This window comes from Shewanella sp. SP2S2-4 (assembly GCF_031932025.1).
Taxonomy (GTDB): domain Bacteria; phylum Pseudomonadota; class Gammaproteobacteria; order Enterobacterales; family Shewanellaceae; genus Shewanella; species Shewanella baltica.
The window spans coordinates 286,428-344,098 of record NZ_JAUOER010000001.1 but is presented as its reverse complement, the minus strand read 5'-3'; the positions used below and the strand labels follow the sequence as shown (position 1 = coordinate 344,098).

Annotated in this window: 51 protein-coding genes, 1 pseudogene and 1 riboswitch (2 of these 53 cut by a window edge); of the genes and pseudogenes, 22 read left to right on the top strand and 30 right to left on the bottom strand. The window is 46.1% G+C overall.

The genetic code is table 11. The annotated features are described in order from the left end of the window. From azu to rihA, 3 genes are all read right to left on the bottom strand, one after another. Positions 1-439, bottom strand: partial view of an azurin gene (gene azu, locus Q4Q54_RS01520; RefSeq protein WP_006080224.1) — the 5' portion only. It extends 38 nt beyond the left edge of the window; only the first 439 of its 477 coding nucleotides appear in the window; its start codon is at positions 437-439; its stop codon lies beyond the left edge, outside the window. Positions 440-733: 294 nt separating this feature from the next. Continuing rightward, positions 734-1,645, bottom strand: a complete 912-nt coding sequence (gene rbsK / locus Q4Q54_RS01515) for a ribokinase (protein WP_311987380.1) — start codon at positions 1,643-1,645, stop codon at positions 734-736. A 19-nt stretch (positions 1,646-1,664) separates the two neighbouring features. Continuing rightward, entirely contained in the window at positions 1,665-2,621 is a 957-nt protein-coding gene (rihA, locus tag Q4Q54_RS01510) for a pyrimidine-specific ribonucleoside hydrolase RihA (RefSeq protein ID WP_259507810.1), read from the bottom strand. A gap of 234 nt (positions 2,622-2,855) precedes the next feature. Here rihA and Q4Q54_RS01505 point away from each other — a divergent pair, with 234 nt between their 5' ends. The 3 genes from Q4Q54_RS01505 to Q4Q54_RS01495 all read left to right on the top strand — a co-directional run bounded on the left by Q4Q54_RS01505 (position 2,856) and on the right by Q4Q54_RS01495 (position 7,611). Next, positions 2,856-4,298 (top strand): hypothetical protein, encoded by a 1,443-nt coding sequence (locus Q4Q54_RS01505; RefSeq protein WP_311987378.1) that lies wholly within the window; start codon positions 2,856-2,858, stop codon positions 4,296-4,298. Positions 4,299-4,502: 204 nt separating this feature from the next. Beyond that, positions 4,503-5,171, top strand: a complete 669-nt coding sequence (locus Q4Q54_RS01500; RefSeq protein WP_259589525.1) for a hypothetical protein — start codon at positions 4,503-4,505, stop codon at positions 5,169-5,171. Between the two features lie 136 nt (positions 5,172-5,307). Then, a riboswitch (cobalamin riboswitch) is annotated at positions 5,308-5,541 on the top strand. Between the two features lie 108 nt (positions 5,542-5,649). After that, positions 5,650-7,611: a TonB-dependent receptor gene (locus Q4Q54_RS01495; RefSeq protein ID WP_311987375.1), complete on the top strand. Its 1,962-nt coding sequence runs from the start codon at positions 5,650-5,652 to the stop codon at positions 7,609-7,611. A gap of 59 nt (positions 7,612-7,670) precedes the next feature. On the opposite strand, the gene Q4Q54_RS01490 is transcribed toward Q4Q54_RS01495, so the two are convergent. Then, on the bottom strand, positions 7,671-8,885 hold the full coding sequence (locus Q4Q54_RS01490; RefSeq protein WP_311987373.1) for a hypothetical protein: 1,215 nt from the start codon (positions 8,883-8,885) through the stop codon (positions 7,671-7,673). 678 nt (positions 8,886-9,563) lie between these two features. Here Q4Q54_RS01490 and Q4Q54_RS01485 point away from each other — a divergent pair. Then, complete coding sequence (locus Q4Q54_RS01485; protein ID WP_063883536.1) at positions 9,564-10,292, top strand: HDOD domain-containing protein; 729 nt, start codon at positions 9,564-9,566, stop codon at positions 10,290-10,292. 101 nt (positions 10,293-10,393) lie between these two features. On the opposite strand, the gene Q4Q54_RS01480 is transcribed toward Q4Q54_RS01485, so the two are convergent. Then, the gene (locus Q4Q54_RS01480; RefSeq protein WP_006080231.1) at positions 10,394-11,299 is read right to left on the bottom strand and encodes a LysR family transcriptional regulator; all 906 of its coding nucleotides are present in this window, start codon (positions 11,297-11,299) and stop codon (positions 10,394-10,396) included. A gap of 200 nt (positions 11,300-11,499) precedes the next feature. Between Q4Q54_RS01480 and metE the strand changes: the two genes are divergently transcribed. Next, entirely contained in the window at positions 11,500-13,770 is a 2,271-nt protein-coding gene (metE, locus tag Q4Q54_RS01475) for a 5-methyltetrahydropteroyltriglutamate--homocysteine S-methyltransferase (RefSeq protein ID WP_311987370.1), read from the top strand. A 225-nt stretch (positions 13,771-13,995) separates the two neighbouring features. On the opposite strand, the gene queG is transcribed toward metE, so the two are convergent. Further along, positions 13,996-15,198, bottom strand: coding sequence for a tRNA epoxyqueuosine(34) reductase QueG (gene queG, locus Q4Q54_RS01470; protein WP_311987369.1), 1,203 nt, complete (start codon positions 15,196-15,198; stop codon positions 13,996-13,998). A 175-nt stretch (positions 15,199-15,373) separates the two neighbouring features. Here queG and Q4Q54_RS01465 point away from each other — a divergent pair, with 175 nt between their 5' ends. Beyond that, complete coding sequence (locus Q4Q54_RS01465) at positions 15,374-16,171, top strand: substrate-binding periplasmic protein (RefSeq protein ID WP_259509681.1); 798 nt, start codon at positions 15,374-15,376, stop codon at positions 16,169-16,171. On the opposite strand, the gene Q4Q54_RS01460 is transcribed toward Q4Q54_RS01465, so the two are convergent. Next, positions 16,168-18,090 (bottom strand): tetratricopeptide repeat-containing diguanylate cyclase, encoded by a 1,923-nt coding sequence (locus Q4Q54_RS01460; RefSeq protein ID WP_311905913.1) that lies wholly within the window; start codon positions 18,088-18,090, stop codon positions 16,168-16,170. The two genes, Q4Q54_RS01465 and Q4Q54_RS01460, sit on opposite strands and share 4 nt — an antisense overlap. 155 nt (positions 18,091-18,245) lie before the next feature. Here Q4Q54_RS01460 and Q4Q54_RS01455 point away from each other — a divergent pair, with 155 nt between their 5' ends. Both Q4Q54_RS01455 and Q4Q54_RS01450 read left to right on the top strand, forming a co-directional pair. Next, a complete protein-coding gene (locus Q4Q54_RS01455) occupies positions 18,246-18,770 on the top strand; it encodes a phosphatase PAP2 family protein (RefSeq protein ID WP_011845810.1) in 525 nt (174 codons plus the stop codon). Between the two features lie 36 nt (positions 18,771-18,806). Continuing rightward, positions 18,807-19,241: a DUF3069 domain-containing protein gene (locus tag Q4Q54_RS01450; protein WP_006084096.1), complete on the top strand. Its 435-nt coding sequence runs from the start codon at positions 18,807-18,809 to the stop codon at positions 19,239-19,241. 128 nt (positions 19,242-19,369) lie between these two features. Here Q4Q54_RS01450 and Q4Q54_RS01445 read toward each other — a convergent pair whose 3' ends face one another. From Q4Q54_RS01445 to Q4Q54_RS01430, 4 genes are all read right to left on the bottom strand, one after another. After that, positions 19,370-21,058 (bottom strand): NAD-dependent malic enzyme, encoded by a 1,689-nt coding sequence (locus tag Q4Q54_RS01445; RefSeq protein WP_006084095.1) that lies wholly within the window; start codon positions 21,056-21,058, stop codon positions 19,370-19,372. 274 nt (positions 21,059-21,332) lie between these two features. After that, a complete protein-coding gene (locus Q4Q54_RS01440) occupies positions 21,333-21,797 on the bottom strand; it encodes a DUF1456 family protein (protein ID WP_006080239.1) in 465 nt (154 codons plus the stop codon). A 152-nt stretch (positions 21,798-21,949) separates the two neighbouring features. Further along, a complete protein-coding gene (locus Q4Q54_RS01435) occupies positions 21,950-23,224 on the bottom strand; it encodes a divalent metal cation transporter (protein WP_311905912.1) in 1,275 nt (424 codons plus the stop codon). Between the two features lie 151 nt (positions 23,225-23,375). Next, on the bottom strand, positions 23,376-23,915 hold the full coding sequence (locus Q4Q54_RS01430; protein ID WP_311905911.1) for a PH domain-containing protein: 540 nt from the start codon (positions 23,913-23,915) through the stop codon (positions 23,376-23,378). A gap of 243 nt (positions 23,916-24,158) precedes the next feature. On the opposite strand from Q4Q54_RS01430, the gene Q4Q54_RS01425 reads away from it, so the two are divergent. Together Q4Q54_RS01425 and Q4Q54_RS01420 are read left to right on the top strand one after the other, a co-directional pair. After that, a complete protein-coding gene (locus Q4Q54_RS01425) occupies positions 24,159-26,744 on the top strand; it encodes a TonB-dependent receptor (protein WP_006084091.1) in 2,586 nt (861 codons plus the stop codon). 144 nt (positions 26,745-26,888) lie between these two features. Continuing rightward, positions 26,889-27,521, top strand: a complete 633-nt coding sequence (locus tag Q4Q54_RS01420; RefSeq protein ID WP_006084090.1) for a glutathione S-transferase family protein — start codon at positions 26,889-26,891, stop codon at positions 27,519-27,521. A gap of 148 nt (positions 27,522-27,669) precedes the next feature. Here Q4Q54_RS01420 and Q4Q54_RS01415 read toward each other — a convergent pair whose 3' ends face one another. From Q4Q54_RS01415 to Q4Q54_RS01395, 5 genes are all read right to left on the bottom strand, one after another. Continuing rightward, complete coding sequence (locus tag Q4Q54_RS01415; RefSeq protein ID WP_006084089.1) at positions 27,670-28,170, bottom strand: DUF4447 family protein; 501 nt, start codon at positions 28,168-28,170, stop codon at positions 27,670-27,672. Positions 28,171-28,200: 30 nt separating this feature from the next. Next, positions 28,201-28,608 carry an SMI1/KNR4 family protein gene (locus Q4Q54_RS01410; protein WP_011845817.1) on the bottom strand — a complete coding sequence of 136 codons (408 nt, stop codon included), beginning with the start codon at positions 28,606-28,608 and terminating at the stop codon, positions 28,201-28,203. A 175-nt stretch (positions 28,609-28,783) separates the two neighbouring features. Next, on the bottom strand, positions 28,784-29,569 hold the full coding sequence (locus Q4Q54_RS01405) for a RelA/SpoT domain-containing protein (RefSeq protein WP_311905909.1): 786 nt from the start codon (positions 29,567-29,569) through the stop codon (positions 28,784-28,786). 220 nt (positions 29,570-29,789) lie between these two features. Further along, on the bottom strand, positions 29,790-31,874 hold the full coding sequence (locus Q4Q54_RS01400) for a M13-type metalloendopeptidase (protein ID WP_311987363.1): 2,085 nt from the start codon (positions 31,872-31,874) through the stop codon (positions 29,790-29,792). A 263-nt stretch (positions 31,875-32,137) separates the two neighbouring features. Then, complete coding sequence (locus Q4Q54_RS01395; protein ID WP_311987361.1) at positions 32,138-32,692, bottom strand: sugar O-acetyltransferase; 555 nt, start codon at positions 32,690-32,692, stop codon at positions 32,138-32,140. Positions 32,693-32,770: 78 nt separating this feature from the next. Here Q4Q54_RS01395 and rsuA point away from each other — a divergent pair, with 78 nt between their 5' ends. After that, positions 32,771-33,523 (top strand): 16S rRNA pseudouridine(516) synthase RsuA, encoded by a 753-nt coding sequence (gene rsuA / locus Q4Q54_RS01390; protein WP_300479348.1) that lies wholly within the window; start codon positions 32,771-32,773, stop codon positions 33,521-33,523. Positions 33,524-33,599: 76 nt separating this feature from the next. On the opposite strand, the gene Q4Q54_RS01385 is transcribed toward rsuA, so the two are convergent. Genes Q4Q54_RS01385 through Q4Q54_RS01375 form a run of 3 tightly spaced genes read right to left on the bottom strand, consistent with a single transcriptional unit; the run spans position 33,600 to position 35,670 of the window. Beyond that, positions 33,600-34,556: a DUF4097 family beta strand repeat-containing protein gene (locus Q4Q54_RS01385; protein WP_311987360.1), complete on the bottom strand. Its 957-nt coding sequence runs from the start codon at positions 34,554-34,556 to the stop codon at positions 33,600-33,602. Further along, the gene (locus Q4Q54_RS01380; RefSeq protein WP_311987358.1) at positions 34,553-35,137 is read right to left on the bottom strand and encodes an anti-sigma factor; all 585 of its coding nucleotides are present in this window, start codon (positions 35,135-35,137) and stop codon (positions 34,553-34,555) included. The genes Q4Q54_RS01385 and Q4Q54_RS01380 overlap by 4 nt, the downstream gene beginning before the upstream one ends. Continuing rightward, complete coding sequence (locus Q4Q54_RS01375; RefSeq protein WP_014615395.1) at positions 35,137-35,670, bottom strand: RNA polymerase sigma factor; 534 nt, start codon at positions 35,668-35,670, stop codon at positions 35,137-35,139. The genes Q4Q54_RS01380 and Q4Q54_RS01375 overlap by 1 nt, the downstream gene beginning before the upstream one ends. A gap of 438 nt (positions 35,671-36,108) precedes the next feature. On the opposite strand from Q4Q54_RS01375, the gene Q4Q54_RS01370 reads away from it, so the two are divergent. Beyond that, positions 36,109-37,971 carry a methyl-accepting chemotaxis protein gene (locus tag Q4Q54_RS01370; RefSeq protein WP_311987356.1) on the top strand — a complete coding sequence of 621 codons (1,863 nt, stop codon included), beginning with the start codon at positions 36,109-36,111 and terminating at the stop codon, positions 37,969-37,971. A gap of 211 nt (positions 37,972-38,182) precedes the next feature. On the opposite strand, the gene Q4Q54_RS01365 is transcribed toward Q4Q54_RS01370, so the two are convergent. The 3 genes from Q4Q54_RS01365 to lolB form a co-directional block, all read right to left on the bottom strand. Next, entirely contained in the window at positions 38,183-39,130 is a 948-nt protein-coding gene (locus Q4Q54_RS01365) for a ribose-phosphate pyrophosphokinase (RefSeq protein ID WP_006080255.1), read from the bottom strand. Positions 39,131-39,242: 112 nt separating this feature from the next. Next, positions 39,243-40,097, bottom strand: coding sequence for a 4-(cytidine 5'-diphospho)-2-C-methyl-D-erythritol kinase (ispE, locus tag Q4Q54_RS01360; RefSeq protein ID WP_311987353.1), 855 nt, complete (start codon positions 40,095-40,097; stop codon positions 39,243-39,245). A 1-nt stretch (position 40,098) separates the two neighbouring features. Next, positions 40,099-40,743 (bottom strand): lipoprotein insertase outer membrane protein LolB, encoded by a 645-nt coding sequence (gene lolB, locus Q4Q54_RS01355; protein WP_311987351.1) that lies wholly within the window; start codon positions 40,741-40,743, stop codon positions 40,099-40,101. Between the two features lie 253 nt (positions 40,744-40,996). On the opposite strand from lolB, the gene hemA reads away from it, so the two are divergent. From hemA to prmC, 3 genes are read left to right on the top strand one after another with little or no spacing between them, the layout of a single operon-like run. Beyond that, positions 40,997-42,247, top strand: a complete 1,251-nt coding sequence (gene hemA / locus Q4Q54_RS01350) for a glutamyl-tRNA reductase (RefSeq protein ID WP_311987349.1) — start codon at positions 40,997-40,999, stop codon at positions 42,245-42,247. 14 nt (positions 42,248-42,261) lie between these two features. Continuing rightward, positions 42,262-43,353 (top strand): peptide chain release factor 1, encoded by a 1,092-nt coding sequence (gene prfA, locus Q4Q54_RS01345; RefSeq protein WP_012090152.1) that lies wholly within the window; start codon positions 42,262-42,264, stop codon positions 43,351-43,353. 2 nt (positions 43,354-43,355) lie between these two features. Further along, entirely contained in the window at positions 43,356-44,204 is an 849-nt protein-coding gene (prmC, locus tag Q4Q54_RS01340) for a peptide chain release factor N(5)-glutamine methyltransferase (protein WP_115333918.1), read from the top strand. Positions 44,205-44,338: 134 nt separating this feature from the next. On the opposite strand, the gene Q4Q54_RS01335 is transcribed toward prmC, so the two are convergent. Then, complete coding sequence (locus tag Q4Q54_RS01335; protein ID WP_311987346.1) at positions 44,339-44,752, bottom strand: GNAT family N-acetyltransferase; 414 nt, start codon at positions 44,750-44,752, stop codon at positions 44,339-44,341. A gap of 118 nt (positions 44,753-44,870) precedes the next feature. Here Q4Q54_RS01335 and Q4Q54_RS01330 point away from each other — a divergent pair, with 118 nt between their 5' ends. The 6 genes and pseudogenes from Q4Q54_RS01330 (at position 44,871) to Q4Q54_RS01305 (ending at position 51,127) form a co-directional block, all read left to right on the top strand. Beyond that, positions 44,871-45,266 carry a SirB2 family protein gene (locus tag Q4Q54_RS01330; protein ID WP_006080263.1) on the top strand — a complete coding sequence of 132 codons (396 nt, stop codon included), beginning with the start codon at positions 44,871-44,873 and terminating at the stop codon, positions 45,264-45,266. Beyond that, positions 45,266-46,054 (top strand): SirB1 family protein, encoded by a 789-nt coding sequence (locus Q4Q54_RS01325; protein WP_006080264.1) that lies wholly within the window; start codon positions 45,266-45,268, stop codon positions 46,052-46,054. Before Q4Q54_RS01330 ends, Q4Q54_RS01325 begins: the two co-directional genes overlap by 1 nt. Positions 46,055-46,208: 154 nt before the next feature. Further along, positions 46,209-47,456 carry a DUF819 domain-containing protein gene (locus Q4Q54_RS01320; protein WP_011845831.1) on the top strand — a complete coding sequence of 416 codons (1,248 nt, stop codon included), beginning with the start codon at positions 46,209-46,211 and terminating at the stop codon, positions 47,454-47,456. Between the two features lie 64 nt (positions 47,457-47,520). Then, entirely contained in the window at positions 47,521-48,369 is an 849-nt protein-coding gene (kdsA, locus tag Q4Q54_RS01315) for a 3-deoxy-8-phosphooctulonate synthase (protein WP_311987344.1), read from the top strand. A gap of 193 nt (positions 48,370-48,562) precedes the next feature. Then, positions 48,563-49,435: a DMT family transporter gene (locus Q4Q54_RS01310; RefSeq protein ID WP_311987343.1), complete on the top strand. Its 873-nt coding sequence runs from the start codon at positions 48,563-48,565 to the stop codon at positions 49,433-49,435. A 173-nt stretch (positions 49,436-49,608) separates the two neighbouring features. Next, positions 49,609-51,127, top strand: a pseudogene (locus tag Q4Q54_RS01305) (EAL domain-containing protein). An 85-nt stretch (positions 51,128-51,212) separates the two neighbouring features. Here Q4Q54_RS01305 and Q4Q54_RS01300 read toward each other — a convergent pair. The 4 genes from Q4Q54_RS01300 to Q4Q54_RS01285 form a co-directional block, all read right to left on the bottom strand. Beyond that, entirely contained in the window at positions 51,213-52,526 is a 1,314-nt protein-coding gene (locus Q4Q54_RS01300) for an ammonium transporter (RefSeq protein ID WP_259582246.1), read from the bottom strand. Further along, positions 52,523-52,861 carry a P-II family nitrogen regulator gene (locus tag Q4Q54_RS01295; RefSeq protein WP_006080270.1) on the bottom strand — a complete coding sequence of 113 codons (339 nt, stop codon included), beginning with the start codon at positions 52,859-52,861 and terminating at the stop codon, positions 52,523-52,525. The genes Q4Q54_RS01300 and Q4Q54_RS01295 overlap by 4 nt, the downstream gene beginning before the upstream one ends. A 351-nt stretch (positions 52,862-53,212) precedes the next feature. Continuing rightward, positions 53,213-54,151, bottom strand: coding sequence for a 2-dehydropantoate 2-reductase (locus Q4Q54_RS01290; protein WP_311987340.1), 939 nt, complete (start codon positions 54,149-54,151; stop codon positions 53,213-53,215). A gap of 49 nt (positions 54,152-54,200) precedes the next feature. After that, positions 54,201-54,563 carry a VanZ family protein gene (locus Q4Q54_RS01285; protein WP_006080272.1) on the bottom strand — a complete coding sequence of 121 codons (363 nt, stop codon included), beginning with the start codon at positions 54,561-54,563 and terminating at the stop codon, positions 54,201-54,203. 155 nt (positions 54,564-54,718) lie between these two features. Between Q4Q54_RS01285 and Q4Q54_RS01280 the strand changes: the two genes are divergently transcribed. After that, the gene (locus tag Q4Q54_RS01280; protein ID WP_006080274.1) at positions 54,719-55,204 is read left to right on the top strand and encodes a YajQ family cyclic di-GMP-binding protein; all 486 of its coding nucleotides are present in this window, start codon (positions 54,719-54,721) and stop codon (positions 55,202-55,204) included. A 121-nt stretch (positions 55,205-55,325) separates the two neighbouring features. Here Q4Q54_RS01280 and Q4Q54_RS01275 read toward each other — a convergent pair whose 3' ends face one another. The 3 genes from Q4Q54_RS01275 to Q4Q54_RS01265 all read right to left on the bottom strand — a co-directional run. Continuing rightward, positions 55,326-56,741 carry an AmpG family muropeptide MFS transporter gene (locus tag Q4Q54_RS01275; RefSeq protein WP_311987338.1) on the bottom strand — a complete coding sequence of 472 codons (1,416 nt, stop codon included), beginning with the start codon at positions 56,739-56,741 and terminating at the stop codon, positions 55,326-55,328. Positions 56,742-57,057: 316 nt separating this feature from the next. Beyond that, positions 57,058-57,378 (bottom strand): hypothetical protein, encoded by a 321-nt coding sequence (locus tag Q4Q54_RS01270; RefSeq protein WP_107949078.1) that lies wholly within the window; start codon positions 57,376-57,378, stop codon positions 57,058-57,060. Positions 57,379-57,451: 73 nt separating this feature from the next. Then, positions 57,452-57,671, bottom strand: partial view of a peptidylprolyl isomerase gene (locus Q4Q54_RS01265; RefSeq protein ID WP_259214907.1) — the final stretch only. The gene runs 365 nt beyond the window's last position; only the last 220 of its 585 coding nucleotides appear in the window; its start codon lies off the right edge, out of view — the gene reads right to left on this strand; the stop codon is at positions 57,452-57,454.

The window sequence follows — 57,671 nt, the reverse complement described above, 5'->3', positions numbered from 1 at the left end:
AGTGGCCTGGGAAGCTGCAGAAGAATTGGTAGGCTTCAGTAGCGCTCATGCCAGCAGTGCTAAAGGTGATAGATGTTGATTCGCCGCCGCCCACTAATGGCGTGTGAGCGATAACGCGAGTATCACCTGCTTTGACATAGGCAGCATCAGGACCGGCACTCATACCTTCGGTCGCTACGGCTGACATATCGGCTGCCTTAGTTAATACCCAGTTGTGGCCCATAGCTGCTTTTGGCAAAGTGCCTGAGTGGGTTAAGGTTAAGGTCACTTCTTTACAGCTTGCAGGTACAGACAGCTCTTTAGTGTCAAATTGCATTGCATCAGTGGCGGCAATTTTCAGTTCACATTCGTTGGCACTCGCTTGGCTAGCGAATAATAATCCGAGGCCGATTAGGCTAGTGCTGGTCACGTTACGTAAAGCTGTGCTTTTTGCTTTCATCTGGTACTTCCTTAGTTGAACAAGGGTAGCCGAGTCCTTTTGACTCGGACATGCGCCTACCAGAATAAGCAATCTTCATTAAATGGGAATGAAATCAGCGTGTAAATTATGTATATGCAACTTTCGTTTGAAAGCTTGCATCGTTATTGGCGGCAAAATTGTTAGCGGTAAACATAGGTGAGTACTTAGTTGGAGTGAACTAAGTACTCAGAAGTTATTATTTATATGTTTGATTTATAAATGATAATTTGTAGGTTCTAACGCAGGGCGTCTACTTCAGAACTTCTTACGTTTTTAGTACGAAAGCTCCTGTCGATAGGGAATAGCACGTTGTGCACCTGGGCGAGTGACAGTAATGGCACTGGCCGCATTGGCAAATCCCACGGCGGCAGCAATTGACATACCTTCGCTCAAGCCGACGACTAGGGCGCCGTTGAAGGTATCCCCTGCAGCGACTGTGTCTATGGCTTGCACTTCAAGTGCGGGCACTAGCCCGGTAAAACCTGGGCTGCTGATATATGCGCCGCGACTGCCTAAAGTAATCACTACAATTCCTACACCTTGCTGGTGCAGAAGCTGCGCAGCCATTTGAGCATCATCGAGATGGTTAATTTCAACGCCAGTTAAAGCTTCTGCTTCAGTCTCATTAGGCGTAATCACATCAACCCATTTGAGTACATCGTGGCCAAGGGCGGTCGCTGGGGCGGGATTTAATACCGTAGTTACGCCAAAGGTTTTTGCCATTTGTAATGCCTTTGCCACTGTGGCAGCAGGCGTTTCTAGTTGAATTAAAAGGAATTGAGCACGGGAAAACAGAGCATAGTGATTTTCTAAATCATCGGGTGAAAGAGTGGCGTTGGCTCCCGCAGCAACACCTATGGTGTTTTCACCGTTGTCACCGATAAAAATCATCGCTGTGCCTGTACTCTGCTCCGCTATCTGGCTAATACCTTCTGTACTGATGCCATCTTTAATCCAGCTTTGACGCATATCATCGCCGATACTGTCTTGGCCGAGGTGGCAGATAAAGTCAGTGCGGGTGCCTGATTTAGCTAAACGCGCGCAGGCGACTGCTTGGTTGGCTCCTTTACCTCCCTGTTCGAGTCGATAATCTCGGCTCATTAAGGTTTGCCCTGCTGCGGGCAGGTACTCAAATTTCATCACATGATCGGCATTAGCACTGCCGATAACGAGTATCTGGCTCATAGAAAACTCACTGTTATTTTCATCTGCGATTGAGATAAGTTGGATCATAGACACGTAAACTGTCTACCAGTAAATCGACAAAACCGAGTCTGTCGAGCCCAAATAGCACAGTCGCATTGGCGGTTTTGCCTGTGAGTTGATAGCGATCAACCACTGTCATGCCTAAGGTTAACTCGCTTTGGGTTTCAATCCCGACCCAGCAATCTTGTGCCTCAAACAGCTCAGGTTTGAGCAACCAAGCGATAGTACAGGGGTCGTGCAATGGCGCGCCAATGAAGCCCCATTTAGGATCTCTGTGGTAAATCATAAAGAAATCTAATAACTCGGCGACGCACTGAGCAATTGGATTTGGGATGGCGCGAATCCGTTCTATATCTTCATCCATGATTTGCGCTTGATGGGTCACATCGAGCCCGCACATAGTGATGGGAATACCTGACTTAAAGACGATATCTGCGGCTTCGGGATCGACAAAAATATTAAACTCGGCGGCAGGCGTCCAATTACCGACACCCGCGGCGCCGCCCATCAGCACAATGCGCTCGATTTTAGGGCGCAGCTCGCTATGACTCGCCAGTAAAAGGGCAATGTTAGTCAGCGGCCCCGTGGGCACTAAAGTCACTGGCTGTGTGCTTTGGCGGATTTGTTGCGCCATCAGTTCAACGGCCGTTATGGCTTGTGGGCTGAAGCTCGGTTCGGGCAATGCGGGGCCATCGAGGCCAGTCTCGCCGTGAACATTGTCGGCGATAATCAGTTCACGTGTTAGCGGTTTAGTGGCACCGCCCGCGACTGGGATATCACCACGGTTTAACAGGGTTAAGATCCGCAGGGCGTTGTTGAGGGTTTTATCTGGGGTTTGATTGCCAGCGCTAGTCGTGACGGCAAGGGGAACGAGGTCTGGGTGAGCTAAGGCTAAGATCAGCGCGATAGCATCGTCATGGCCGGGATCGCAATCAAGAATGATGTGACGAGTCATACTGTTACTCCTTTAAACAGCGGTACTGGATGCTTAGAATAGCATGCCATAAGTTAGGCGCTAGCCTGTGGAGGGCACTTGCAGAGTAAACTGTGAGCATTTTCGTCTTTTTATCAACAAGCTGCTAGAATTCTGCCCATTTTTGACATTAGGCGATGTTAGGTTAATCCATTCTCGCTCTGTCGGCTGCACAACATTGAATGACATATCCAAGCAAATACAAGGAAATAAGTAATGCTCACTCATCGAATCACTTGGCCTAAGGCTTTACTCGCGGGCATGGTTGCCATGCAGATCTCTGGCTGTAGCGATCCTCAACCTATGGCCATTATTGAAAGCAATAACGAGTCATTGCTGCAGTTCGATAACGGTAAACTCATCCTATTTAAGGAAAAACCGAGTCCGCAGTATCGCCATATTCCCTGTGATTTACCGGCAGTAAGTTCCGTGATAGTAAATGATATGGCAGTGGCTGCCCTCACCCCAAATGGCGATGTGATCACTTGGGGAAATAGTTTTAGCGGCGGCGATAGCCGCGAAGTTGCTGCGGAGCTTAAACACGTTAAACAAGTCGTGCCTGTAAAGGAAGGTTTTGCCGCCCTGCGTGAAGATGGCACTGTGGTGTACTGGGGACGTGCAGGGAAACTGAGCCTCGACAAAGCCCTGCAAAGCCGTATGACAAACATCACTAAACTCTATGCTAACCGTGAGGCGGTAGCCGCACTCGATGCCAGTGGAAAAGTGCACACTTGGGGTTATGGGCCCGAAGGCGGCAATAGCCAGCATGTGCAGGATAAACTGGTGGATATAGTTGATATCTTTGCCGAAGGACGAAGTTTTACGGCACTTAAGAAAGACGGCAGCACTGTGATTTGGGGGCAAGTTGAACGTTCAACCAATATGAAAAAGCTGCTGCCGCAGTTAATGGATGTTGTGCGTGTTGAGTATACCCAAGGGACCTATGCCGCTTTGAAAAAGGATGGCAGTGTCGTGACTTGGGGGCAGAGTAGCGATATTTACCCTATTCGCAGTGCGCTACAGGATGTCGCGAGTATTACGTCAAATAGCTGTGCTTTTGCAATCTTAAGTCCAACGGGTGAGGCGCACTTTTGGGGCAATGAAACGAACTGTGGTATCGATTGGCTCAAACAAACGGATATTAAAGGCGTGAACAGTATTGTCAGTGTTGGCACAGGATTTTTGTTGCTGCGTGACAATGCCGTACCGCAAATCCTTGTCGATGATAGTGACTACGCCTATCTATATGGTTTTCACTATGCTCAAGATATCCTCAATCGGTATTGGCAGGAGGGAAGCAAGATCACCCCAGGTTCGGCATCATTTGTATTTACCCGTCCTGACGGCAAAGTCGTGCCAGTAGGTTATAGGGCTAACCTAGACAATGTTGAGAAGCTCATAGCGCGTATTCCACGATTAACTTGGTTAGCGAGGGCGGGTGAGGGGTATGTCGGGATCAGTGAAAAGGGGGAATGGGTCTCTTGGTCGATGAATAACGAGATGTTCGCTAAATCTCCGGTACCGCCTGCCGATTCGTTGGTGATAAAGCCGCTGGATTTTACCCCTGTTGCCCAATGCGAAACGCCAGAGCAACGGCAGGTGATTCTGAGTCAGGAAAGGCCTAAACCTGAAGTGAAAATGTGGTTGTTTAGTGAATAGCACTAACCTCTTTGCCGCTATTGTGCTGATAAACGGGATATTTCCCTGTTATTCAAGTCGTGATAGTGATTATTTCTTTTAAAGTGGCAGTTAATATAACTTTTTGACTGTTTTCAGCGAAGGTTCTTCGTTAGAATGCTGGGTGTTTTCTGTTCAATTTCATGATGTCGTATTAATTATAAGTGCGATACAAGGATGATAAGTATGAAATTAGCATTGTGTTCACCTATTGGATTGTTTCAAGGTGCCAGTGTGTTATTACTCTGCAGCTTAATTGGCTCAGAGCCAGTTCAAGCCACATTAGATATAGCTCGGAGCGAAAGCGGCGCAGCTCATACCCATGTATTGCCGGTATTTGGTCAGCAATTAGGGTTCAATCTGCCTGCGGGCTGGAAGCAGGCTTATCATGAGGAGCAAGCTGGCATGTTTATGGCAGAATATGTGCCTGAGCAGGAAGCATTAACCCAGTGGAGTGCACTATTTTGCGTGCAGGGCTTTAAGGATATGGCCGAGAGTATTAGCCCTGAGCGTTTTTTAGATGCGATGGCCGAGACCTATAAATCGACCTGTGACGGCGAAGTGGTGTACCAGAAGCTCGGCGACACTGAAGTTGATGGACATGAGGGATTTAAGGCTATTTTAGGCTGCACAGCCATGCCCAATATCCACAATGTCACGCAAGTGAATCCCAAAGCCTATGCTTCAACTCCTCAAGGGGAAATTGGCTACTATACGGTTGTCAGTGGCAATAAAGATTTGTATCTACTGCATAAGTCGATGCGAGGTGCCGTTTTTTCTGCCGATAAACCACCATTGCAGGCAGATAATAGCCAAGATTTTATCTCCGCTTTAGTCCCATTCTCCTTGAAGTAGAACGTAGACGTTCGCTTGAGTTTGATGGACTTTCATCCGTATAGACGTCTATAATGCGCGCGCTCAGGCTCTATAATGTGCTGAGCCTTAAGGGAGTATCGCTGTTTTATTGATGGCTGTGCCCTATGAATCAAATTTTTAGTCAACCTTCTGAGGTGCTTGCGTGCGAAAGCCGCGAGATAATCGGGAAGCCAGTGAAATTCTGGCACTGCCCCCGCAACGGTAAAAGGTGAGAGAAGACCGCGTTTGATTGGTGTGTTCAAGACAGAACCCGATAGTCAGAATGTTAAAGGTCAGTCTCGCGTTAATTCTATTTTTACGGATTAACATAGCCTAAGTCCGGAGACCGGCCCTAAAGGTGTTTTTGAGATTTCGGTGGGCAGATCTCAAAATGCGATAGTCACTGTCAGTATCTTTTACTGAATGAACAGTATCGTGGCGCTAATGCCCCGTTTTCCTTGCAGGAGTTAAAGGTAAAATGGGAACAAATCCAACAAAAATCGCGCTGCTGATCGGTAGCCTTTGCAGTTTTTCCGTTATCGCGCCCGCTATGGCGGCTGACGCTACCAGCACAGCGAAAGTCGACGAGCATCTTGTCGTGATCGGCCGCTCTGACAATACCCCGTTAAATATTGCCGCGAATGTGAATGTGATTGACGCTGCGGCGATTGAAATGAGCGGTGCCACTAGTGTGACTGAAGTTTTACGCGGTCAAAGCGGTATTCAAATTTCAGATAATAACATCGGTACTAGTTTTGCGATGCGTGGCTTTAGTGCCAGCACTGCTGTGAATAACACGCTGATTTTACTTGATGGTCGTCGCCTCAATAATATCGATATCGCTGCTCCTAGTCTTAATGCCATACCGCTTAACCAAGTCGAGCGCATCGAAATTTTATCGGGTAGTGCGGGTGTGCTCTATGGCGATCAAGCGGTAGGCGGCGTGATCAATATTGTCACTAAATCTCCTGAAAATACTGGTGGTAGCGTGCAGTTATCCGGCGGCAGCTTTGATACCTATGAAGGTCGTGGTGATGTGTCTGGCGCGATCAACAAGGATTGGCGTTACTTTTTCACTGGTAGCTATAACCAAGGTGACAACTATCGCAAACATAATGCTAACGAAACCGGCTCTATTCTTGGCCGCATTCAATATAAAACGGCCACAGACTCCTTCTTTGTTGAAACTAGCTACTACGACGATGACCGTGAAAATCCGGGCTCATTGACAGAAGAACAGTTCAATAAAGACCCACGCCAATCTTTCAAGAGCAGCGAATATGTCCATGAGATGACCACTGCGGCGCGCACGGGTTATCAGCATCAGCTTAATCAAAATTGGGCTTTAGCAGCGGATTTAGATTATAGCGATACCTTAGTGTCTTCTTTTAATTGGGGGGCGAACAGCCATAACACGCGCTCACTGTTGATGTTTAGTCCTAAAGCGTTAGCGAACTACAGTACCCGTCAAGGTGAGCTAAACCTAGTCACAGGTTTAGACATCAGCCGTGGTAAGGCTGATTTTGACACTATGGCGCGCAGTAATGTGCAGCAAACACAAAGTGCTTACTTACAAGCCACTGTTCCATTAAGCCATACCCTAAGTTATGTTGTGGGTGGGCGATATGCGCGGGTGACCGACGAGTTAGTCGATCGCAAAGTTTATCCTAATGGTATCGATTTAGATGAAGATGCGACAGCATTTGAGTTTGGCCTAAACTACCGTCCTAGTATGGAGCACAGATTCTATCTGCGTGGCGATGAAAACTTCCGTTTTGCCAAAGTGGATGAGCAAGCTTATACCCCTAAAGATGTGTTTGGCTTAAAGCCGCAGACGGGCCGCTCCTATGAGGCGGGTTGGGATTGGACGCTTGCCAGCCAAACCCTGCGAGTGAACCTGTATCGCCTCGATTTAGAGGATGAAATCGTGTTCGATCCTAGCGCAGAGACACCTCCAAAAGGAGATTTCCAAGGTGCGAACGTCAATGCTGACGCTTCTCGTCGTTATGGCGCCAGTGCCGATTGGGATTGGCAAGTGACTAAAGCGCTGCAGCTCGGGCTAGAGTATAACTATATCGATGCTGAATTTACTGACGGTATCAATGATGGCAAAGAGCTATCTTGGGTGGCAAAACACACGGGGCGCGGTTATGTCAGCATGGATTTTGCTGAGCATTTCCAGGTGTTTGCCGAAGCTATCTACACGGGTGATCGTTTTATTGAAGGCAATAACGGTAACGAAGGCGATAAGTTATCTAGTTACGTGCTTGGTAATTTAGCCTTGAACTACAATCGTGATGCTTGGCTTGCCAGTCTGCGTATCGATAACCTATTCGATAAAGACTATGTTAGCGCAGGTTATTACGGTGGCCTTTGGGGGGATAGTTATTACTCTGGTCGAGGCCGTGATATTCGTTTAACCCTTGGTTATCGTTTTTAATATCTGATTATATAAGCTATTTTGCAGCCTTTAAATGAATATAAAGGCTGCTTTTGCTATTATCTATTCTTAAATTGTTTATCTTGTTCTTCTTTATTTAGCGGTTTAATACCAAGATAATATTCATAGCTATTTTTATCATTATTATCGGCAGACATCTCATTTTTATTATTAACTTCTTTCGATGTGTTGTCTTCTTTTTTTGCATACATAGTTAATTTAGGCTTAGTCTGTTTAGACTTGGTCTCCTCTGCAGCTGACTTATTCGCTATACTTTTAATCTCTTCATTGTCAGTAGCGGGTTTGTCTTCTATCTTGCCAAATTTATAGTTAAAAATAGCATTGGTTTCTACTGTTTCAATGGTTGATTTTTTCATGGTTTTGTATGATGCGACAATACCATGCTTACCTAAGGTAACTTCGGGATAAATTTTCTTACCTGTACCAACCTTTGCACCATCGACATACCAGTCTGCATCAACGTTGCTCGTTAGGGTAATCACTGTGGACTTAAGGCCCAGTTTTTCATTGAGTAATGATTCTATTTTGTTGTTATATGACGGCTTAAACGTCATGTTAACTCTATAATGCAGTTCTCCATTCATATTCATACTAGCATCAATAACCTTGTATGATAGTAGTACACTTTTATCGCTAAGGAATGGATCTGAATTAATCGTATTTTTAACTGTATACTTTTCGGTATCTTTTAAACAATCATTTATAGATTGAAATTTAGAACAAGTCATAGAGCTTTCTAGGTCAATTGACTTAACACTATCAGCACTGGATAACTCAGCAACAATACGATTAACTATTTCTTTTTTTAATGCAAAAAGTTGTGCGCTTCTTTGAGTTCGTTGACTATTAACAATTTCGTACTGTTTTAATATATCTTGATAGTTTTCTTTGTTTTTAACTTCGTCTTCGACCGATTTCTTTTCAAGTGAATCAATGTTCTTTACTAAGGTTTCGATTTCTTTGAAGTAATTACTCGGGTCACTTTCTGTTAAAATGGCATTGGGTAATGCCAATATTGCCTTGTTATAATGCTCTTTCTCGTTTTTGATGTTTGTTAATAGTGATTCATAATCATATTCACTTTTCTTATGATTAGATAAGCGGTCATTAATAGATATTAACAAGTTATCAATATCAAACTTTTGTTCGATTTGGTTTACTGATTGGTTTTCAGTTGCAGTTATCAACTCTAAGGCGTACGAGTTACTTGCACACAAGCACAACAAAGCAATGGTAAATTTACTGTATCTCACGTTTCTCTCCGATATTTTATCTGAAACAGTCAAAACAGCTTACTATTTCAGTGCTTTGAGCAAAAAACTCTACGTTTGGGCCATGATACTTAAGTTGATTTTTCTTTTCAAATGGATTGTTTGTTTGCCAATTCCAAATAAAGACATTTCCACTTTGATATCAGTTTGAGGCTCAATTGTATCCTTTGATTGAGTCATCTTATATTGGCAAGATTCTCATGACCATGATACTAAATGATGCTCATTACAGAACAATTGTTGCTGAAAACTGTGGCACTAGAGTGATGAGTAGTAATGAGCTAAAAGTCGACTATGTAGCGGGAATGCTATGCTTCAACACTGATGTTGAATTGGTCATTGTAAGTGAGAGGCATATTGCAATGAAATGCGAATGGGTGTCGCTTACCCTCGTTGTAGAAATAGAGATAAATTATTAGACGGACAGGCTCGTGACGACTTGAAGAATGGAAATGTTAAAATTGTTTTAAAACATGGGATTATATCTCCACCTCCAGCACCTTATTTGCTTCACCATTTGATGTTACATATAAGGTAGTCATTTTTTATTCTTTTCGTTAGGCTATTGTGCGACTTAGTACTGAAATTCTTTAAATTTTGGGTATGATGTGAAGAGTAACCGAATCATCTTATTGTTAATAAACAGGTGCAAAGTGTCTTATGACTGATCTTGAGCAACAGGTTTTTACTCAAGTTAGAGCTATTATAGCGAATGAAGAGCAAGTGATTGGCCGCCGAGGGATTTTAATTCCACTCAAAAAAGCGATCCTTGCTGAAGGCGACATTCGTAACGTGATCGACATCATCTCGAGTGACCCCGCATTGGCGGCGCACATGCTAATGCGCAGCAATTCCGCACAGGCATCAGGGGTGATTAACCCTAAGACTCGCTCCTTGAAAGAAGCTTTAGTCCGCTTAGGTCAAGTGAATATCTATCGCTATGCCTTTACGTTTTATCTGCAAGAGCGTCTCGATGAGCTGCCACAGCCCTATAAAAAGTTGGTCCAAGGTTATTGGAAGTTGACTGAAGATATTGCAACGGATGCGGTGGACAGTTTAGCGGATATGGAAGGCGTCGAGGTTGATGCTGATGAAGTGCAAACCTTGGCCCTGTTCAGTGTGTTCGGCCAAATTATCGCGCTCACGGCCTTTGCGTATTTAAATGCTAATGCCGAACAATCATTCCCTTTAAGCGTAATTAAGTCATTGATTGATAATCAACAGCAGACATTGACGATAGAATCATTCGAAGCGTTAGATCTCGATCAGGACTTGCGTCAAGAGTTTATGATTGCCCATAATTTGCGTCAGACCCGTAATTCGAATTCCCCTGGTTTAATCCTGCGCCGCGTATTGTCTATGCGTGGTCTATTGATGAATCCGCTGTAATATTTAGATGCGACAAATAACGGTTTGAACGAATAAAATAACTATTTAATTCAATAAAAAAAGCCTGCATTCGCAGGCTTTTTTGTTAGGTTTCACCTGTGTTAATTTGTCTTCTGCTGGCGGGATAAACCTTCACTCGCCACCAGTTGTAACCAATTTTGGATCAAGGCTGAGTTGGCGCTATGGCGGCGATAGGCGCCAAACAAAGGGCGTTTCAAGCCTTCTTGCCCGAGCTTCACTGTGGTAAGGCTTAGGCCATGCCCTTCATTTATCGACCAATTTGGCAGCGCGGCTATACCGTCTTTACAGGCGATGCGTTGCAGTAACATCATGGTTAAATCACAGGTTTTCTGCTCACCCGCTTCTATGCCTGCGGGCTCTAAAAAGTGGCGATAGATGTCTAAACGCGTCAGTGGTACGGGATAACTGATAATAGGCAAGTGTGCTAATTGCTTAGGGGTGACATAGGCTTCTTTCGCTAAAGGATGATCCTTAGCAACTACTAACTTTACTTCAAAATCAAACAAATGCTGATAAGCAAGTGAATGCCCAGGCACAGGATCTGAGGTCAGCACTATATCCAGTTCACCCATTTCCAAGGCATTGAGTGAGTCGAACAAGTGACGGCTCGACAAGTCTAACTCGGCTTGGGGATAGTCTTGTCTAAATTGCTCCATCACAGGCATTAACCAGCGAAAACAGCTGTGGCACTCAATGCCTACCCGCAACTGATTGGTTTCGGTTTCAAGGCCATTCTTAAGATCTGTCTCGGTTTCTAACACCTTAGGCAAAATCTCTTCCGCGAGATGAAGCAGGCGTGCACCTTCTTGGGTGAATGACAGCGGCTTACTCTTACGCACAAAAATAGGCGAGTTAATCCTTTGCTCCAACTCCTTAATTTGGTGGGAGAGTGCGGATTGAGTGACAAAACGTTTTTTGGCTGCGCCCGCCAAACTGCCACTTTCCTTCAGGGCCATTAAGGTTCGCAGATGTCTTAGTTCGATCATGTTCACTCCAGGTGAAATTCGCTCATGTTGTGCTTGAAATCAATTCGGTTGCTGGAATAGAGACTAACACAATAAACGTCTAGACGTCCAGACGCCCATTGTTATTTATCAAGGCGGAAATGCTGAAAAGTGCCAAGAGAACACAATCTGGTGGGTGCAAGTGCCGAATTTGGCTTATCTCAAATAAAGGAAGATAGGGTATGCAATTAAATAGTCTTGGGTTTCCCCGTATCGGGCGTCGACGTGAATTGAAATTTGCTTTAGAAAAATACTGGCGTGGTGAGAGTACTCAAGCCGAATTATGTGAAGTAGCGAGTGAACTGCGCCGTACCCATTGGCAGTGGCAAACCGCAGCGGGCATCGAGCAAGTACCCGTGGGGGATTTTGCCTTTTACGATCAAGTATTAACCCTGAGTGCGACCTTGAATGCCATCCCTGATCGCCACCGCGGCGAAGGCGCTATCGATCTCGATACCTTATTCCGTGTTGCCCGCGGCAGAGCGCCGACAGGCCAAGATGCGCCAGCCTCTGAAATGACCAAGTATTTCAATACTAATTATCATTATTTGGTGCCAGAGCTGACGCAAAACCAAGAGTTTTCGATTGCTTACGAGCAGTTTTTTGATGAAGTCAGCGAAGCGCAAGCGCTAGGCTATAAAGCCAAACCTGTTCTACTCGGTCCAGTCAGTTACTTATACCTTGCTAAAACCGTCGGCCAAGAGTTCGATAAGTTAAGTTTATTACCGAATTTATTAACGGCTTATGCTGATATTCTGGCGCGTTTCGCCGCCCAAGGTGTGGAATGGGTACAGTTAGATGAGCCTGTGCTGGCATTAGAATTAGACCTGCATTGGCAAGCGGCGATGACTAAGACTTATCAAGCATTAAGCACTGCTAACGTTAAGGTTCTCTTAGCGAGTTATTATGGCGGTATTGCGCATCATCAAGCCCTCGTATCTGCCTTGCCTGTTGCTGGTTTGCACTTGGATTTAGTTACGGCGCCAGAACAACTGGTTGTGTTTGCAAATGCGTTGCGCAGTGAGCAAATTTTGTCGGCGGGTGTGGTTAATGGCCGTAACGTGTGGGCGGCGGATATCGATTTGATTGCCGAGCGTATTGGCGCTGTGGCGCGTGATTTAGGCGATCGTCTGTGGATTGGCACATCATGTTCATTGCTGCACAGCCCAGTCGATTTAGATGTTGAAGTCAAACTATTACCTGTGCTGCGTAAGCAGTTAGCCTTTGCTAAGCAGAAACTGTTGGAATTGAGCAAAATTCGCCAATTATTGTTGGCGCCTAATTCGGATGAAGCACAAAAAATCAGTGCTTTTTGTATCGCTCGTCGTCAAGCCAAAGCACAGGCTGCGGATAAGCAAGTGATTGAGCGTGTTGCGGCATTAACCACTGCGGATTACGAGCGTGTCAGTGATTTCAGCGTACGCCAAAGCGTGCAGCAGCAAAAATACCGTTTACCCCTGTTACCCACTACGACCATAGGTTCGTTCCCGCAAACACCCGCTATTCGAGGATTACGCAGCCGCTGGCGTAAGGGCGAGATAAGTGATGCTCAGTATACTGAGCAGTTACAGCAAGTGACCCGCGATACTATCGAACGCCAACTAAAACTGGGTATCGACGTACTCGTGCACGGTGAAGCCGAACGTAACGACATGGTGGAATACTTTGGCGAGCAGTTAGCTGGCGTTGGTTTTAGTAAAAATGGCTGGGTACAAAGTTATGGCTCACGTTGTGTTAAGCCACCCTTGATTTACGGCGATGTGAGTCGTCCAAAAGCTATGACAGTCGAGTGGGCTGAGTTTGCCCAGAGTCTTACCGACAAGCCCGTAAAAGGCATGTTGACGGGGCCTGTGACAATTCTGCATTGGTCATTCGCCCGTGAAGATATCAGCCGCGATGCGATTGCGACACAACTGGCGCTGGCGATTCGTGATGAAGTGGTCGATTTACAAAATGCGGGGATTGGCATTATTCAAATTGATGAACCTGCCTTCCGTGAAGGTTTGCCATTGAAACAAAGTAAGTGGCAAACCTATTTAGATTGGGCGGTGAATGCCTTTAAACTCAGCGCTGCTGGCGTGACTGATGAGACTCAAATCCACACCCACATGTGTTACAGCGAGTTTAACGACACGATTGCCGCGATTGCTGCCATGGATGCAGATGTGATCACAATCGAGACGTCGCGTTCGCGGATGGAGTTACTCAACGCCTTTGAAGATTTTGAATATCCCAATGAAATCGGCCCCGGTGTGTATGACATCCACTCACCAAACATTCCAAGTGTGGAGGCCATGGTGCAGTTAATCGAGAAAGCCGCGCAGAAAGTCCCCGTGCGTCAATTATGGGTCAACCCAGATTGTGGCCTAAAAACCCGAACTTGGGATGAAGTCGAACCTGCATTGAAAAACATGGTTGATGCAACCCGCGTACTGCGTCGTCGTCTTGGCTAATATCACTGCTCGAGTGAGAGTTTTTAACTGAACTTATTGAGCTTACTCAGTAAAAAGACACCGGATGTTTATGCCTCCGGTGTCTTTTATTCGCTGCGAATAAGGGAAGCGCCACTGTCTATTGGCAATGTTTAATATCAAGGTTCAATAGACGTACAGAGCGAATAACGATTCTTAGTTTAGGCTAATTAACCAGTAGTAAGCTATTGATAACCTTGTTAGATGTTAAGCATCTCGTGGTAAGCCTTTTTTGATGATACGCACCATGCGTTCAGTCTTGCGGCGTGCTTTTTGTTGTTCAGTTGCGGCGGTGTCGGCAAGGCGCGATTGCTGAGCATTGAGCGCCCATTCGATATGTTCACGCACTATCTCATCGATATCGTCACTGTCATTGCGGGCGTTAAGTGCGGCAATAATGCTTGGGCTTGCGGGGGCGTTACCCAGCGCGACTGCGATATTACGTAGCCAGCGTTTATGACCAATTCGGCGAATGGCGCTGCCTTCGGTTTGCTTTAGAAATTCGGCCTCGCTCCAAGCAAAAAGGCTGAGAAGGTCGGGCTGTTTTAACTGGGGACGAATATGGAAGTCGGTTTCGGCTGTGAGTGGCGCTTGGCGATTGATGGGGCACACGAGCTGACAATCATCGCAGCCATAGATGCGATTGCCCATAAGTGGCCTAAATTCTTCAGGAATAGCGCCTTGCAGCTCGATGGTGAGATAGGAAATACAGCGTCTGCCATCGACCACATAAGGTTCTACGATTGCACCTGTTGGGCAGGAGGTGATGCAGGCGACGCAACTGTTACAGCCTTCTTGGATTGGAATATCCACAGGCAGAGGCAAATTGATCAGTAGCTCACCTAAAAAGAACCAACTACCCGCCTCATGGTTGAGTATGAGTGAGTGTTTACCTGTCCAACCTATACCGGCTTTTTCGGCTAATGGGCGCTCGAGTACTGGCGCTGAGTCGACGAAGGGACGGAAATCGGCGGCATCGAAACCGAGCGCAACTAACTCTGCACTGATTTGATCTCCCAGTTTTTTAAGCCGAGCGCGGATCAACTTGTGATAGTCGCGGCCACCCGCATAACGGGAGATATAACCTAAGTTGGGATCGGTGAGATTTGTGGCAAAGCCTGCTTCGGGTGGTAAATAGTCCATCCGTACGGATATCACTCGCACTGTGCCCGGATGCAATTCTTGCGGGCGAGCGCGCATCATCCCGTGGGTGGCCATATACGCCATTTCGCCATGAAACCCTTTGTCTAGCCATGCTTGGAGTTTGGCTTCTTCGGCCGTTAAATCTGTATCGCAAATGCCAACTTGTGCAAATCCGAGTGCTTTTCCCCACGTTTTTATTTGCAACGCGAGCCGCGACAGCGTGCTGGCATAGGATTGGTTGGGGATTTGATTGGCTAAAGTCGACATGGATTCATTGCAGTGAGGCTCTTGGCTAGGTGGCAATATGATAGCAAGTTTTCACTTGTTACGGACGAGTTTACTCAGTGAGCATGAATGAGAGGCTATTTTCTTTGGGCATATGTTTATTTGCAGCAGGGATTGAGTCTATGATTAGGTTTAATGTTTCCCGTTTGGTATCCGTATGCTGAGTGCGTTTCCCCTTAGGGCGTGTTTTCTTGCGATGAGCTTATTAGGCCTGATGCCTAATCTTGTTTTTGCGGTACCTGATAAGTTGAAATTGGTGACCGAAGCTTGGCCTCCAATGAGTTACGAGCAAGATGGCGTTCCCCAAGGTTTTGCGGTGGACTTAGTCAATATCTTGCAATCGAGACTGGGCCAGAGTGAAAAAATTGATGTGTTACCTTGGGCACGGGCGTATTCGATTGCCAATACTTCGGCGAATGTCTTACTTTTTGCGACGTCTATTAATGACGAGCGTGAAGATCATTTCGATTTTATCGGCCCGATTGCAACCAGCAAAATTGCTTTGTATGCGAGGGCGGCAGATCCCATTGCACTCGATCAACTTGCCGAACTTCAATCTAAAGATATTGTGGGGGTTTATCGAGAATCTGCTGGGGCGCAGCTGTTACAACAAGCCGGTGTGGATAACTTGCTGGTGGCGAGTTTTCCGCAGCAATCGGCTAAGCAATTACTGTTCTCTCGAATTCGTTTCTGGTGCCAAGCGGATCTTGCGGTTAAGCAGATACTTGAAGAAGTGGGCGCAAGTGAGGCAGATATACGCCAAGTGTATGTCGTATCTGAGATTAATCTCTATTTAGCCTTTTCTAAAGGGACGTCGGCGGCTACGGTCACGAGTTGGCAAACAGAGCTTGAGAAAATGAAAGACTCAGGGGAGTTTAGTCGTTTATATCAGACATGGTTTGGCGCTTTGCCACCGCCCTTACAGCATCAAGTGTTTTGGCATAAAAGCGTTTAATTCTCGCACGTAGCCTCATTTTTGGCAGCTTTAACACAATTCCTTCCCGCATTTTTAGCCTCATAAAGGGCATCGTCGGCACGTTTCAGTAGGCTGGCAAAGTCTCTGTCTTGATAAGTATTTTCAGTATTTGGTTGCGGCGCTAAGGTTGCGACTCCTGCGCTAACGGTCAATTTGAGTTCAGTGGGTAAATCCTCTGCGCCTAGGCGGCTAATATGAGCTTGCAACTGATGGGCAAGTTCACAAGCACGTTCAGCATCCGTGTTGGGTAAGAGAATTAAAAACTCTTCACCACCGATACGGCCAATAAGATCTTTATTACCCGTTAGGGCTTTACCTGCGCTTGCGATCGTCAGTAAGGCGCGATCGCCCAGTTCATGGCCGAAGTTATCGTTAATTTTCTTGAAGTGGTCCGCATCAAAGATAATCACCGAAAAAGGGCTTTGTTGTTTTAAGGCTTGCTGAAAATACTGCGCGGCTTGGGCATAAATATGCCGACGATTAGGGAGTTTGGTGAGGTAATCCGTAAGGGCAATGACCTGCAGCTGGCGATTTCTCTGTACTTGTTTATACGCAAATATCGACACTATTGTCAGGATAAAGCCCGTCAATAATAAAATAATGTGTTGTAATGATTTATTCTTCTCGAGTAGCGCGAGTTCTTGTTCTTTAAGGTTTTGGTTTTCAATCAAGCGCTGATTTTCAGATTCAATCCTAGTGGTATCAAACTTCACTTTTAATTCTGTGGTTTGATGGGAGAAGGAGTTGTCGTCGATCTTTTTGGTGAGGGCTACAAATTCCTGCAATGCGCCATAGGCCGCAGGTAAATTATTCATGGCCGCATAGACGTCACTTTTTAGCTGTAATAGTTGAGTGAGTCCCCGATCATTTTGCAGGGTTCGAAAGGCTTTTTCCCCTTGTTCGAGTTCGGTAAGCGCTTCTTTATAACGTGCTTGCTGAAACTTGATATTGCCCATAAAGAGCTTCATAAAGCTATAAGCGGCATGATCTTTTTCGTTAATCACAGCAGCGGCTTCAGTTAAATATTTTTCCGCTTCATTAAGACGATGGAGTTTGATTAAGCTAAAGGCAATATCCGTCGCCATAGTGGCGGCCACTTTTTCCAGCTGATGTTCCTTAAAGTATTGGTAGCTTAGCAAGAAGTTATCTATGGCCTGTTGATGTTCACCCAGTTCATCTAAGGCAAGGCCTATCTCTGAGGTGACATTCATTGCCTGTTCTTGGTTATTGTTCTTTAAATAAACTGCTTTGAGTTTAGTGTAATAACGGATCGCACTTTGGGGATCGCCATAACGTCTAAAGCTGGTGGCCATATCGGCAAGATTGATGTTAGCCCAGCCGGTTAAATTCAGTGACTCGTAGAGATCTTGCGCTGTTATGAGGTCGTCTAATGCGGCAGAAAAATCGCCAATATAGGAATACAGGGCGCCGCGAAGGCTACGTGAGTCGGCAATTAGTTTAAGATCTTCATGCTCATAGGCACGCTTAACGCTGAGGTTATAACCTTCCATCGCGCTATCTACATCACCATTTAACTGCAAAAACCAAGAATGACAAAGCATGAGGTCGGTGATGAAATGCGGATAGGCGGTCGGCGGAATATTGGTCAGTGTTTGACTCGTATTTTTAACAGCTAGTGCTATGTCAGTATCCGTTTCGGCACTTTGATTCCAGCATTTAAGTAGCTGCAGCTTTTCATTGCGGGGGATATCATCGGTTGCAATCAGCTTGCTCAATAGCGTTAGATTACTCGTGAGCGCTTCGCGGGTCATGGGTTCACCGCTCTCAAATCTTTCAAATATCTTATCAACCTGAGTTTTTTCTTCTGCCATAGCCTGACTGAGCGGCAGTAGAAGCAGCCAAAAGGTAAGTGATAAAGATATAAGTGGACGTAGCAAAAAAGGTTTCCTGTTCGCATTGAAATCAATAGCTAATAGTGAGCTTAGCATAACTTGTTTGTTCATTTTGAATATAGATGCATAGCAATTTTGCATTCAGCTAGCTATCAAGGTATAAACTTCGCCTTGGAAATCATCCTAAAAAGGAATCACCCTTGAAAAAATTACTTTGTGCTGCCCTACTCATGATGAGCGGCGCGAGCTGGGCGGGCTCAGATTTAGAAACCTCGGGCGATGTATTGCATCTATTGCTCCCCGCAACGGCAATGGGCGCGACATTATTCTATGAAGACGGTTACGACGGCAGTTGGCAGTTAATTCAGGCGGCAGTATCGAGTCGATTAATTGTTGAAGGCCTAAAATATGGTGTGAGCAAAGACAGACCCGACGGTAGTGGCGACGATTCGTTCCCATCGGGTCATACTTCAGATAGCTTTATGGCGGCGACGTTTATTCAGCAGCGTTATGGCTGGCAATATGGTTTACCCGCCTATGTCGCTGCATCGTATGTTGGCTATACCCGAGTGGCGAGCGACCAACATTACCTAGAAGATGTGTTAGCGGGTGCTGCAATTGGTGCGCTAGCGGGTTGGTATTTTACTCAGCCCTATGAAGGTATTACTGTCACACCAATAGCGGGTAACGGCGTTTATGGTTTATATGTGAGTGGCCAGTTTTAAGTCTATTTTTTGAATGAATGTTAATCGAGATTTTTTATGAGTGAATTATCAGCTGTTTACCGTGAAACTGCCGAGCAGATTTCTTACAATGTTGCGAATAAAGTGCTGCCAATGGCAAAACTTCCGGATGGATTATTGGCTGCATATCAAAGCCTGTGCGCTGAACTGTTGGAAGACAGAGAGGGCAAATTTAGCCAAGCTTGGGCATCTTTGCCTGCTAGCGCGCGTAATCTTATGGAGCAAGCCGCATTCCACGGTTTTTATATTGCGAATGCTTGGTTGCAGTTGAGCCGTGTTGCCCAAGAGATTTCTGAGCAGGCCGATACCGATGGTGAAATCCAAGAGCAAGAATATAACGGTATCTTCACCCGTTTAGCCGATGAGTCGCTCAAAGAAAGTCTACGCAAATTGAAAAAAGCACGTACCGATCGCTCTATGCTCAATAGCTTTAAACAGGTGATGGCGCCTTAGTTTTTATTGAAATAAGCGCTGAGTCTGAAAATCCAAAAGCCCGTCACTTTGCAGTGACGGGCTTTTTGCTGGCACAAACCCTTAGCTAAAGCTGCGTTGCCACGACTTAAGTCGCGTCAACGTTATACTTAGAACGAAGTGCGTTTGTAGCGGCGATATTCTGGACTCCAGAAATTGCCTTCAATTGATTGTTGTAAGATTTCATCGCTCATTGGCAGCGTTAACCCTTGTTCAACTGCGACTTTACCTACGGCGAAAGCGATGTGTTTACTGACTGCGTGGATATCTTCGAGTTTAGGTAACAATGGGCCGCTACCGTCGATTGCCAGTGGCGAGCATTCTGCAAGTGCGCGGCTTGAGGCCATTAACATGGCATCGGAAACGTGGCGGGCACCAGAGGCTAAAACACCTAAGCCAATACCTGGGAAGATAAAGCTGTTGTTACACTGGGCAATCTCATAGGTTTCACCATCGACCACAACGGGCTCGAACGGACTACCCGTGGCGACGAGTGCTTGACCTGAGGTCCAATGCAAAATGTCCTTTGGCGTCGCTTCAACACGGCTGGTTGGGTTCGACAGTGGGAAAATAATCGGGCGGGCACAATGGCTGTGCATAGCGCGAATAATTTCTTCGGTGAATAGACCCGGTACGCCGGACACGCCAATCAGCACGGTTGGCTTAGCGTTGTTAACCACATCCAATAACGAAATATTGTCGCTGAAATTACTCCAGTTTTGGATATTGGTGCATTTCTGCGCCAATTTTTGCTGGAATGGCAACAGGTTAGGCATGTTGTCTAGCAATAAGCCCCAACGGTCAACCATACATACTTGCGTGCGAGCTTGCTCGTCGCTGATCCCTTCGGACACCATTTGCGCCACGATAGCTTCGGCGATACCGCAACCCGCGCTACCCGCACCAAGGAAGGCAATACGTTGTTGATTTAATTCAGTACCTGCAGCTTTACAAGCGGCCAGTAGTGAACCGACGGCAACGGCGGCGGTACCTTGAATATCATCGTTAAAGCAGCAATAGCGATCTTTATAACGCTCTAAGATCGGCATGGCGTTCTTTTGGGCAAAGTCTTCGAACTGGATCAAAGTGTCTGGCCAACGCACATGTACGGCTTGCATAAAGGCTTCGATAAACTCGGCGTATTCTTCGCCACCGATGCGCGGATGGCGCCAGCCCATATACATAGGATCTTCTAATAACTGCGGATTATCTGTGCCTACGTCTAATGTAATAGGCAGAGTATAAGCCGGACTGATGCCACCACAGCTAGTGTAGAGTGACAGCTTACCAATAGGTATCCCCATGCCGCCAATACCTTGATCGCCAAGACCTAAAATACGTTCACCGTCGGTAACAACGATGATTTTAACTTTTTGGCGAGTCGAGTTATTGAGAATGTCATCGATCCTATCTTTGTTCGGATAGGAGATAAACAAACCACGGTTGCGGCGGTAGTTTTTCGAGAAACGTTCACAAGCTAAACCTACCGTCGGCGTATAGATGATGGGCATCATCTCGCTGATATTATTTTGCACTAAACGATAAAATAAGGTCTCGTTAGTGTCTTGGATATTACGTAGGTAAATATGCTTGTCTAAGTCGTTGTTGAAACTTCTAAATTGATCGTAGGCGCGGGAAGCCTGCTCCTCAATTGTTTCAATGGCATAGGGAACTAAGCCTTCGAGGTTAAAGAAAATACGCTCTTCTTCAGAAAATGCACTGCCCTTGTTAATAAGCGGGGCTTCAAGAATGGCAGGTCCTGCAAACGGAAGATAGAGGGGGCGTTTATTATCGTCCATGGGTAACCTTTTGAGTTATTGTTTAAGTGGTCAATACGTGCTGTAAGTCACGTAAGGTTATCATGAAATGTGATCTTTGTTGTCCGTGGAACGAGGTATTTGTGGTTTTTTTTGCAGCAGTAAAAAAGTCAGCTGTTTTAAACAGGATTTATGAGGTACTTCAGATGGAATTGTTATGCTGTTGTTTATGCCTAAGCAACTTTAGGTATAGCTTAAATTGGATATAAAAAACGCAGCCTAAGCTGCGTTTGATGTGACAAACTTATGTTTTGCGTTATTCACCGCGATACTTAAGTGATAAGCCGCGAATAAAGTTACGCAGGATTTGATCGCCACACTCTTTAAAATTCTTATGATCCGGATTGCGGAACAGCGCGCTCAGTTCTGATTTTGACATTTGCACTTCGGCTAGAGCCAAGGCTGCAACTATGTCTTCTTCACGCATTTCGAGGGCAACTCTGAGTTTTTTGAAGATTAAGTTATTGTTTAAACGCGATACTGGCGCTGGGATTTCTGCACCTTCACGTAGGCCACGCTTTTCGATGATAAGGCCGTCTAGGAACTGACATAAAGTGGTGTCATTACAGGCTTTGTAACCTTCTTCCTCTTCTTTGTGCAGCAGAGCAATGATCTCTTCTGTTGGCACTTCTCTTCCAGCTTTGGCAAAAATTTTAATCATTTTGGCATTGTTGAAATCAAACACGAAGCGCAAACGGCGCAAAATATCATTATTAATCATGGTCATCTCTTGGCGCGGCTGCGCTGTCTGGTTTAAGAGGCGGTATTATATACCCAAACCGCCTCAAAAGCAGAATTTAGCAGGAATTTAACGCTGCGTAGCGAATGCTATTTATGACTCTGACATAAATAGCATTGATACCATTCTGGCAATTAGCTTTTAATGACGTTGTACCAATAGATAAACAGTGCCGCGAAAATCAGCAGATAACTTATGCCCAACCAAGAGAGTAGCTTCATCTTAGTGCCATAACTATCGGCTTCGGGGAGCTGTTTGCTGGTCATTAAGCGGTAGTTTAACCAAGCAAAAATGACAGTGGTCATAAAGGCCAAAATCATCACAAACTCAAGTAGCGGCAACAGTGCGCCTTTAAAGAAGAGGATCAGCAATAAGCCAAAGGCACTGATGGCGAGCATGATCCCTGTGAGGCGTTTGTCTGAACTGGCCTTTGAGGTGAGTAATTGCCAGCCCATATCTAAGGTGCGGCTGTAGCCATCGATAACGGTTACTGTGGTGCTAAAAATACAGAGAAAAGCCACAATCCCAATAAGATAACGACTTTCACCACCCATCACTTGGCTGTAAAGGTTGATCAATTGATTAGCAAATTGTGCGCCTGAATCAGAAAAGTGCTTACCACTGCCGTGCATCACTAAGGCGCCCAAGGACAGAAACACGATCGCGAGGATCGCGGTGATGATATAGCCTAAGTTAAAGTCGAGCAGCGCCTGCGCTTTTGTGACCGTCTGGCTTTTTTGTTTTTCGAGCAACCAGAGGGAGTTCCAAGCGCTCACTTCAATTGGTGCCGGCATCCAGCCCATCATGGCGACCAAAAATCCCACATGGGCCCATTGCCAAGGTGAGGGAGAGACAAAATTGCTCGCTAATGGCTGAGCATGATCCCAAGCTAAGGTCACGGCAATTAAGGTGGTTAGGGTTAGGGCGAACATGATGATCTTAGTGAGTCTATCGAGTAGTTGATAATGGCCTAAAATCAGCAAAGCCAAAGAACTCAGCAATACCAGCAGGGCTAACCAATCGATGGGAAGCGGAATAAATTGGGTCAACATAGCGGCGGTGAGCATGCAAACACCCGCAGTGCTGGCGACGGCGGCGATCACATTCAGTCCAGTAAATAGCAGCAAATAACCTCGGCCCTGTTTGAAGTAACCGTGCAGTAAACTCTCCCCTGTGGCGGCGGTGTAGCGTGCGCCAGCGGCAAAGAAGGGATACTTAAGTAAATTCACCCCTAAAATGACCCAAGCCAATTGCCAGCCAAATTCGGCGCCCGCCCGAGTCGAGGCGACTAAATGCGATGCGCCAATCGCCGCTGCGGCCATAAGCACACCGGGCCCCATAGCTTTAATGCCAAGCGTCAGGTGTGTTATCCAAGAGGATGAAGGGGAGGTTGTCGAGGATTCAGTCATGTCGTTATTAAAAGTACCTGTTGAAAATTAATCTGGGGAATCGAACAAGCCCTTATGTTAAGGCTGCGCTCATGCTAAAGCTGTGCTAACGCTAAGTGAGTGGCTCAACATTAAAGGGAAAGTGATTGAACTGAAAGTCGTTTTATTCAATTTATCTATTTAATTTTTGGCTGAGCAAGGCTTCAATTCGTTTTAGGCTTGCTGCCATCTCGACTACGTTTTGTAATAACGCATCATCAGGTTGTACAGATGGACTCGCTGAATGTGGGCGCTGAGTAAGACGCTCTTTTTGTTCTAATACGCTGGTTCTAAATTGAGGCGCATCAACTATGCCGACTAAGCTTATCAAGGCGCCTGCGCCCGATTGCCCTGCGGTTTCTACCGTGAGTTTATGCAGGCCAAATAGGCGCATAATTGGGCCTTGGATCAATGCCATATCGGTAATTTTGTCCAAAGGTACAGAGTTTTCGGTACGAGTTAATATTCCGCGGCGCACAATCAACTTATTACTGGTGAGCTCGGCACTCATATTGCGAATATAGCGGCGAGTTCCCCACAGCCCGATTGGAAACCAAAGCAATAACAAGGGAATGCCGACTATGCTGAGGCTGAAATAGGCGGCCCCTGAAAGCAACCAATACAAACCTAGATTGGACTCAAACTCTGCTTGATGAATGATCTTGTCTTCCATGTTTCTTCCTTAAATTCTGATATTCAAGTACCACGATTTGTCTCGTTAGTTGAATTTTCTAGTGCCTAGACCTTTTTGATTCTCGCAGAAGGAAAGCATATTGTCTCAACATGTAACAAAAGTTTAACTTTCATTATGATCCCATTGACTTTGGTTTGTAACTCATTACCTTGTGTATTGTTAATTTATGGTTTTCTAATGGTTAATATAATTTTAATAAAATAGATAAAACAAGGGATATGTATGAACAGACCTCAGATTCTACCCAGTGCTTGTGCCATCGCGATTGCTTTAGCATTTGCGCCAACAATAGCCCATGCTGCCGATAAAGGCGCAGAAAAAGTTGAACGTATTGAAGTGACGGGTTCTCGTATTAAACGTACAGATATCGAAGGCCCTTCCCCGATCCAATCGATCAGCAAAGACGATATTGCTAATATGGGATTCGATAACCTACAGCAATTGCTCGAACGTATGCCTGCGAACGGTGCTGGTGCGTTTTCTACCCGTGGTAATAGCCAAGATTCAACTGCCAACGGTGGCGCGTCTATCAGTTTGCGTGGTTTAGGTCCTGATGCGACCTTAGTGTTGATTAACGGTCGTCGGGTTGCTGCGAGTGCTTTTGCTGAAGGTATTACTAATTCTTTCGTTGATATCAATAATATCCCTGTTTCAGCGATCGAACGTATCGACATACTCAAGGACGGTGCATCGGCTATTTATGGCTCTGATGCGATTGCCGGTGTGGTCAACATTATCCTGAAGAAAGACATTGAGGGTATTGAAGTCAATCTCGGCTACGGTGATGCTTCAGGTACGGGTTACGATGAAACCACTGCGAACATGGTTTGGGGGATGAAGTCTGATAAGGGCAGTGCCTCCGTTATTCTCGATTATTTTAAAAATGGTACCTTAGCTGCGACTGATTTAGGCCGTTTCGGCAGTGCAGATCAGACTCCTTATGGCGGTGAGGATTTCCGTTCTTCCCGTGGTTTTCCTGGTTATTTTTATGTTGATGGGGTGAAAACCATAGATCCAGCCTGTCCACCTGATCGGGCGACGCCAAGCGGCAGCTGTGTATTTGATTATGGGCCATATAACCTTGTTATTCCTTCTGCAGAACGAGTGGGAGCTATTGGGCAATTCGAATATCATTTCAATGATGATTTAACTGCTTTCCTTGAATTAGCTGCCCAGCACAACACGTCGGAAGCGGGCGGTGCACCAACACCTCTTGATGAGGATGCAGGCTTAACCGTACCAGGAACTCACCCAAATAACCCTTGGGGGAAAGATATTGAAATTGGTCGCTTCCGCACCGTTGATGCGGGTGCGCGTCGTTGGGATATCGAGTCTGATACTCTTCGTTTAGTCGCAGGTTTGCGTGGCGTAGTTAAAGATTGGGACTGGGAAGCTTCGGTGCAAAAAGGTCGCAGTGAGTCCACTCAAACGGGGGATCGCAGCCAAGGTTGGGTCAGAACCGATTATTTACAACGTGAAATCGATGCGGGTCGCTATAATCCTTTCGGTGGCACCATGAACTCCCAAGATGTCATTGATGACATTACCACTAGTTTAGTGCGCCAAGGTTTGTCAAACATGACTTCCTATGCAGCTAACATTTCAGGTCAAGCATTTACCCTTGCTGGTCGCGATATTATGATGGCGGCTGGAGCTGAATATCGTGAAGAAGATGTCAGCGATGTGCCCGATGAACAGTTCCAACGTGGATTGATTTTTGGTACTGAAGCAGTCTCTGCGGCGGCATCACGTGAGCAATATGCAGCTTATGTTGAATTATCTATTCCGGTAACGGATAACTTCGAGCTACAACTTGCTGGTCGTTATGATCACTATAGTGATTTTGGTTCAACGACTAACCCTAAAGTTGCCTTCCAATGGGGAGTGACTGACGAGATAACGGCGCGTGCTTCTTGGTCTACGGGTTTCCGTGCACCTTCTTTAGCACAAATAGGTCTTGGTCCATCGCGTGAAAGTAGTTTTTTCATTGATACTTACCGCTGCGCTGCTGATAGTGTTGATTGTGAAGCTTTAGATTACAACACTGAATTTGAAGGTAACTCGGAGCTGGATGCTGAGGAATCCGAAACTTGGAACGTCGGTATGATTTGGGCGCCAAGCCAGAAATTCGATGTTGGTTTTGATATCTATAGCATTACACAAGATAACAAAATCGATAAACAGCCGTTAGGCGATATCTATACCGCAAATTGTAATGATCAAAACAGCACTGTATGTGAGCGTTTAGCTCCACAGGTGGGTCAGACTTTAGGTCCAATCAGTATCATCCATTCAAGCTTTATCAACCTAAGCTCACAAGATGTGCAAGGGATGGATGTTTCGAGTCATTATGGCGTTGAGTTGGATAGCTATGGTGATCTGAAATTTGGACTTGAGTACAGTTATTTACATAGTTTCGAAAAAGATGGCCTAGATTACACCGGTGAGTACAAGTTCCCTCAACATCGCTGGTTACTTACTACTAACTGGACTATGGATAACTTTGCCGCCAACATTAATCTGAGTTATATCGGCGAGTTTGAAGATACACCAGATATCAATTTTGATGGCGTCCTCGACTTCGAAAGCAACAAGTCTCGTATGGTTGATGCTCAAATCTTAGTCGACATGTCAGGTACTTATCGCTTCAATGAAATGTTCAAACTGACATTGGGTGTAAACAACGTATTTGACGAAGAGCCACCATTTGCGATCGGTGACGGTGATACCGACCTTTACGGCTATGTTATTTCAGTACATAACCCTATGGGTCGCTACATCTACACTAAACTCACTATGAACTTCTAATATTAAGGCTACGTGCTTTATATCAAAGTGTAGTGAAATCGAAACGGCGCATTAAGCGCCGTTTTTTATGGGCAGATTTGCACTAACGCAAACTCAGTGTATCTTCGTTAGGACACGAATTAACCGGACTAAAAGGACGTTGCAATGATCACTTTATATGGCACACCGCGCAGTCGCGCATTACGAGTTGCTTGGGTGTTGGAAGAGTTGGGCGTTGATTGGGATTTTTCCTTTGTGGATATGACCAAAGGTGCGCATCGCAGCGCGGCATTTTTAGCGATAAACCCCTGCGGTAAAGTGCCTGTGCTAACTGATGATGAGCTAGTGTTATCCGAATCTGCGGCGATTTGCCTTTATCTAGCAGAAAAGTATGGCGGGGGTAAGTTGTTGCCACCCGCGGGGAGTAACGCATCGGGTTTGCACCATCAATGGGTGAGCTTCATCATTACTGAGCTTGAGCAGCCGCTTTGGACTTTGGGTAAGCATAAGTTTGCTTTACCGGAGGAGCAGCGTCATCCGCAGATCATGCCTTGTGCGGTATGGGAGTTTGATAAGGCGGCTGCATTGGCCGAAGCCATGTTGCCTGAAAGTGATTTTTTGCTCGGTGATGACGTTTCGGTGGCGGATATTTTATTGGCCCATACCTTAATGTGGGGCACATTGTTTGAACAAGCCATTCCACCTAAACTCGCCGCTTATCGCGATAGGTTGTCTGCGCTGCCGTCGCGTCAATCGGCTTTGCAGAAGATGGATGCTGTGGTGGCTGCTAAGGGTTAATCAGGCAGAGTAGCTGATTATTTTAGCCTTGAATGATTCAGGTGCATTCCCACCATTATCTGAAAATCATTATGAGAATATAAAAAGGGCAGATAGTGATATCTGCCCTTGCTGTTAATGCGAGTACTAAGCTTCTGGATTTACACGCTTATAGCTGAGTCGCGGCCCATTTAGCACGGCTTTCACGGCTTTCGCTCATTTTGGTCGGTTCACGGAAGGCTTTATAGGCTTCCACGTCCAGTGCGACTAAGCTGACGTCGACTTCTAGGACCAGTTTGCACTCTTTCTTGATGCGCCAAGCTGCCGTGTTGTACAGCTCAGTAAAAGGCAATGAACTTAAAAATTCGGGGTTGTATTGAGTGTAAGTGGCTTGAGTGGGGTACACCACGAAAGCTAAATGACGCTTAGGTTCTTTTTTAAATAATTCTTCAATGCCATCGCAGGTGTTAAGTACTTGCATCTCAATGATGTCATCAATATCGAGCAGTTTCTTTTGCGCCAGCTCAGGTGCCGCTTGTTCGCCACTTTCCCAGGCTAATACATCGGCTTCGCTATGGTTAGTTAGCGTGCCAACTTGAGCCGCACTTAAGCTCAATGATTGGCGTAAGTAGCTCATTTCGATGGCATTCAAGCCAATGTTTTTAGACATAATCGTGTTCTCAATGCAGTGAAAGTAAAATTAGTATTTAATCTTTAGCCAGATTTCTTCAACCCATTCCCAGAACGACTCCCAATAGATATCGGTAAAGCCGCCGTTTTTCCAGAAATGCACTTGGCCATCTTGGTCGATACAGTAAAAGGCATCGCCCTGCTGACAAATGGCAATCATGTCCCTTGGCATGCCGATAGACCAAGCATAACAAGTGACTTCAGGCAGATAGGTGTGTGAGTAGGGATCCGATGCAGTTACTGGCTCTATCGTGCCGTAAATCACATCACTGGCATACAGCAGGTATTCTTTTAGCTCCCGCGGCAATGAAATCAGGATTTGCTCTTCGACTTCGACGAGCTGCTCAAATGTGGGTAATTCGAGTGGTACAGGAACAGTTTCGCTGCGTTCTTGGAGTTGCTCAATGATGTCGTGCATGGCGTTTCCTGCTGATAGGGCTATGGCGCGGGATTATATACTTAAATGGCACTTTGATGCGAGAGAGTGCTTTTTTCAGCTTATTTTTAATATGGTTTTTCAGGCGCTGTAAAATATAAAAAAAAGCGCTGGCACCTTTGCAGGAGACCAGCGCAACAGTGGAAGCGGTTGTGGGTTAAGCGACTGAGACTCTTAATAAACTGGCTTCATCGACTCGCTTATAGTTAAGCCATGCTTTGTGGTACAGCTTGTGTGATTCTTGGCGTAATTGGGCAATCTGTGCCAGCTCAAACTCACTGAGTGATCTTTGCTGTTTACGGGCATTGGCCTCAATCCTTTGCACTTTTTCATATACCTTGTGCTCTGGGCCGTTTTTGATATCGGCGATATCCTGCAAATGCAATTGCACCTCGGCAATCATGCCCGATTGGGGTAAACGCACCAGCAAGTTGAGATCGCGATAGCCAGATGCTTTGGGTTCGGCAAAGCGGTTCTTTTGTTTCACCACTTGGGTCTGCTCGTTCAAGGCTTGGTAAGCCTGCATCAGATCTTGAATGCTGTCGGTCACGATACTTGCCCTTGCCAGGTCGGTAATTTGGCTGGCGTCACCGTTAAATTTTGTCGCCACTTTATCGGCGGCTCTTTGATAACTCTTCACCGGAGGAATAATCACTTGCGTCTGTGAATGATGGGCAATTCGGGTAAGCAACTGAGCCAGCTCAGCTTGAGCATCATAGGCTTGGTGATGGAGAACGGATAAGTCATTCGAGGCTTGACGAGGCGCATCAAAGGTCTGACTGCTGAGTGCGTATAGACCTTGTAGATCGTGGTTTTGTGCCTGTCTTGCACTGTAATTACCACGTTCTGTTTTTGTGTCACTGACGTCGAGAGAATTTGCTACACCAGCGCGGCTCGATAATAAGAGTAGAAAAATAAAAAAGGTACGAAATAACTTAGTCATGCGGCCTACTTCCTTATGGGTGAGTTGTACAGGTCACCCATTCACCATAGGCTTCTTTTGCTTAATTAAAGCTGAATCAATCATTAAGACTTGTTCATCTTGCGCATTGGGTCACTTTCATAACTCAGTGGTTTAAGGAAATAAAAATGGCGCCACCTGTGACAGTGAGCGCCATTGTTGTTGCTCAGCTTATGCAGCCGAGTGGCGATTTAAATCAGGCTTACCAAATTTTTACGCGTTTTTCAGGGGCGATATACATGGCATCGCCAGGTTTCACATCATAGGTGGTGTAGAACTCAGGCATGTTAGATAGGGCACCCAGAGCGCGGAATTCCGCAGGTGAGTGTGGATCGGTCGCTACGCGATTACGCATGGCTTCTTCTTTGGCCTTTGCACGCCAAATTTGCGTGAAACCGATGAAGAAACGTTGATCGCCCGTTAAGCCATCGATAACCGGCGCTTCTTGACCATTGAGTGATTTCTTATACGCGCGGTATGCGATAGTCACACCTGATAAGTCACCAATGTTCTCACCTAGCGTTAAACCACCGTTGACGTGCAAGTCGTCAAACACATAGTAACCATCGTACTGTGCGATCAGCGCTTGGCCGCGAGCAGAGAACTCTTTTAAATCTTGCTCTGTCCACCAATCACGCATGTTGCCTTCGCCATCGAACTTAGCGCCTTGGTCGTCAAAACCATGGCCCATTTCGTGACCGATTACCGCACCAATACCACCGTAGTTGACTGCATCGTCAGCCGCCAAATTGAAGAATGGTGGTTGCAGAATGGCCGCAGGGAAGACGATTTCGTTCATGGTTGGGTTGTAGTAAGCGTTAACCGTTTGTGGGGTCATGTGCCATTCGTCTTTGTCGATTGGCGCGCCCAGTTTGGCTAATGATTTAGCATGTTCAACTTCGCTGGCACGAACAGCGTTACCGATTAAGTCGTCCGCCTTGATGCTTAGCTTGCTGTAATCTTCCCACTTGTTCGGATAACCGATTTTCGGGTTGAATTTTGCTAACTTATCTGCCGCAGCCACTTTAGTGCTGTCGCTCATCCAGGTTAAATCTTTGATGCTCTCGCCGTAAGCGCCACGAAGATTTTCCACCAGTGCTTGCATGCGGTCTTTGGCTTCAGGCGTAAAGTGACGTTTAACGTACACTTTGCCGACAACTTCACCCAGCATACCGTTAACAGAGGCTACGCCGCGTTTCCAACGTGGTTCTTGCTCTTCTTGACCGTTTAAGGTTTTAGAGAAGAAATCGAAGTTTTCGTTGTCCAGCGCTTCACTCAAATAGTTCGCCGCATGCGTCAGTACTTGCCATTGCATGTAGGTTTTCCAAGTGGCTAAATTGGTCGTTTTTAACACCTCGTTCAGACCTTGGATATAGCTAGGCTGGTTAACAATGATGTCGGTTTGCTTATCCGCACCCAGCGCCGTTAAGTAAACAGTCCAATCGATATCCGGTGCCAATGTTGGCAGATCTTTCACTTGATATAGATTGTAAGTTTTAGTGCTGTCGCGGTTTTCAACCACATCCCAATGCTTAGAGGCAATGGCCGTTTCTAGGGCAAGGATAGACTCAGCGCTGGCTTTAGGATTAGCAAGACCCGCAAGCGTAAACATCTTTTCTATGTGGGCTAGGTAAGCCTTACGGATATTAACGAAGCGTTCTGACTCGTTAAAATAGTAGTCTTTTTCTGGCAGGCTTAGGCCATATTGATAGAGATGAGTCGCGTAACGGCTAGAGTTTTTCGCATCGATATCGATATAAAATGCCATAGGTGTACCCGCGCCAGCGATTTGGCTGTGGGCGAAGTACTTCACTAATTCATGCTTATCTTTTAAGGCATTAATGGCATCGAACTCACCTTGGATTGGTGTCACGCCCAGTTTGTTGAGTGTGTCAGTATCCATAAATGAACGATATAAATCGGCCACTTTTTGCTCGTCTGTACCAACGGCCAGATTTGGCGTTGCTGCCACTTCTTCGATAATGGCTTTTACGTCGTCACGTGATTTCTCACGTAAATCGTAGAAAGCGCCAATGCTAGTGCGATCGGCAGGGATCTCAGTGTTTTTCAACCAAGTGCCGTTAACATATTTGTAGAAATCATCCTGTGGGCGAACCGCTTTATCAAAATTAGCGAATTCAATACCAGAACCCAGTACCTGAGTCACAGCAACTGCGGTGGCTGTTTTAGCGGTTTCAGGTGCTTTAACGTCGGCTGGCTTGTCATTACAGGCAGTCAGGCCTGCGATAAGTGAGGCACACAGTCCCCCAATGAGTACTTTTCTCATGTCGTTTCCTTCGAGTTTATTATTGTGCCCATTATTGGGGCTGTTATTTTTTGCAAAATGGGATTGCTTCAGGCGCAATGAACTATGTTAATGCCTTACTAGGAATCTAAACAAGGTCATTACAGTGTTTATCGCGGATTTATCTTGAGTCATATGTAACTAAAGGTTACCAATTACAGTCTTAAGCTTATTAGCGGCGAAGTTACCGTATGCAAGCCTTTTCAGGTAAGCGAGTACTTAGCTTTCGCATTCTTTACACGTAATCAAATTAGCTGCCTGATCGGCTTTGCGGGATTACCTGCGACCACGGTTTTGGCGGCTACATTTTTTGTGACTACGGCACCTGCGCCTATGATGGCGTCATCACCAATAGTGACGCCTGGCATTATGATAGCGCCGCCACCAATCCATACCCGTTTACCGACCTTAATTGCTTTAGCGGTTTCTAAACCTGAGCAACGCAGCTCGGCATCGAGTGGGTGACTCGAGGTATATAATTGTGCATTGGGGCCGACCATAGTCTGCTCGCCAATAGAAATAGGTGCATTATCCTGCAAGGTGACATTCACATTGATAAACACTTTATCGGCAATGGATAGATTGACGCCATAACTGATAAAAATCGGCGTAGATATTGTTGCGGCTGGAGATTTATGGGGGATGAGCTGCTGACAGAGTTGGCTATATTCTGTATTTTCTTGGTCAATTATTTGATTTAATTGTCGATTTAGCCGTTGCTGCTGAGCGCGTAAACTTAATAGTTCGCTGGCAAGGCAATCATATTCTTGGCCTGTGATCATCTTTTGGAATTCAATCATGTTATCTTTCCCTAGGGTGACTGTTGTCAATACGTAAGGGCTTAGATAGAAACACATCGCGTGCTGAGCAGCAATTCTTTGCCCTTTGAAGTGGTCGGCCTCATAATATGGCAGTTTTCTTTATTGAAGTTGAGTATTAACGTGCGTTTAGACAAATTTATCTGTGAGAGTACCCCACTGACTCGCTCATTAGCGAAAAAAGCCCTGCATCGCGGTGACATCACTTGCGATGGCATAGTCGTCAAAGACTCGGGCTTTAAAGTGACTGAAGGTATGCGTGTTTGTCTCGAGGGCGAGCCTATTGCCTTAGTGGGCGTACGTTATTTAATGCTCAACAAACCAGTCGATACGATTTGTTCAACGATTGATGAAACCTATCCATCGGTATTGAGCTTAGTGGATGTGCCAAAGCCTGAAACCTTGCACATTGCTGGTCGTTTAGATGCCGATACCACAGGGCTAGTGCTGATCACGACCGACGGCCAGTGGTCGCATAAAATCACCTCACCGAAGAAAGAATGCGGTAAACGCTATTTAGTGCAACTCGCCGAACCTGTGGATGCTGGCTTGATTGCAGTGTTTGCCGCTGGTGTTGAATTGCGCGGTGAAGATGGCTTAACTAAGCCTGCATTGCTGGAGATTATTGAGCCGCAATTAGTGCGACTCACCATCACTGAAGGTAAGTACCATCAAGTGAAGCGTATGTTTGCTGCGGTGGGCAACCACGTGCAAGGATTGCACCGTGAAAGTGTAGGCCAAATTGAATTAGATCCCGCCTTAGCGCTGGGTGAATGGCGATATTTGACGGCTGAAGAGATAGCTTCAGTCTAACGAGTTTAATATAAAAAATGCCGCCCGAGTTTGACTTGTGGCGGCATTTTTTATTTGTGCTAACTAGCTTTTATTATTACTGTTTCTTTAAAATCAGATTACCGCTGATGGTATTCATCTTCACGTTTGCTGCGCCAGAGCCTGTTTGAAATGACAACTCGGCGCGTGGCACGTATTTCTGCTTCTTAGGCTCATCTTGAGTTAAGGTGTTTTTGATCTTGCCACCAGGACCACCGTCTAAGTCAAAGCTGGCATCTGGCATATCGGCAAACGTCACTATGATATCGCCGCTCACACTTTCTAAATTGGCTCTGTTGAAGTTTTTCGCCAGTGATACTTTTGAGTCACCGCTGACGGTTCTGAGTACGATTTCCTTTGCGAGGGTAAAGTTAGCATTCACTTCGCCAGAAACTTGTTCCACCGTGACTTTTTCGGCCTGAGTTTGGCTATTTAAGTCGCCGCTAACGAGACGATAGTTCATTTCCCCTTTGCTGTCAGTGTCTTGAATCGTGCCGGATACGGTTTCTAATTTGATTTTCCCATCAAGTGCTTTGGTTGTGATATCGCCAGAGACGGTATTTAACTCAGGTTTACCACTGAGGTTGTTAGCTTTTATATCGCCACTGACGGTATTTAAATCGAGTTCACCTTGGGCTTCGGCAACTTGCAGATTCGCTGAAATAGTGTCTGCATTGAGTTTTACTGTTTTTGGTACTTTAATGGTGAGCTGCGAGCCCTTGTCATTATTGCCATTATAGTGGCGAGGCATCTTGTCTTCGATATTCAGACTGTTTCCCTGTTGCTCGAACACAAAACCTTCACTCAATTCATCGAGTGTGCCTGTGACACTGACTTCACTCTTATCCCAGGTTTGAATCGTCACATCGCCGCGCTGGACTTTGATCTGCAGTTGGGTGTCGCTATCAATACTGAGCTGTTTATCAACGCTTTGCGCTGCGAACACATTGCCCATTAAACCTAAATAGAGTGTCGAAACTAAGAGACTGGTTTTAGTGAGATTGAGGTTACTCATAGGATATTTCCTTGTGTCGAGTTTTTAATGGGTAATTTTTGGCCCTGTTGTAATAGGTCGAGCTCACGCTGCTGCACCCAAAGCCAGAGTTGCCAAAGTTGTTTATCGGTTGGATTTGCTTGTAAAGCTTGGTAAATCTGAGTTGCCGCCCGTCTTAGTTCAGCCAAACCCTGCTCAACGGGCGCGCTAAAGCTGCTGGTCTGCCAGGCGAGTGCATTCGTTGTTTGCTCTAGGTTATCCACTTGCGCTTGGTGCGATGCTGCAATTTGAGTGAGTAATAATTGTAAGGCCGCATCCCCTGATTGCGCTGGCATAGCTGAGTTCTGGGCAAGCTCTGTCTGCTGTGTGGTTAATTGATTGAAATAAGGCAATTGGCTATATCCCAATGCCACTAGCATGATAAAAGAGGCGGCTATTGCCCACAGTCTGCCGTGCTGGGATTGGCGCGTTGGCGACATAAGCGGTTTGTCCATGCGCTTTTCAATGCCTTGCCACAGATCATGGCTGGGCGACATTTCTTTGGGGGCGCTATTGATCAGTTGCTCAAGCTGTTGTTCACGGGAAAGCGGCGTTAACGTCATTACAGCATCTCCTGTAGTAGTTGCTTAGCTCTATGGTATTGGGTCTTGCTAGTGCCGACGGCAATGCCAAGTAAGTCAGCGATTTCATCGTGTTGATAACCTTCGATGGCGCAGAGTACGAACACCATGCGAGCCCGCTGCGGCAGTTTGAAAATCAACTTGTCTAATCCGCTATAACTTTCATCTGAACTCATAGGTTCAGTTTCATTTTCCAGCGGGATAAATCGTGCCCAAAATGATTGTTGTTTACGGATACTGCTCAAGGCTTGATTGACACAAATACTGTGTAACCAAGTGGAAAACTGACTCTCACCTCGAAATTGCGGCAACTTCTGCCACACTAAAATAAAGCATTCTTGGGTAATGTCTTCCGCCATGGTTTTATGACCACAAAGGCGCAGTGATAGGGCATAGATACGTTGGTGATGGCTTTGATACAGCAGTTTAAAGGCGGTTCTGTTTCCTTGGCTGGCTAAGGTGGCCAGTTCAAAGTCAGACATCGCGCTATTGAGTGGGAGTATCCCTGCTGTCACTGTCATTCCCTGCCATAATTATTAAGTGTTGTAGTTTTGACGCACTGAATGCAGCAAAAGGTTTGGAGTCGTAAAAAATATATTTTATTAAGATACATTATTCAGCGTAACATTTTTGTAATCTGTAGTAGAATCCGCCCGAAATTTACAGTTAAGCTTATGAAGTTATTCATTTTATACCAATTGGTATTGTAATGTTTTTATCGGCGTTTAAACGGTATCGTTACCAAGGTTAACACGCATTACTTTGTAAAATATGCCGACATTATCTTGATGAACTAAGCTAGAAATAATGAGGTGCTTTCGATATGTGAGCTTTTAATCAACAAGCTATCAGAGTATTTGATATGAACTTTTCATGTATTGCTACACTGGCGCTGTTAAAGGCTTAATTTGCAGCTATCTTTTTAAGATAGGTTATTTATTCGGGGACTTTCTATGCTAATCCGCTCAAAGTTGTTACTCAGCGCAGCTGTGTCTATTTCGGCATTAGTTGCCATGTTTGGATTACAACTCCATTCAAATTCGGTTAAGTCGGAGCTCTCGCATGCCGCTCAAAGTGTACTTGAGTTAGAGCGCGATGTATTGATGCTGCGTAAAAACGAAAAGGATTTCTTCGCTCGCAAGGATTTAAAATATGTCGAATTGCATAAACAAAGCCACATGGCCATCGACGGTATTGTCCCCGATTTAGAGAAAGTGTTTAAAGATTACGGTGTGTCGACGGCATCGCTTGAAAGTTTTGACAGTAATTTAAATCAGTATCAAGCCGCTTTTTCTGAAGTGGTGCAACTACAGCAGGAAATTGGCTTAACGCCTAAAACAGGTTTGTATGGCACATTGCGCACGGCGGTGCATAATGTTGAAACGCTGCTGAAGCAATACAATCAGCTCGAACTCGAAGTGGCTATGCTGCAACTGAGACGTAACGAAAAAGATTTTATGCTGCGTCGAGAGCTAAGTTATGTTGAAACCTTCGATGCCAACATTGGCAAGTTTAATGACAAGCTACGTTCATCGAGCTTAGATGCCGATACCCAAAATAAAATTGCAGAGCTTATTACTCAGTATCAGAAAGATTTTAAAAGCTTAACCAATAAAGAACAGCAACTCGGTTTGACCGAAAAAGATGGCACTATGGCGCGTCTTGTCGCGGCCAACCTACGAATTGAAAGTAGCGCGAATGACTTACATAACTTAGCGCTTAAGGCGATTGATGATGCTGAGAGCAGCAGCGTTAATGTCGGTATTGCGGTGTTTATCTTTATCGCGTTGCTGTTATCTATCATTACCTATTTGATTATCCGCAGTATTATTGCGCCGGTTGAGCGTATCACGCAGATCATTGCTCGCATCGAAGTGAGTAAAGATCTGACCTTAAGATGCGATGCATCAACGCAAGACGAACTTGGCGAAATTGCGCAGCATTTCAATAGTATGGTGACTAGCTTCCAGCAATTGATTGAGCAAGTGATAGAGTCAGTCGCGACGATTAACACTTCCTGTAAGCGCGTATCTGAAAATGCCATGCTTGCCTCTGAAGGCGTGGGCCAACAGCTCAATGAGACCGATATGGTTGCAACGGCGATAACAGAAATGGGCGCAACCATTGACGAAATTGCTAAAACTACAGAGTTAGCGGCGTTAAAAGCGGGTAAGACGCATGATAATGCGCAAAGCGGTCAATTAGAAGTTGAGCAAACTATCCATAAAATTCAGTCGCTTGCTGAGCAGCTCAATAGCTCTGCTGCGGTCATTGGTGAATTGGAGCGTGACAGTGAGACTATTGGTAGTGTGTTAGATGTGATCCGCGGCATTGCTGAGCAAACTAACCTTTTAGCCTTGAATGCCGCGATTGAAGCGGCACGTGCAGGTGAACAGGGCCGTGGTTTTGCAGTGGTTGCCGATGAAGTGCGTAACTTAGCGATGCGGACACAATCGTCAACCCAAGAGATTGCGAACATTATTCAGACCTTACAGACGCGGACTCGCTCGATTGTACAATTGATGGAATCGAGCCAAAAACAAGGTGTTGAGAGTGCGGAGCAAGCGGCAAGTGCTGGTGCCTTACTTAAGCTTATCAATACAGATGTGCGTAACATCATGGATATGAGTACTCAAATTGCTGCGGCGATTGAAGAGCAAAGCATGGTGGCGGCCGAAGTGAATAAGAACGTGGTAGTGATCCGCGATATCGCCGAGGAATCCTCCCATGCGGCAGATGCGAATGCGTCGGCATCGGATGAGCTGAAAGCGCAGGCTGAATTCTTATTCCGTGCGGTCAGTAATTTTAAAATCTAATATTTAAAAGCCAATGCTAATCTGATGAGCAAAAGCTAGCTTAGAAAATACACTAACAAAAACGCACTCCGAGGAGTGCGTTTTTATGTCTGAGTGATTAGCTCTGCAAGCTTAGTTATTCGTTAAAACACACTGTGCATAGGAACCACTCAGAATTAGTCAGAACGTTCAGTAACTATGATGAGTGGCAGAACTACTAGTGACGGAACTATTAGTGACGGAACATGGCAGAGATAGACTCTTCGTTGCTTACGCGACGAATTGCCTCAGCCAGTACCGCAGACATAGTTAACTGAGTCACTTTAGCCACTTTCAACATTTCTGGGCTTAAAGGAACAGTGTCAGTCACAATCACTTCATCAATCACTGAGTTAGCGATATTTTCAGCCGCTTTGCCAGAGAATACTGGGTGAGTTGCGTAAGCAAATACGCGGTTCGCACCATGTTCTTTTAAGGCTTCAGCCGCTTTACACAGAGTGCCGCCTGTGTCGATCATATCGTCAACGATAATGCAGTCACGACCTTGAACATCACCAATGATGTGCATAACCTGCGCAACGTTCGCTTGTGGGCGACGTTTATCAATGATCGCTAAATCAGAATCATCGAGCAGTTTGGCTACTGCGCGAGCGCGAACAACACCACCGATGTCTGGAGAAACAACCACTGGATTATCTAAGTTCTTCGCTAACATATCTTCTAGCAGCACTGGGCTACCAAATACGTTATCAACAGGAACATCGAAGAAACCTTGGATTTGCTCAGCGTGCAGGTCACAGGTCAGAACGCGGTCAACACCCACGCTAGACAGGAAATCGGCAACGACTTTTGCAGTAATAGGTACACGGGCGCTACGAACGCGACGGTCTTGACGAGCATAACCAAAGTAAGGAATAACGGCTGTGATACGGCCAGCAGATGCACGGCGCAGCGCGTCAACCATCACGATGAGTTCCATCAGGTTGTCGTTTGTCGGCGCGCAAGTGGATTGGATGATGAACACATCGGCACCACGTACATTTTCGTTAATTTGGACACTGATTTCACCATCGCTGAAACGACCAACCACTGCGTCTCCGAGTTTGCAAAATAGACGATCGGCTATCTTTTTAGCGAGACTGGGGGTGGCGTTCCCAGCAAAGAGCTTGATGTCGGGCACTGTATGAACCTCAGGCGTTTGCTTTATATTTTAGTGGCTAGAGTAACGACGATATAGGGACGGGAGGAACCCGAGGCGTTATCGTTAAGTGGTTACTCTAGAAGAAAGTAGTTTAAGGGTGACTGAGTCGCGTGATGAGCGGCGAAAGATTCATCCCTTGTGCAACAAATCCTTGCATTTCAGACGGTAATTTCGCCAAGGCTGCGAGAGCTTGTTGCTGTTGTGTGAATTCCCCGAACACGCATGCGCCTGTTCCTGTCATTCTCGACGGCGCATATTCTAGCAGCCAGCCTAATGCCTTGGCAACTTGAGGGTATTTAGAAACGACGAGTTTTTGGCAATCATTTGCCCAAGGTTGGCTCATTAAGGTATCTATGGCCAGTTTCGGGGTATCACGCGGTAAAAGTGGATCTTGGAATACTTCGGCGGTGGAAACATGCGCATCGGGAGCTATGACTAAGTACCAAGGCTCACTCGGATTTACCGCTTGTAAGCGTTCGCCCACACCTTCGGCAAAAGCGGCGAAACCATGAATAAAAACAGGAATATCGGCACCCAATCTAAGGCCGATTCTTGCCAATTCTTCGGTTGATAATTGGGTGTGCCATAACGTGTTCAATGCCACTAATGTGGTGGCTGCATCGGACGAGCCGCCACCTAAACCGCCGCCCATGGGTAGCCGTTTATCTAGCCAGATCTCAGCGCCGCCTTTAAAGCCTGTGGTTTGCTGTAATGATTTTGCGGCTCGCAGAATTAAGTTATCGCTGTCAGCGACAACGCCCGACATATTGGAGTGCAAAATCAGTTCAGGGGTTTCAGTGACCTTAAAATCGAGCATGTCGCAGCAATCGATAAACTGAAACAAGGTTTGCAGTTCGTGGTAACCGTCGGCGCGGCGGCCATTAATGTGTAAAAACAAGTTGAGCTTGGCTGGCGCAGGCCAATTGCGGGAAATTGCAGTGGGCATCTTAAGGTTGTTCTCCTACTAAGATCGCGGGCTTGCCAAGAGCTTGCCATTGATTCAGCTGTAGTTTGAGTTGTAAATCACCACGTTCAAGCTTTAATTGATGGGGCACACTGGCGCCGCTCTGGGATTGCCAACTTAAAAATGCGACCTGCCAAGGTGGTGGGGTTTGAGTATTGGTTAGCTGTTTAGGTTTGCCTTGGCTATCGCGTGCGATGACCTGATCATTGGGGCCAATTTGGCCTGTGATCCACAAAGGTAAATCGGCCAAGGGGATGGACCAACCGCTGACTCGCTCGAGTAAACGCTGGGCATTATCGTCGCGAAAATCTTTGCCATCGATATGCAAATGGGCCGAGTTCGGGGTCGAGTTAAGCGTCAACACAGTCGTACCCAGCATAGTGGTGAGTGTCAGCTCATCGCGATCTTCACTGTGGCGCCAGTAGATATTCGCGCTGAGCTTATCGTCAGGGGTTTTTATCGCCAGTTTACCCTGTAATTCCCAAGCGGTTGCTTGGCGCGCATCCGTGACTGTGATTGGGCTTAAGTCAGTCATCGGCGGCAAGGTTTCACACCCCGCCAGCAAAAGTAGGGCGCTTAAGGTAAAACAAGAGAAAATGGTTTTTGTGAGGCGCTTCAAATTATTCATCTATGACTGATATACCAAAGTCCTTATGATACGAGGGCTTGGAAAGAATACCAATGCCAAACGTAAAATTTCCATCGGCGGTCACTTAGATTTGCTCCCTTGGGGCAAATTTTGCCTTACCTATTATTGATAGAAAATTTAGGTAAGAAGTTAGACCTTTATTCGGTTTTGTTAAGCGTATTCTGTTTTTAGTTGGGCCAATTCAGTAGAATGCCCTTATTAAGAGAGTCGCCAAGAATCTAGAAAGAGTCAGATGAGCCTTGTAGCAATCGGTATTAACCATAAAACAGCCACGGTAGACCTGCGTGAGAAAGTTGCCTTCTCTCCGGACAAAATTCATGATGCTATGAAGAGTCTGGCCAGTCGTACACGCTCGGGTGAAGCCGTTATTGTCTCAACCTGTAATCGCACTGAGTTGTATTGCAACAACGGCGATGAGGCCGACATTATTGCGTGGCTTGAAGAATATCACGGCCTAGATCATGAGGATGTAGCACCTTGTCTCTATAATTATCACGGTCAAGATGCCGTAAGGCATTTGATGCGTGTGGCCTCTGGGCTCGATTCGTTGATCTTGGGTGAGCCGCAGATTCTCGGTCAAGTAAAGCAAGCGTTTGTTAAGGCCAAAGAGGCTGGTACGGTTGCACTAACCATAGATAGACTCTTTCAGAACACTTTTTCAGTCGCTAAGAAAGTCCGCACCGACACTGAAATTGGCGCCGCCGCAGTGTCTGTCGCATTTGCGGCCGTTAGCATGGCGAAACATATTTTCTCATCCATATCGACCACGAAAGTGCTATTGATTGGCGCGGGTGAAACCATAGAGCTGGTTGCGAAGCATCTTAAAGACAACGGTGTGGCTTCAATGGTTGTAGCAAATCGAACGTTAGAACGTGCCCAAGGCATGTGTGAGGAGTTTGGCGCAACAGCAATTACACTGGCGCAGATACCAGATTATCTCCCAAAAGCCGATATCGTGATATCCTCTACCGCCAGCCCTCTGCCTATCCTAGGTAAAGGCATGGTCGAAAAAGCGCTAAAGCAGCGTCGCCATCAACCTATGTTATTGGTTGATATAGCAGTTCCCCGGGATATTGAGCCGGAAGTCGCCGATTTGGATGACGCGTTTCTGTATACAGTGGACGACCTGCATAGCATTATTGAACAGAATATGGCTTCTCGAAAAGAAGCCGCCGAGCAAGCTGAAGTAATTACTGAAGAACAATCTTTCCTATTTATGGATTGGATCCGTTCTTTAGAGTCGGTCGACAGTATTCGCGAGTATCGCAGCCAGAGCATGGCGGTAAAAGATGAGTTAGTGGAACGCGCCTTGAATAAATTAGCTCAGGGCTCAGACACTGAGCAGGTATTGATTGAACTAGCCAATCGCCTGACCAACAAACTTATCCACGCACCGACACAGGCCCTCACGGCAGCGAGTCGTCAGGGCGATTTGAATACTCTCGGTCAGTTAAGATCAGCGCTTGGATTAGATAAACACTAAGGTTAGCGAGTTAAATGAAGGAATCCGTTATCCGCAAGCTGGAAGGCTTGCTCGAGCGCAATGAAGAAGTCATGGCTTTGCTGGGTGATGCTAGCGTCATTTCTGATCAAGACAGGTTTCGTGCGTTATCGAAAGAATATGCCCAGTTAGAAGACGTTGTTGCTGGCTTTAAAGCCTATCAGCAAGCGCAGGCTGATCTCGATTCTGCCAAAGAAATGCTGGAAGAAGACGATGCAGAAATGCGCGAAATGGCGCAGGAAGAGATGAAAGCCGCTAAGGCCAAACTCGAGCATCTTGAAGATGAACTGCAAATTCTTTTACTGCCAAAAGATCCCGACGACGATAAAAACGCCTTCGTTGAGATCCGCGCAGGTGCAGGCGGTGATGAAGCCGCGATTTTCGCGGGCGATTTGTTCCGTATGTACAGCCGTTATGCTGAAGCGAATCGCTGGCAGATCGAAATCATGAGCTGTAACGAAGGCGAACATGGTGGCTTTAAAGAAGTGATCATGAAGGTGAGCGGTGAAGGCGTATACGGCAAACTTAAGTTTGAATCCGGCGGTCACCGCGTACAACGTGTGCCAGAAACCGAATCCCAAGGTCGTGTGCATACTTCAGCGGTGACTGTGGTTGTACTGCATGAAGTGCCTGAAGCGGAAGCGATTTCAATCAATCCTGCCGATCTGAAAGTTGATACTTTCCGTTCATCGGGTGCGGGTGGTCAGCACGTTAACAAAACTGATTCTGCCATTCGTATTACCCACATTCCAACAGGGATAGTGGTGGAATGCCAAGATCAACGTTCGCAACATAAGAACCGTGCCCAAGCCATGAGTGTTCTGGCCGCACGTATTCAAGCTGTTGAAGACGAAAAACGCCGTAGCGCCGAAGAATCGACCCGTCGTAGTCTGGTTGCCAGTGGTGATCGCTCCGAACGTGTACGTACTTACAACTTCCCGCAAGGCCGCGTGAGCGAACACCGCATCAACTTGACTTTATATCGCTTGAACGAAGTGATGGAAGGCGATCTCGATGCTATTTTATTGCCTCTGATGCAAGAGCATCAAGCTGACCAGTTAGCCGCACTGGCTGACGAGCAGGGGTAGTTTTGTCAGATCAATCTAGCATAGCCGAAGCCCTGCAATGGGCTTATGTGCAGTTAGCATCAACCTCTGAATCCGCTCATCTGGATGCAGAGGTTTTGCTGTTATATTGCCTCAATAAAAGCCGCAGCTATTTGTATACTTGGCCTGAAAAATCCCTGACGGTTGAGCAGTGGAAACGTTTCCAGCAAATGGTACAGAAACGTCAAAAGGGCGTGCCTGTGGCACATATTGTTGGTGAGCGTGAATTTTGGTCGCTGCCTTTTATCGTTAACGACACGACTTTGATCCCGCGTCCTGACACGGAAATTCTGGTTGAAACCGCTTTGAACCTGCCGCTTTCAACCTATGCCAAAGTGCTCGACTTAGGTACTGGCACTGGGGCTATTGCGTTGGCGTTAGCGTCTGAGCGTGAGTCATGGCAAATCACCGCGGTCGATAAAGTTGATGATGCCGTGGCTTTGGCTATCGCGAACCGTGAGAATTTAAAGCTGCCGCAGGTCGACATTCTTCAAAGTGACTGGTTTAGCGCGGTAAAGTCGCGTGACTTTGATTTAATCGTCTCAAACCCACCTTATATTGATGAAGCAGACGAACATTTGCACCAAGGTGACGTGCGTTTCGAGCCCCAAAGCGCGTTAACTGCCGCCGAGGAAGGCTTTGCCGATCTTTACTATATTGCCAACACTGCCCGAGATTACTTAAAGCCTAACGGCTATATCCTGCTCGAACATGGTTTTGAACAGGCGGTAAGACTCAGAGCTAAGCTTATCGAACTGGGCTATGAAAATGTCGCCACAGTGCGAGACTTTGGCAGTAATGACAGATGTACTATGGGTAAATGGGCAGAATAACGCGTTGCTTTAAGTGAAGGTATTTACCCTGTTATACCGATTTATCGAACGCCATTGGTTATTGCCAATGGCGTTTTTGTTTTCTAAAGAGTCAGTTTAAGCAGATGTAAGGTTAAAATCGCCAACCTCAAACATTACAACACTTTCACCATAAAAAATTTGCTGCCGGTTTCTGGGTAGGCTTGTTGAATCCATTGTACGCGATAGCCGTGGCGCTCATAGAAGGGCTTAGCTTGAAAATCTAAGGTATCGAGCAGGGCAAATTGGCAGCCGCGCGCTTTTGCTTGGCTTTCTGCTTCTAATAGCAAGCGCGTGCCGATTTTTTGGTGTCTTAGGGTGCCATCGACCCACAGGTAATCAATTAACAACCAATTGCCGAAGGTTTTGCCGCTTATTCCCGCTAACAGTTTACCTTCGGTATCTTGTAATTTGAGGCCGAGATTTTTACGGCTAAGCCCTTGCCATTGGACTTGGTTGAACTCGATGATTTTTTGTTTTATGGCATCGGCGAACTCGGTTGATTCATCATTAATTAAGCTTAAATTCATCGTCTATTCTCGTTTGATTTTTTATGATGTTAGCTCTGACTATCAGGCTGATAGGCATTGGTATGCCGTCACGGATTAGGGTAAACTAGCGCCTTTGTCACTGACCATAAGTATCGTAATGGAAACTTTTTACAGTCTATATCCTGCGGTTAAACATCTGCATTTTACCTTTATCGCGTTGAGCGTGTTGCTGCTTACCGTGCGCTTTGTTCTGCATCTGCGCCAATCGGCTTTGATGGAGAAGAAACTGCTCAAGATAGCGCCCCATGTTATCGACACTTTCTTATTGCTGTCGGGTTTAACCCTGTGTTTTATGATCCAACAATTTCCTTTTGTGGATCCTTGGATGACCGAAAAAATCGGTGCTGTAGTTGCTTACATTGTCCTAGGTGCGATTGCCATAAAGGCAAACAGAAACAAGTTGTTCAAAGTATTTGCTTACTTAGGCGCGATAGGCTGGTTGGTTTATGCTGCTAAATTGGCTCATTTTAAACAAGCGGTATTATTGGGTTAATGGGTAACTACACTCTGCAAGATGGCATTTCATTGCCCGAGTCGGCATTGGATGTAGGTGCGCACCTTGGATTTTCTAAACTAGAAGCCGCTAAATGGGCTTGGTTTGAAATGGCGGGAGCCGTCCTAAGTCATTACTTGGTTGACCAACAACAGCGTTTTAATGCGCTGTTGCATTGGTTTTACGAGGATTTAGGCTTTTGTGTCCGCGATAATTACTTTAGTACTGAGGCAGCGGATTTAGGCACTTGCTTGATTAGCCGCCAAGGGAATAGCACTACGCTGGCAACTGTCTTGATGTTACTGGCGAAGCAGTTAGATCTTGAGCTTGAACCAATATTACTACCTGGTAATACTGTGCTGCGTTGCAAGATTGCCGGTGAAGTGAGTTATCTGGATCCTTTGACAGGCAAGGAGCTCAGCCGTCACCAGTTGCATGTGTTAGTGCGCGGCGAGTTAGGCAATGCGGCCGAGCTTAAGGCGAGTTACTTAAAGCCAGCAACGGTGAAAAAACTGCTGACGCGCATGCTGCATGAGCTAAAAGCGGGTTGTATAGTGTCGCATCAATTTGAGGCGGCGATGGAATGTTGCAGTCTGCTATTGCAATGGCATAGCGATGATGTGCACCTCAATCGTGAGCGAGCCTTTATCGCGCAGCAGCTGGGTTGTATTAATGTGGCGGCTGCTGATTTGCAGCATTTTGTCGATAACAGCCCCCACGATCCCGTGATCGAAATTGTGAAGATGCAGCTCAAAGAATTAAATGAGCACGCCGAGATTTACCATTAAAGCAGAGCCTTTCGGGGCTCTTCTTATTTATCAACTGTTCAATCCAATCAGCAAAAATAATAATACTGGGCAGATGGAAGTTTGACCCAGGGACTTAAAGGTTAAGTCTCTAATAAAAATAAAATAATAACTGTATTAACAGGGAGAAATTAGCATGACAAGCACGGCCTTAGTGACGAACGATGCCACGGCGTTAGGGATACTCGCGACAATTCTGGGTTTTGTATTTTATACCAGCAGCAGTAGTCATCCTTTTTGGCAGAAGTTTTATCGTTTTATTCCCGCCCTTTTGTTGTGCTATTTCTTGCCATCATTATTGAATACCTTTGGGGTGATCGACGGTAATACCTCACAACTGTATTTTGTGGCGTCACGTTATTTACTGCCAGCGTGTTTAGTCTTATTAATTTTAAGCGTTGATTTAAAAGCTATTTTAAGTTTAGGGCCGAAAGCCTTAATCATGTTTTTAACCGGCACTGTCGGTATCGTCATCGGTGGCCCGATTGCCTTGCTGTTAGTGTCGATCATCGAGCCCTCTTTAATTGGAGTTGATGGTCCTGATGCGGTATGGCGCGGCATGACGACCTTAGCCGGAAGCTGGATTGGTGGCGGCGCAAACCAAGCCGCGATGAAAGAAATCTATGCGGTAGGTGGCAATATTTTCTCTGTGATGGTGACAGTCGATGTGATTGTCGCCAATATCTGGATGGCCGTATTGTTATTTATGGCATCAAAGGCGAAAGAGATTGATGCGAGAACGGGTGCCGATACCTCAGCAATTGAAGCGTTAAAAGACAAAGTTGAAAAGTATCACGCTGAAAATGCCCGCATTCCTAATCTGCGTGATCTTATGCTGATTGTCGCCGTTGGTTTTGGTATCACAGGTATCGCCCATATGGCCGCCGATTTCCTTGGACCATTTTTTGAAGCGAACTACCCTTGGACCGAAGATTACAGCTTAACCTCTAAGTTCTTCTGGTTAGTGGTGATAGTCACAACCATTGGTTTGGCTATGTCCTTCAGCCCTGTGCGCCATTTAGAGGCGGCGGGGGCATCGAAAGTGGCGTCGGCTTTCCTTTACATCTTAGTGGCGACGATTGGTCTGCACATGGATGTGAGTAAAGTGCTCGACACGCCTTTGTACTTTTTAGTGGGCATTATTTGGATGTTAGTGCACGCAGGCTTTATGTTATTGGTGGCTAAGTTGATTAAAGCGCCGCTGTTTTACATGGCTGTGGGTAGCCAAGCGAACGTCGGCGGTGCAGCATCTGCCCCTGTCGTTGCTGCGGCATTCCACCCCGCTTTAGCGCCTGTTGGCGTGCTGTTAGCCGTATTTGGTTATGCGTTAGGGACTTACATGGCGTGGCTCTGTGGTCAACTTTTACAGGTAGTTGCGACATAGCGGCCTTAGCCCTATATTCAGTTCATCGCTGGGAAAGGTTCCAGCATTTTAGAGAGAAGTTGCGATGAGTAATAAAATCATAAACCTAGGTTCAATCGAGATTGCTAACGATAAACCTTTCGTGTTGTTTGGTGGCATGAACGTGCTTGAGTCTCGCGATCTTGCTATGTCGATTGCTGAAACCTACGCCGAAGTGACCCAAAAACTGGGTATTCCTTATGTGTTTAAGGCGTCCTTTGATAAGGCGAATCGCTCTTCAATCAACTCTTACCGCGGCCCAGGCATGGAAGAAGGTTTGAAGATTTTTGAAGAAATCAAAAAGACCTTTAACTTACCTTTGATCACTGACGTGCATGAAGTGCACCAGTGTGCACCTGTTGCTGAAGTGGTTGATATCATTCAGTTGCCAGCATTCTTAGCCCGACAGACAGATCTGGTTGTCGCTATAGCAAAAACCGGCGCTATCATCAACGTGAAAAAACCCCAGTTTTTAGCACCGCACGAAATGCGCCACATCATCACTAAGTTTAACGAAGCGGGCAATGATGAGATCATCCTGTGTGAACGTGGTTCAAGCTTTGGTTATAACAACTTAGTCGTTGATATGTTGGGCATGGATGAGATGAAACAATCTGGTTACCCTGTCATTTTCGATGCGACCCATGCGCTGCAACGCCCTGGTGGCCGTGCCGATTCAGCGGGCGGACGTCGTGCACAGGCGACCGAATTAGCGCGCAGCGGTATGGCGCTAGGTTTAGCGGGTCTATTCATTGAAGCGCATCCCGATCCTGATAACGCTAAGTGCGACGGCCCATGTGCCTTGCCTTTGCATCAGTTAGAAAATTATCTGAAGCAAATGAAAGCGATTGACGATTTGGTTAAATCCTTTGAGCCAATCGATACCAGCAAGTAATCGCAAGCTAAGACTTAATGAATTAGTGACTTAGTGATTAGATCTCAAAGCCCCGACTCGTTCGGGGCTTTGTTTTTCAGCAGAAACAATTAGACTGCCATCACCCCATGGCTATCTGAAACATTAATGTTTTATGATGAGGTTTGCCTAACTCTCGTCTTTATTGCCGACTCATTCTTTACGGAATACCTTCATGTGGATCTTACTAACTTTGCTGGCGGCATTTATGCAGGCTTGGCGTAATGCGTTTCAAAGCCAGCTGAGTAAAGAGGTGAGTGTTGCGGGCGTGACCTTAGCGCGTTTTATTTGGGCTGGGCCACTTGCCGCCGTGTATCTGGCGAGCTTACATCTTTGGCAGGATGTCGGTATCCCCGATTTTAGCGGCCGTTTTATCGGTTTTATCTTAGGCGCCTCGGCGATGCAAATCCTCGCGACGGGCTTAATGGTAAAACTATTTAAGCTGCAGAATTTTGCTATTGGGGCTGGGCTGGCTAAGAGTGAAGCTGTGGTTGCGGCGATATTAGGCACAGTGTTTTTTGGCACTCATTTATCACCATTAGGTTGGTCGGGTGTATTACTGGGTGGTGTGGCGATTTTTCTGTTGAGTGCCAAACAAGGTCTTCGAAGTCTGTCGCTCAATACGGTATTGATTGGTTTAGCTTGTGGAACTTCGTTTGCGCTGACATCGCTTTGGGTGCGGGAGGCTAGTTTGTGTTTGAATATCGGCTTCCCCCATAGCGCCGCTTGGGTGCTGTTATTCGTGATTAGTCTACAGACCTTAGTGTTAGTCAGTTATCTGTTACTTAAGGATAAATCCACACTGGCCGCGTTATGGCAGCGACCTAAGCTTACCTTACTCACCAGTACCGCCAGTTGTTTAGGTTCAATCGGCTGGTTTAGTGCTATGTCGCTGCAGGCTGTGCCTTATGTTAAAACTTTAGGCCAAGTTGAAGCCTTCTTTATGATCTTAATTGCCACCTTTTGGCTGAAGGAAAAAGTGAAGATAAAAGATATGCTTGGATTAGTCCTTATTGCTATGGCCGCCATTTTGGTGATGTGGGAGTAGATTAAAACTCATTGATGTCATACTGGTTTTTTATACTAGAATAAAACTCGATTTAGCCAGTTTATATCAAGCTGACATGAACTGAGATACAAACATATACATACCTTGCCGCTTAGATTTTGATACCATTTTTAACCGAGTGCTGTGCGAGTTAAGGAACTAAACAGAGAACTATGCGAAGAAAAATAGCAAAATTAAATCTGCCATTGTGGCAATGGCTGGCAGTGATATTGTTTCCCATTGGGGTTGCTGTTGTAGCAAGTTATCTCTCTGCACAGTATTTTGTGGAAGATAAAGTCAAAGGTGTGGGGGGATTTATGTAGGTCATATAGATACGTTGATCTCTCATGCCGATGAAATCAGCCATTATGCATTGGCGTTGAAGGACACTGAGTGTCAAGAATTACACAACTATATGTTGTTCCAGCCTTACTTTCGCTCGGCTTTAATACTTGATTCGCAACGTGTTTATTGTTCATCTAAAACAGGTGATATCGACGTTCCTTTAGGCATAGTCAGTACCACTGAAAATCTTGAAATACCTAACCAGTTTATTATTGGCGGCACGCCTTTTATGCCTGAGGTGCCTGCGATAGTGGCATCAAACTGGGAACCGATATCTAAGCACGGCGCTGCTGTGATTATTGAAGGGCAATATTTATTAGACTCCTTTGTACAACCCAATGTGTTTCCCCGCGCAGTGATCAATGTCGCTTTATCTATAAATGGTAAAACGATTCCAGAGTCACCCGAATTTAAACAAAATGAGGTGATGAGGCTCGATTCTGATAAGCACAATTTTTCAGTGTTATTAGCAATGTCACCTGCCTTTTTCTGGCATTTCTTTTGGATATTTTTGGCCATTTCTTTGCCCGTTAGCATAGTCTTGATTACGGGTACTATCCTATTTGTGCTCTATTCAAGGGTTACTCGCCATTCTCTTGCCGATGACATTCGCAGTGGAATAGGAATGAAGAGTTTTTCTTAGTTTATCAGCCTGTGATTTGTGCCGAGGACGGTAAGGCCAAGGGCGTTGAAGCATTAGTGCGTTGGCAGCATCCTCAAATGGGTATAGTGCGGCCTGATTTGTTCATTCCCATTGCCGAAGAGGGCAAGTTAATTGTCCCATTGACCAACTATATTTTTGAGCGGGCATTAAAAGATTTTGCCGATATGAAGGTCGAACCGGGCTTTAGAATTGCGTTTAACGTGGCGCCAGAACACTTTACGCAGGATGATATCGAGTCGAAATTTATTCATCTGCGGGATTCCCTGGAGCGTATTGGCGTTAAGCCTTTGATTGAAATCACCGAACGGCAATTGCTAACGCCGGATATTTGCCAGTGTATTGAAAGCTTGCGTCAGTTAGGGATTTTAGTGGCAATTGATGACTTTGGTACAGGGCAAACCACTTTATCCCTGCTGCAAACGATGCCGTTAGACTATCTGAAAATTGATAAATGCTTTATCGATACCATAGGGCAAGATTCTGTCACTTCCCATATGCTCGATACCATTATCGAGCTTTCCCACAAGATGAATTATGTCGTGGTGGCAGAAGGGGTTGAGACGCAGGAGCAGGCGGATTATTTAACCAGTCGCCAAGTGCATTTTCTACAAGGGTATCTCTTTGCTAAGCCGATGAAACTCGCCGATTTAAAGCTATGGTTAGTCGAGCATTTTAAACATTAGCATCATCAAACCAGTCAGCAATAAGGGCACTTAGGTGCCCTTATTGCTGTTCAAGCGTTATAGCTTAGGTTGTAGCCTAAAGCGTTTAAAGACTATAGCCAGTTTCTTCGTGTTCCGATAAATCCAAGCCGTTAACTTCTTGTTCTGTGCTGACACGAAGGCCGCCAAGTAGTTTACGGATGATCACGAACAGTAACCAAGTGACCACAGCTGTATAAGTGAATGTTGCCGCGACCCCGATAATCTGTACCCCAAGTTGGTCTATCATGGTTTCGTTCACGGCCGCAAAACCGTAGCCGCTAAAGACGCCTAATTGGGTCGAGCTAAACACACCGGCCAAAAGGGTTCCGAGAATACCGCCGACCCCGTGTACGGGGAAAACGTCTAAGGAGTCATCGATCTTAAGTTTCTGTTTGATATAGACCGTTGAGTAAAAACACACGATCCCGCCGAGTAAACCAATCACTAAGGCACCCGCTGGGCCAACATAACCAGACGCCGGAGTGATAGTGCCTAAGCCTGCTACCATGCCTGTGACTATGCCAAGGGCGCTGGGTTTACCAAACTTAATCCACTCAATTGCTGCCCATGTCATCGCGCCCATAGAAGCGGCGAGATGAGTTGCTAAAATCGCCATGGCTGCTGTGCCATTGGCGCCGAGCGCGCTGCCGCCATTAAAACCAAACCATCCTACCCACAACATGCCCGCACCTGTGACTGTCATGGTCAGGTTGTGCGGCATAATCGCCGAGTTTAAAAATCCTTTGCGCGGACCTAGCACTTTAGCCGCCACGAGCGCTGCAACCCCGGCGGTAATATGTACTACGGTTCCGCCCGCGAAATCGTACAGTCCTAGCTGTGCTAACCAGCCTCCGCCCCACACCCAGTGGGTGATCGGCGCATAAACCAATAATAACCAAGCCCCTGAAAAGATGAGCACAGCTGAGAATTTCATTCGCTCGGCAAAGCCACCGATGATTAAAGCTGGCGTTATGATGGCAAAGGTCATTTGAAATAGCATAAACAGGGGCTCAGGAATATCCCCGCTGAGACTATCTCGGCCAATGCCAGACAGTAATGCTTTATTTAAGCCACCGATAAATCCATTGCCCGCATCGAAGGCGAGCGAATAACCTATGGCAAACCATAAAACTGAGACAAGGGCGGCGATAGAGAAGCATTGCATCAATATCGAGAGAACGTTTTTACTGCGTACTAAACCGCCGTAAAATAAGGCTAATCCGGGTAAGGTCATCAACAACACCAGCGCGGATGAGCTTAAGATCCACGCAGTATTCGCGGCGCTGAACTGACCCTCATCGGCGACAGCATTGGTCGCCAACATACTGAATAATATCAATAGATATTTAAAACTAAGTCTGAAGTTCGCTAGTATCATAGGGCATCCACTCCTTCTTCCGAAGTGCGAATGCGCACGACTTGTTGGAGTTCGGTCACAAAGATTTTGCCATCGCCCACTTTGCCTGTATGGGCCGCGGCAATAATGGCCTCGATAACGGCTTCTTCTTGATCGGAGTGAATGGCGACTTCGAGTTTCATCTTAGGCAAAAAGTCCACTGCGTATTCGGCGCCACGATACAATTCTGTATGGCCCTTTTGGCGGCCAAAGCCGCGCACTTCAGTGACTGTCATGCCATGGACGTTGAGCTGAGTTAAGGCTTCACGTACATCGTCTAATTTGAACGGTTTAATGATTGCGGTGACCAGTTTCAATTTTCTCTCCAACAAACTTCAGACTCAATTTATTGGAATAAAGCAGGAATCAGGCCATATAAACAAAGCATTTATTATCATTGCGTTAACATTCAGTCGCACCGAAATAGCATCAAGAATTGATGCAAAACGGTGCAAAACAGAATCAAATCGCCCTGATTTGGTGCGTTTTATTGGTGCAAGCTAAGTGTTGCTGACAAGTATCAGTGCAGATAGTCTCGAGCAGATATAGAGCGAGGGGGATCAGCGTTTTAATACGCTGCATGAGTGCGGGAAATTAAATCGTTATTTACAGATTATCATGATTAAACAATATTTTAACTTTGGTTGTACTAGGCTAGTTGTACTCGGTTAAACTACTAACTGTTTGACTCGCGCCCAGAGCTCTGCATTGACTGGTGCACTTAAACCGTGCGCTTGTGCACGCTCACAGATATAGCCGTTAATTTGGTCTATCTCGGTTCGCCTTTGATGCGCAATATCTTGGTGCATCGACGAGAAGTTCCCCGCAGTGAGGCGGATCACTTGGTAGACCCTGTCGTGCAAAAATGATTGATCAAGCGACACGCCATCATGTGCGGCAACCATGACCAACTCATCGAGAATACTATTTATCATTTCACTAAAATCTGGCTCAGCTAGTTTGCCATTGGGGCATTGATATAGCGCCGTAAGCGGATTGATGGCGGCATTGACTGCGAGTTTTTGCCACAGGCAAGGCACAATCGCATCGACCCATTCACTGCTCGGAATGGCAGCCAGCAAAGCGTTGCGATAATGCTCTGTCAGCTCTGCGCCTGCGAAATGCCCCAGCTGAGTCAGCCCTTGTCCGGTTTGCTTAATCAGCCAAGGGGCTTGACGTAACACCCCTTGAGACGTCGTCCCTAGGCTTAGCCCTCTGCCATTGGCTTGCGCATTAATCAGCGGTGCCAGCGCTAAATGAGGCCCCATGCCATTGTGTAATAACAAAATATGGCATTGGCTAGGCAGTTGCTTGAGTAAGGGGGAGAGCGCATCAAGCACTTGATAGGCTTTAACGCAGACAATCACCAGACGGATATTGTCGAGCGTATCGGCAGTTAAGATAGGCACCGAATACGGGATAGCTTGCATCTGCTGTTGAAGGTCATCCGCAGACGCTAATGGGGTGAAACTCAGTACCTGCTGGCTAGATTCGAGAGCATTACGGCCGATAAAACCGACATTCATGCCCGCTACGGTCAGTTGGCGACAGATCAGTTGCCCAACGGCACCTGCACCTAAAATGGCAATATCCACAGCATGAGTCATATTCGCAGCCTTAAGGTTTCTGTATCCGCGCCAATTTAAAGCGTTCGGATTAATCTTCCCGCAACTGCGCCGCACGAAAGTATTTGCCATAGGCCCAATTACAAAAGTAGAACAGCGCTATGCCGGCAAAGTCGGCAATGACATCCGCCACAGAGGCGCTACGGTAGGGCAAGCGCGATTGCACTAGCTCAATTAAAATGGCATAGCTCGCCAATGTGAGCGATAGCCAATACCACTTAGGTTTGAAAGCGAGGTAGGAGAGATAGGAGAGGCAAAAAAAGCTCCCAAGATGGCCTACCTTGTCGATATTCGGAATACTTTGCGAATAGGTTGGTCTGGAAAATACCAGATAACTGATCACGACAAAGGCTACGGCTAAAGCCAGCTTAAATAGGGTATTTTTAGTTATCACAAATATGTTTGCATTAGCTTAGAGTGGGGCAATGATAGGAAAATCCACCACTAAAGTCATCCATGATTACGCTTTTATTCTAGGCTTTACCTTCAACTTAGGCCTGTGTGTGGGTAAACTAGCTGCATATTAATTTGATATGGGACATAAAAACTATGCCTTCAATGGATATTGTGTCAGAAGTGAATGAAGTTGAACTGCGTAATGCGGTTGATAATACCAAGCGTGAGCTGGCGACACGTTTCGATTTTCGCGGTAAAACGGCTGACGTGGAATATAAGGATCATGTGGTCACGTTAACCGCTGAAGATGACTTCCAATGCCAACAATTAGTGGACATTTTACGTATGCAACTGAGCAAACGTAATGTGGATCCGTCTTCGATGGAAGTCGATGAGAAAGCCATCCACAGCGGTAAAACCTTCTCCCTAAAAGTGAAGTTTAAAGAAGGTATAGAAACCTTAATCGCTAAAAAACTGGTCAAGCTAATTAAAGACAGCAAACTTAAAGTGCAAGCGTCTATCCAGGGCGAGAAAGTACGAGTTACAGGTAAAAAACGTGACGATTTACAAGCTGTCATGGCGTTGGCACGTGAGTCTGAGTTAGGCCAGCCTTTCCAATTTGATAACTTTAAAGATTAATCGAGCAAAATTGATTTAACGTGATGCAGTATCGCGTTTGCCATTTCGTCTTTAAATGTAAAAGCCCTCACACTAAGGTGTGAGGGCTTTTTTATATTGATGACATAAGTGCTATGAGACCTTAATCCGATTTTGCTGGTGCACTTTTTGACGAATCATCCATTAATGATGTGCTGGGGTGCGGCGCATACTTGTTGACTAAGATAACCAAAAACAACACAGGAAAACCAATCACACTGGCTGCGACAAAGAAGTTCACATAGCCAAATGCGTCGACATAAGCCCCCGAGAAGCCCGCGATAAACTTTGGGAACAGTACCATAATCGAAGACAGTAAGGCATATTGCGTCGCACTGTAGCCATTACTCGTGAGACTCGATAGATAGGCCATAAAGGCAACCGTAGCGATTCCTGCGCTAAAGTTGTCTACGGAAATGGCAAAGGTTAAAAAGGGCACGTTATAGCCAATTACCGCCTGCCACGCGAATAACAGATTGGTTACCGCCACCAGCAAAGCGCCAAGGAAAAGGATCTTCATCGTGCCATAACGCGCTAACAAAACTCCGCCGAAGGCACCGCCGACTAAGGTCATGATCAGGCCATAGATTTTACTTAAATAGGCAACTTCTTCCTTAGTGAAGCCCATATCCACATAAAAGACGTTCGCCATAATGCCCATCACAATATCCGAGATCCGGTAGCAAGAAATCAGCAATAGGATGAGAATAGCGCTGTAGCCATAGCGTTTGAAAAAGTCGATAAAGGGTAAAATACAGGCCGTGTATACCCATGACATACCAGCGGCGATGATTCTTGGATAAGTGGCGCTTAAGCGTTGTTTTAAGGCTAATTCAGTGGCATCGGCGGCGCGGGTATCGACTTTGGGCTCACGGCTAAAAAGCGTGGTCAAAATCCCCACGGACATCAAGCCCGCCATAATCAGGTAAGAGGTTTGCCAGGCCACTAAGTTGTATGCTGTGTTACCGGGTTCGACCCAAGCCGCTATCGTGAGCGCGCCTGCGGTGGCGACTATCATGGCGCTGCGGTAACCCACTTGATAGGCGGCGGCTAAGGCGGCTTGCATTTTTTCTGGGGCGGATTCAATTCGAAAGGCATCAATCACAATATCTTGGGTGGCAGACGCGAAGGCAATCATTAAGGCAAACAGTGCCAAGCGTTCGAGATCCTTGAGCGGATCGCTGAACGACATACCTAAGATAGCGCCGACCAATAACAACTGAGCGAACAGCATCCAGCTACGGCGTCGGCCTAGAAAGCGAGTTAGCAGCGGCAGTGAGAGCCGGTCCACTAAGGGCGACCAAGCCCATTTAAGGCCATAGGCTAATGTAATCCAGCTGAAATAACCGATAGCAGTGCGATCAACGCCGGCTTCACGCAACCAAAAGGATAACGTTGAAAAAACTAACATGTACGGTAGACCGGCGGAAAAACCTAACAATAATAGGATTAAAACCCGCTTGTGATAATAGACGCTGAGCGCATCGAGTGTACGTTGAATAAAACCTGTTGCGGACATAGGTAAGAGTCTAGGTATTTAATCCGCCTAGCTTACGGGTAAGGTGCCATAGGGTTCAAGGGCTAATGGCATTCCTTTTATATTGAGCTCTCGTTTTGGCGCATTTTGGTGATTGAATATAGCTTTGGCGTTAATCTTCTGTTGCTAAGCGTGAGCCGCGGGTTTATATCGCCAGCGTTAAGCGTCAGGATTAATCATCGGGATTGATTGCCTGTATGAATAGAAAAGATGACAAAAATGAAGAGGGAGGAATCAATTACGCGATATAAAAAGGCCCTGATAACAGGGCCATTTTCTATTGATAGGCATGCAGAACTTAAGGTCTTATCCCAACGCATCCCTGTGGCACTCGGCCGCCTAAACTCAGAAAGTCACAGCAATCATTCACTTGCTTACGCAGATATTGATTGCCGCGGATCACACAGTCAGGCCACCTGTTAAAGCTGTGGAGCAAGTGCCAAAACACTTTTTCAGTTTCCGTTTGCGCTTCGCCAGTCGAATTCAATTGCTGCCATTCTTCTAACGTGTCCCATAAGTAAAGTTGCACTTCATGGAAGTCGAGTTCTTCACTCAAAAACGCTTTTCCATAAAAGGCGAGTTGGGGCGCTTTATTATCGATGAACTCAGTTGCCGTCATCGTTTGCCTCCTTTCTGTTTGCTATAACAGTATAGATGCAAAATTAGCGCTTTTGCTCGAAATTATTTTTGGATTACTGTTTAGGTAATAACTTAGCAGTTTTCAATATGATAGGTGTCACAGGGACGTCAGGCCAATTGAGCTTAGTGTTCGTGCCTGTCTCAACGACAGCCATAGCTTCGAGGACAGTTTTACCTTCAATCACTTCACCAAATACGGCATAACCCCAACGGCGTTTGGATGGGTCGAGCTTAGTATTGTCGGCCACGTTGAAGTAGAACTGGCGTGTGGCT

Bases quoted from the DNA above. Each gene is read 5' to 3' on its own strand.
- rbsK (WP_311987380.1), bottom strand. From the start codon at position 1,645: ATGAGCCAGATACTCGTTATCGGCAGTGCTAATGCCGATCATGTGATG.
- rihA (WP_259507810.1), bottom strand. From the start codon at position 2,621: ATGACTCGTCACATCATTCTTGATTGCGATCCCGGCCATGACGATGCT.
- Q4Q54_RS01505 (WP_311987378.1), top strand. From the start codon at position 2,856: ATGCTCACTCATCGAATCACTTGGCCTAAGGCTTTACTCGCGGGCATG.
- Q4Q54_RS01500 (WP_259589525.1), top strand. From the start codon at position 4,503: ATGAAATTAGCATTGTGTTCACCTATTGGATTGTTTCAAGGTGCCAGT.
- Q4Q54_RS01495 (WP_311987375.1), top strand. From the start codon at position 5,650: ATGGGAACAAATCCAACAAAAATCGCGCTGCTGATCGGTAGCCTTTGC.
- Q4Q54_RS01485 (WP_063883536.1), top strand. From the start codon at position 9,564: ATGACTGATCTTGAGCAACAGGTTTTTACTCAAGTTAGAGCTATTATA.
- Q4Q54_RS01480 (WP_006080231.1), bottom strand. From the start codon at position 11,299: ATGATCGAACTAAGACATCTGCGAACCTTAATGGCCCTGAAGGAAAGT.
- metE (WP_311987370.1), top strand. From the start codon at position 11,500: ATGCAATTAAATAGTCTTGGGTTTCCCCGTATCGGGCGTCGACGTGAA.
- queG (WP_311987369.1), bottom strand. From the start codon at position 15,198: ATGTCGACTTTAGCCAATCAAATCCCCAACCAATCCTATGCCAGCACG.
- Q4Q54_RS01465 (WP_259509681.1), top strand. From the start codon at position 15,374: ATGCTGAGTGCGTTTCCCCTTAGGGCGTGTTTTCTTGCGATGAGCTTA.
- Q4Q54_RS01450 (WP_006084096.1), top strand. From the start codon at position 18,807: ATGAGTGAATTATCAGCTGTTTACCGTGAAACTGCCGAGCAGATTTCT.
- Q4Q54_RS01445 (WP_006084095.1), bottom strand. From the start codon at position 21,058: ATGGACGATAATAAACGCCCCCTCTATCTTCCGTTTGCAGGACCTGCC.
- Q4Q54_RS01440 (WP_006080239.1), bottom strand. From the start codon at position 21,797: ATGATTAATAATGATATTTTGCGCCGTTTGCGCTTCGTGTTTGATTTC.
- Q4Q54_RS01435 (WP_311905912.1), bottom strand. From the start codon at position 23,224: ATGACTGAATCCTCGACAACCTCCCCTTCATCCTCTTGGATAACACAC.
- Q4Q54_RS01430 (WP_311905911.1), bottom strand. From the start codon at position 23,915: ATGGAAGACAAGATCATTCATCAAGCAGAGTTTGAGTCCAATCTAGGT.
- Q4Q54_RS01425 (WP_006084091.1), top strand. From the start codon at position 24,159: ATGAACAGACCTCAGATTCTACCCAGTGCTTGTGCCATCGCGATTGCT.
- Q4Q54_RS01420 (WP_006084090.1), top strand. From the start codon at position 26,889: ATGATCACTTTATATGGCACACCGCGCAGTCGCGCATTACGAGTTGCT.
- Q4Q54_RS01415 (WP_006084089.1), bottom strand. From the start codon at position 28,170: ATGTCTAAAAACATTGGCTTGAATGCCATCGAAATGAGCTACTTACGC.
- Q4Q54_RS01410 (WP_011845817.1), bottom strand. From the start codon at position 28,608: ATGCACGACATCATTGAGCAACTCCAAGAACGCAGCGAAACTGTTCCT.
- Q4Q54_RS01405 (WP_311905909.1), bottom strand. From the start codon at position 29,569: ATGACTAAGTTATTTCGTACCTTTTTTATTTTTCTACTCTTATTATCG.
- Q4Q54_RS01400 (WP_311987363.1), bottom strand. From the start codon at position 31,874: ATGAGAAAAGTACTCATTGGGGGACTGTGTGCCTCACTTATCGCAGGC.
- Q4Q54_RS01395 (WP_311987361.1), bottom strand. From the start codon at position 32,692: ATGATTGAATTCCAAAAGATGATCACAGGCCAAGAATATGATTGCCTT.
- Q4Q54_RS01385 (WP_311987360.1), bottom strand. From the start codon at position 34,556: ATGAGTAACCTCAATCTCACTAAAACCAGTCTCTTAGTTTCGACACTC.
- Q4Q54_RS01380 (WP_311987358.1), bottom strand. From the start codon at position 35,137: ATGACGTTAACGCCGCTTTCCCGTGAACAACAGCTTGAGCAACTGATC.
- Q4Q54_RS01370 (WP_311987356.1), top strand. From the start codon at position 36,109: ATGCTAATCCGCTCAAAGTTGTTACTCAGCGCAGCTGTGTCTATTTCG.
- ispE (WP_311987353.1), bottom strand. From the start codon at position 40,097: ATGCCCACTGCAATTTCCCGCAATTGGCCTGCGCCAGCCAAGCTCAAC.
- lolB (WP_311987351.1), bottom strand. From the start codon at position 40,743: ATGAATAATTTGAAGCGCCTCACAAAAACCATTTTCTCTTGTTTTACC.
- hemA (WP_311987349.1), top strand. From the start codon at position 40,997: ATGAGCCTTGTAGCAATCGGTATTAACCATAAAACAGCCACGGTAGAC.
- prfA (WP_012090152.1), top strand. From the start codon at position 42,262: ATGAAGGAATCCGTTATCCGCAAGCTGGAAGGCTTGCTCGAGCGCAAT.
- Q4Q54_RS01335 (WP_311987346.1), bottom strand. From the start codon at position 44,752: ATGAATTTAAGCTTAATTAATGATGAATCAACCGAGTTCGCCGATGCC.
- Q4Q54_RS01330 (WP_006080263.1), top strand. From the start codon at position 44,871: ATGGAAACTTTTTACAGTCTATATCCTGCGGTTAAACATCTGCATTTT.
- Q4Q54_RS01325 (WP_006080264.1), top strand. From the start codon at position 45,266: ATGGGTAACTACACTCTGCAAGATGGCATTTCATTGCCCGAGTCGGCA.
- Q4Q54_RS01320 (WP_011845831.1), top strand. From the start codon at position 46,209: ATGACAAGCACGGCCTTAGTGACGAACGATGCCACGGCGTTAGGGATA.
- kdsA (WP_311987344.1), top strand. From the start codon at position 47,521: ATGAGTAATAAAATCATAAACCTAGGTTCAATCGAGATTGCTAACGAT.
- Q4Q54_RS01310 (WP_311987343.1), top strand. From the start codon at position 48,563: ATGTGGATCTTACTAACTTTGCTGGCGGCATTTATGCAGGCTTGGCGT.
- Q4Q54_RS01300 (WP_259582246.1), bottom strand. From the start codon at position 52,526: ATGATACTAGCGAACTTCAGACTTAGTTTTAAATATCTATTGATATTA.
- Q4Q54_RS01290 (WP_311987340.1), bottom strand. From the start codon at position 54,151: ATGACTCATGCTGTGGATATTGCCATTTTAGGTGCAGGTGCCGTTGGG.
- Q4Q54_RS01280 (WP_006080274.1), top strand. From the start codon at position 54,719: ATGCCTTCAATGGATATTGTGTCAGAAGTGAATGAAGTTGAACTGCGT.
- Q4Q54_RS01275 (WP_311987338.1), bottom strand. From the start codon at position 56,741: ATGTCCGCAACAGGTTTTATTCAACGTACACTCGATGCGCTCAGCGTC.
- Q4Q54_RS01270 (WP_107949078.1), bottom strand. From the start codon at position 57,378: ATGACGGCAACTGAGTTCATCGATAATAAAGCGCCCCAACTCGCCTTT.